The sequence below is a fragment of the Ruegeria arenilitoris genome (assembly GCF_013035315.1).
In the GTDB taxonomy this organism is placed as follows: Bacteria; Pseudomonadota; Alphaproteobacteria; order Rhodobacterales; family Rhodobacteraceae; genus Ruegeria; species Ruegeria arenilitoris_D.
In genome coordinates, this window is sequence record NZ_WQHP01000005.1 from 345,073 (window position 1) to 402,355 (window position 57,283).

Genomic DNA, 57,283 nt, shown 5'->3' on the forward strand with positions numbered 1-57,283 from the left:
ACGGGCTCGCGTGTCCGTTGACCCATCTGCCCCCAAGAGGTCGTCCGTCGCTCTAACGGCCATGTTTGCGGTTATTTTCTTGGGCCTCGGTTTCACCGTGGTTCGCGAATTGCTGCAAAAGCGCCTGAGAACCACGTTTGAATTGGAGAATACAACGGGTGTAAAGCTTTCGGCGATCATTCCGGAGGTCAAAAACGAACCGCCGTTCGAAACATTCTTTATGAACAACGGAAAGCTTGACCCGACGTTGATGCACTACGGCCGAAAACTTTTGGCCAGCAGCGCCATCGGCCTGCGAACAATGCGACGCGATGACGAAACTGCTACACCACAGTCGGCCGATTTGTTTGCCAAAAACTCGGACAACAAGCATAGAAAGCGGGTCGCCGAAGAAGGATGTACTATCTTCTCTGGTGCAGCGGCTTTGCCAGATGAGGGAAATACCTCAACTCTTCTTCTGATCGGATCGGTGTGTGCGCAAGCAGGATATCGAACGCTAATCATCGATTGTGATACATTAACGTCCACTTATCGCGACCTGTCTCAGATGACAGCAGAGTCTCTGAAACTTGCGACAACTCATCCTCTTTCACTGGAAAACTATATCGTTGGAACACCTCAGGATGGCCTTGACATCCTTCCCTTGATCGGCACCCAAGAGAACGAAGGTCAAATAAAGTCCATGGAGGACTTTCTGTGTTCTACCGCTTTTGTTAGCCTACTCCGTTCACTTTCCGGAACCTACAATACCATCCTTCTGGATACGCCGCCGCTGTTGAGCGCCGTGGAATCAGGCTACCTATCGCAACTCTCTGATCGGGTGATCCTGTTTGCTCGATGGAACTCCACGCGGCGAAAGTCCATCCTTCAAGCCATGCGTGAACTTGAGAACGCCGGTGTACGACCCTCTGCCTTAGTCGCTACACGCGTAGACATGAAACGCGTCAAGCTCTACGGGGATCCAATTCTTGGGTAATCGCATTTAATGGTATTGCTGGGCGAGCAATTCACTAAAGTTGTTTGATATGGTGAGCGCAAAATCTGGTGCTAACCAATCAGCACCCTAATTTGCGAATTGTTGCCTGATCTCAGAATGCCACCTTCGGCGCCAGTTCTCATTGATGCGCTCGAAGCCTTCCAGCCGTTGCAAAGCAGCATCCCGCAGCATTTCACGAGTTTCATCGGGCATAAACATCTTCTTACCCTTAAAAACCCTAGGCGGTGCGTCGACTGCCGCGATCCGCTTCACAGCACCCTTCGCCGGATCAATGAAGCTGACAATGCGGTTAAGTACTTCCGCCGGGTCCGCGCTCAGGCTTTCCAAGTAATCTATAATCACATTGTCGGGACCATAGGCGTTCTGCCACCTTTCAACCAGATCGACATAGCGCCGGCAAATATTCATCTGATACTCGACTTTTTCCCGGTAAAATGCGACCTCATCATCGATTCTGACAGCACGAGTTGACATTCGACAATGCGACCACAATTGCTCGAAGGGGTTTCGCAGGAGGATCACTATTTTCAAGTTCGGTAAATGGTTTTTGAGGTTCTGAACCTCGTCGTCGTCAAGCATATGGTAACAAGGCGAGATGTCACCGCTTATTCGGTTGTTGGGAAAAAGGTTAAGATACCAGTCCAGGTCCCGATGAGCTGTAGCAAAACTGACAGCCCAGTTTAAGCGCTTTAGATCCTCTCTCCCTGTCGCAACTTGTCTGGCTATCTGAGCGACTGCGCGGCGCTCTTGACGGGCCGCCCAGTGTTTCGAGAACAGAAAATTCCTGAGACCCCCATCGTAGCCAATTTTATTGTGCGCGAAAAATTTGATTTCTTTTACAGGTGACACGTAAAACTCGGTACGTTCCTTAAATAGAACCTGAAGGGTCGATGTGCCGCATTTTGGCATCCCGATGCACAGAAAATCGGGTCCGCGCCGAGACCTAATCGTCGCACTCATGTTTGTTTCATAACCCATTTCAGACGCCTACTGCCGTATGACGCCGCATACCCGTCAGGTTTATCCGAACGTCATTCCAACAATTCGGGGCACCGGGTTGCTGAACTCTCGGGCCATAATACGCAGGAGGAATTGTACACAATTGCATAAACTTAACTCATCAACTTTGAACTCATAAAATTTTGGATTTGATGATCTACTAACTCATGTTCTAAGGGGCATTACTTGACCAGTATCTCGCTGCGCTCACTCTGTAAGTGGTGCATTTTCGGTGATTTCCTGAACAGAAATCTCCAAACTGTCACCCGGTCGCAATTGCGTCAATTTATCCGCGACAAGTTGCTGAAGTTGGCTATTTTCGGTTCGAAAAATTGTGACCGTATAGTCGATATCGGTTATGAGACTTTCCGTTCCAATCTCATTGGACGCACCTGCCAAGTATTTCGAAATTGTGTCCAATTGATGCTTGGCGTCGCGTACAGATAGGCTTGCAACCCGGCGCTCTTGCAGCAATCTCAACGTTCGTTCCTGTTCGAACTGTTCCTCATCGCGGATTAGCCGGGTCAAAATGAGACTGGTTCCCGCCAGATCTTCTTCAACTTCCAGCAAGCGCGTCGCGGACAACACTGTTGTACGACGCGTATCCGCGAGCCGGGATCCGGGTGCTAATCCTTTGTCGACCAAACTGACCACTCGAGCCTCTTCTTCTTCGTCAGCGTCCAACGCCTTCGCCAGTTCAGTTATTTGCTCTTCCAGAATTCTGACTCTCTCGGCTGCCTGCTGTCTAGCGTCTTCAAAAAACTCGCGTTCACCGGCCTCGTTTTCCTGGTTAATACTGCGGATCCTGATTTGCTCAGCGATCAATTCGGCTAGAACACTAGGCGATACTGTGACAGACTCGGGTGCTGGCGGTTCAAGATCCATGTCCTGTGCGAGCTCGCTCGAGCTGCGCCAAGATTGGACAAGCGCTTGCGCATGTTGAAGGGCAGCCTGACCGTACGCAGTCTGCCAGCGTAGCAACTGGATGGGGTCGATTGTCACATCATCGGCGAGCAACATGCTGCGAACCCCACCGGCCAAGGCGACGGCCTCGCGCACGGTTATTGCTGGTCGGTAGTCTATTTCGCCGGTTCGCGCGACGTCACCACCGATTATGATGGGCCGGTATCCATTGCGAGCAATTTCAATCTCATCACCAGCGAGTTGGATTATGTAGATGTCGCCGTTAAGGTCGTACTGTTTGACGATTTTACCTGCGGCATCTTGCTGGACGAGCAGTTCCAGTCTCTCCAGAGAAAGCCCTTGGGCACGAAATTGCCCCAGCCATTTCAGGTTTACATCGCCATGAGCGTCTATTGTGGCATTAAAGGACAGGTCATCCAGCCCAGTTAGCGAAACACTGACTTGATCTCCTGGTTCAAGGTCAAAGTCCGCCGTCGCCGCTGTGGCTAGCATAAGGTAGGGCAAACCAAGTGCGCATACCGTGAATAGCTTCGACAAGTACCGGATCGGTTCAAGCATCCCAAACCACCTTTGCTACTTTATCTTCTCACCCATTAAACCAAACCAAGCTCAGTCTGGGGCTTCGAATTCACTGTCCTGTTCCGTTGCACACCACACCAATGGTCCGAAACAAAATCTTAAGGTCGAACCAGAAGCCGACTTTTCGCACATATTCACTGTCGAAGATTGCGCGATGAGCAAACTCGACATCGTTACGTGCGGACACCTGCCATGGGCCGGTAATTCCTGGCTTCATCAGAGTGTAATCCCCGCCTGGATACAACTTCTGCTGCTCCGGCATCATCGGCCGCGGGCCAACAAGGCTCATGTCGCCGATCAAGACATTCCAAAGTTGAGGTAGCTCATCCAAAGACGTCGCTCTAATAAAACGGCCAAAATTTGTAATACGGGGATCGTTGTCCAGCTTCTGTTTTGTTTCCCATTCAGCGACAGCAGATTTATTTTCAGCCAAATGTTGCCGCATAATTTCATCCGCGTCTACGACCATTGAGCGGAATTTCAGGAAATCAAATTCGTTTCCACCGATACCAATTCGTTTCTGGCGGTAGATTGCAGGACCGCCATCAAGCTTAACCAAAAATCCAATGGCAAGCATGAGCGGCAAAATAAAGGGAGCACCGACCAATACCAGCGCAAGATCAAGCAGGCGCTTGCCTTTCAACGCGTAGAAGCCCTTTAGCCTTTGGCTGACATCACTCTTTACGCTAGATGTCTGATTTTTATTGTAAATTCTAGGTTCTTCAAATCTAAACGAACCGGGAATATCACTCATATTAACCCCCTAACACGTAGGACAGCGACGTCCCCACACTAATAACTCGCGAACGGCCAAATAACGCTTTGACCTAAAATGAGGCCAGAACGCTGCTGCCTAACTATTTTCTACTCAATAGACTTGGAATCGGAACCGCCTTAGACAGCCACCCACCCATGGTTATTACTCCGATTCGCACAAAAAACCGTACCGGAATTGCCCTAGCGAAGAGCATCGCACTAAAGGCAACTTGAAACAACTTTTTTGTTGCTGAAGCTGAGCGCGCGAATACGCAATCGCACAAAAATTGTTCACGGGTCCAGCATGCCCTTCCCTGCGTTGCTATCTCTTAAAGCAGCAGGGAAGAGGCGACAATTAAATGTGAATTCACCACCAAGTCGGCAAGCTCCGGCAATTTTGACTAACTGCCGGATTTCAAAGGGAGCTTACCTGCAAGTTTCAAGCGCAGCTTGCTTTCCCACAAGATTTTGAGTCCCATTATCAGAAGAGGAGTGCACATCCCGATCAAAAAACCAAAAAGCAAGGCTGAACTGACCCCAATGCCGTTGAGGGTAAACGCCACAAAACACAATGTGGCGACCAAGGGTCCGGACAATAAGTAAACAATGACCATGTTCAGTGTTTGCTCTCAGTGTTTGTCATTTAGCCGGTACTTATCGATGCTCAGTTCAATTTGTGGTCTTTTTAAGGCAATCCCAGTGTTGTTGCTGTCGCGACGCCTCTTTGGTCGAACGCAGCAAGGCGACACGCACTAGCTTGCCATCGATCGATAACATAGTATTGACGCGCCCTGACTGCGACAGGTCTGACGAAGAAACCAAATCTGCTCGGCAAAAATATGCCAGAATTGCAACACCCAGTCTGCTTTAGGGTGTCCACCTGTCGCTGGGATTGAGCTACTCGGACGAAGGAAATCCACCGATCAGCAAGCGCCGCTTTAGCTTTCGCACGACAGCCAATGCGGCGGTCTGGCCGACACACAATAATGCAACGAACATTATCGTCAGGCCAAGGGCCAAGATCGCAAATTGCTGCATCAAGCCCGTCGATGCGTTCGCCCACAACCCTAAGGGCGCAAATGCAACTAAGCCCGCAAGAGCTTTGCCAAATTCTGCCAACGGGATGCTGATACGGTCAATCCGACGCCCGTATTGAAAATAGACCAGAAAGCTCAGTATTGCACTCACAAGGAATGCATATGCCGCTCCTTTCGCGCCCAGCCAATATATGAACAGATACGATATCGCCGCATGACCAAGCAGCGTTGTCACCGAGATAATCAGTTGCAGGACCGTCTTCTTTGATCGTGTAAACGCGAAACTAAGGTAGGCACCCTGTAATCCAAACACAAATGATGAGATCGTCAGGATACGAATGTATCCGGCGGTCTGGTCTGCAAAAGAGGGCTCGAACAGAAGATTGGCAAAAACGTCCGCCGAAAATATCAACACGGCCAGGATCGGCATTGATATCAGCATCAAAAACGAGAAATACCGGTAGAGAACCGCATCTGACGAGGCTTTCCCCTGAACTTCTTGGGCCTCGAAGACCGACGGGCCAACCACACGTGACAGCGTTCCCATTGGCAGGCGAAGTGTCCGTGCCGCAAGGGATTGTGCAGCGGCGAAGTATCCAACCGACTCCATCCCCGCCAAAATCGCCAAAATCGACTGAGAAAACATCGCAAAGAATGTCGCGCTGGAGGACACAATGGCCAAAGGGAAGCCGAATGAGAGGTATGTTTTCAATTCAGCCAATTTGGGAACAACGATGCCTGAACGCCGAAACGCGATGAGCAATGCGTAACCTCCGGTCACAGCAGCCCCAATCGACATTCCAATCACAGCGCTTTCGTAGCCCCCTCCGTTCAGGATAAAGCCAACCGCGAGCGCGACCCCTATTGCGTGTCGCAACAAAGTCACCGCAGCATATTTTGGACCTTCGTGATACTGGCGCAGGCAAGCTGCTCCAAGCTCGTGCATCCCGTGGCTGATACAAAAAATCGCTGCGAATTTAAGGTTTTCGACCCATTCTCCGGGCAAGACCAGCGTTAACAGGCTGGACAAAACCAAAAGAAAAAATGCCAGCGCAACCGATGCCCCCATAACGGTAGCAATTGTCCTACCCTCAAACTCCTTGGCGTGATGAAACCGGGCGATCGCAATAACCAGCCACAAAAACGAAAAGGAAAACAGGATCGTTCCGACCAAAAGTGTTAAGTTATATCGTCCAAACTCTGCCGGGCCCAGAACTTTCGTCATAACCATCAAAATGGCTATCGCAAAAACCGCAGACAGAACTCGAGGGACAAAAAACCACGTCATTTCAGAACGCCTTACAAGAAATAATCTTTAACCATAACCAGCTACAATCGCCCATTTCCGAGCAACTGTGAGAATTGAATCGGCACAAATCGTTGGACCGGTAATCTTGAACGACAAACGCCGACTGTTCGTCGCAAAGCCCTATGCGTGATCTGAGTATATAACATCTTAATTTTTAATCTTACATTTGGGATTAACTGGTCACTACCGTCTCGGAGAGCGATGTCTAAGCCTGCGGCCGTGCTGCGAAACGGTGCTTGTAGACAAGCGTCTGCCATCTTTGTACGCTTTTGTGGCTTCAGCAGCGCTCTTCTGCTGAGTGATCCTTTTTTGTGCACGCCCCTTTCGTCAACCAGTTTTTGCCATGACGCCTGTTACCCGCAGTTTCCCGTATCAATCTCACGCAGGATCATCGTTTAACCACCTTGTGCTCGCTTTCTGCCTGTGTCTTCTGGTGGTGATTGGCACGCACTTTCTGGCAATCGTGTTCTGGCAGAAAGGCATCGCGAACAAGATCGGAGTTCTACTGCTAGTTCCTGTTCTTACGATCACACTATTGTATTTTCGGCACCTGATCCGCGGTGCGGTTTCATCCCCCGAAATCACACTGCTAGTTATTTTTGCATTTTTTTCAGTGTTTTGGAGTGACTTCCCCAGACATTCTTTCGAGCGCGCGGTTCCATTGGTCGTAACAACCGCGCTTGGACTAATGCTGGCCAGCGTTATGTCCTTACGGGGCTTGCTTTTGTTTTTGGCGACGTTCTACGGCATCGTGATTTTGTTGGCTATGGCGGCCATCATAGCCTTGCCACAAGCACGAGGCATTCCACCGTGGGGGAATACATGGAACGGAATTTTCCTGCATAAGAACGGCCTGGGAACTGCGGGGATGTTCGCGTTGCTAAGTTGTTCCTATGCATCTGGACAATTCACTGGCAAACTAAAAACTGTCTTTGTTGCGGCGGCAATTTTGGGACTATTCCTATTGATTGCCTCAGAATCACGGTCATCTCAGATTATCGCCCTGTTCGCTGTGACCGCGCTGTATGTTAGCAAGATTATGCCTAGGATGGAGACAATTTGGGCAATAGGATACATACTGTTCTCAATGATCTTTGTAGGCATGGTCGCATTTGTACTAGCCTCGACACTCGCGGAGCCTCTGTTTTCACTGATCGGACGAAAGCCCACGTTGTCCGCCCGGATTCCAATTTGGGAATTGGTCTGGCCCAATATTATGGATCGGTTCTGGATCGGTTACGGATATGCCGCCCACTGGTATGAAAACGCTTCGCACCTGAGTGTGTATTCGAGCAAGGCCAATTTGGGCTTCCTACCCCACTATTCCCACAATGGGTTGCTTGAAACATTTCTTAATGTGGGTTTTGTGGGAGTTTCTCTTTTGCTTCTAGGGTTGTTTCGCTTTTTCTTCTCGATGTTTTATGCGTTACGCTTCGTCCCGCACCGTGAACCCATAGTCTTTGTTTTCATTTTGGGGATGGTGTTCATCTTCTCAAACATCACTGAGAGCATGGTGATGGAAAGGATGAGCGCCAGCTGGATATTCTTCGTTGCATACACCACAAAGATGAACCTTGTCGCGAAAGCGCTAAGGGCCACGGCGCGGGCGAACTATGTCGCCACGCATTAGTTTCGGTTTATGTGCGCGGACCAAAACCTGTGATTTCCTGCAACCGTTTCTTTAACGACAACCATTTCAGCAATATTTGGATCCAAGCAAGATTGACAGCTACGGCTGAGTGGTATGGAATTTAGGCGTTATCTATTCAAGCCTTAACGAGTTCTATTCCGTGGGAGACCCACATGAAAACAGCTATTTTTGCAGGCGGCAAGGGCTCGCGCTTAATCGAAGAAACCCGCGTTCGTCCCAAACCACTGGTTGAGATCGCGAACCGCCCGATTTTGTGGCACATCATGCAGCACTACTCGACCTATGGTCATCACGATTTCGTACTGGCCCTGGGGTACATGGGCGATCTGATCAAACAGTACATATCGGATCTTTGTCAGCATGACGGAAATCTGCGCGTCGATTTCGCCAAGCGCGAGCTGTTTGGCGAACCAGAGTATCGGAATTCGGCCATAGACACCCAGATGCCGCCCTGGACTGTCGATCTTATTGACACAGGCACCGAAACGATGACCGGGGGTCGGCTGGCACGTTTGCAACCGTATCTTGGCAATGACACGTTCATGTTGACATACGGCGATGGGGTTTCGAATGTTGATCTGGACGCGTTATTGGCTTTCCACAAATCTCATGGCAAACTGGCAACTATAACCATGGTCCGGCCGCTAACGACCTTCGGCCACCTTCAGGTGCGCGAAGATGGGCTTGTGGAAGGTTTCATGGAAAAACCAGAAGTAGCGACTGACTGGATCAATGGCGGCTTCTTCGTGCTCGAACCCGAAGTTTTCGACGCGGTAGCAAGCGTCAATGGCGACGAAATCATGTGGGAGGAGGGGCCTCTTCCTAAATTGATGGAGCTGGGCGAATTGATGGCCTATCGCCATTCCGGTTTTTGGTACTGCATGGACCATCTAGCAGACAAAAGACGGTTAGAAGAAATGTGGAAGAGCGGGAACCGTCCGTGGGCGACTTGGGAAGAAAAAAATGGCTCCCGGCACGATGTGTCGGGGCAGAATGGAGACAGACACCGGCTAGGTATTGGTCGTGGCGCGCATCCCGGTGATTGGGTGCGATATAAATCACTTTAGTGCCGCCTGCCCTAGGGCTGCACGATGCTTCAAGTGGGTTCACCTTTGCCAGACAACCATTGCTTCCTGCGGTACAGTCTGGACGTTCACACGTCATTGAGCGACTTTTCAGACAGGTGAGAGATTTGTTAATTTTGTGTTTAGTAGGAGTATTAGGTTGACGAGTTCTATGAATTTCAAACAAGCCCGACGAGATGTCTTGATTTTCTCTCAACGCAAGTTGAACACAGGAATTTCACGCTGCTCTGGGTACGAATTCGAAGATGTGGTCGCCCAGGTCGAGGGCGCGGATATCTTTATGCCAGCCCGCGCCCAACAAACGCGCGTTCAGGTTAATCCCAAAAGATGGCTGTCTAAACATACGGGTCTTTTCAAATATTGGACATCTGGCGTGCCGAAGAAACGGCTTGAAAAAGACTATGATGTCTTTGTTTGCAATGTTCAAAAACCAATTGAGCTGCTTGCCTTGGATGCCATCCCGAATTGGCGCGAAAGAACGGGTGTAGCAATCTGCGTTCTCGAAGAGGTCTGGGCTGCTGACGTCGCGCTTTATTCCCCTTTGATTAAATCCTTGTCCGAATTTGATCTGATAACCTGCGCGTTTGCCGAAACTTGCGAACTACTTCACCGCTTGACGGGTAAGCCCGTTATCCAAATGCCTGCAGCTGTAGACATGGTGCGATTTGCACCGGCTGCGTCACGTGTTGAAAGGCCTGTTGACGTCTATTCAATGGGTAGGCGGCGCCCAGAGCTGCATGAGAAGCTGGTAAAAGCAATGAAAGCCCGTGGCGGCTTCTACCTGTACGACACGGCGACTAAACCTCCGGTCACCGAGCGGCAATCTGCGCACCGCGAACTACTGGCCAGTATCATCCAACACAGTAAACTTTTCGTAGTGGACATCGCAAAATTTGGCCACAAGGACCAATGCTCAGGGCATCTCGCATGGGGCCCCCGACAAATCGAAGGAATGGCGGGCGGTGCAGTTCAGGTTGGATACGCCCCAGAAACACCTGACTACTATCAGTACTTTGATTGGCCCGAAGCAGTGTTCCGTTTGCCTGAAGACTCGGACGAGGCCTTGGAAAGCCTTCTGGCGTTGCTGGACAACCCAGCTGAACAACACCGTAGGCGGAAAATAAACTTCGCCAATTCGCTGCAAAGGCACGACTGGGTGCACCGCTGGGCTAGTGTATTGGAGTATTTGGATCTGCCGGAAACCGTGGCCATGATAGATCGCCACAGTCGCCTGAATGACATGTCCCGACAGCTAGGTATAAGCCAGTCAGAACAGCCCGACCTCGAAACGATTTCCTAAAACGACTTCAAGCCAAGCAGTTTCGGGCGTTTATTCACGATCCAAACTGTGGACTACTTTGCGTTCTAGGCAATAAGTACGGCCATATTCCCTTGGGAACCCTCTTGCGCTCTCGACTCTCTCTGGATCGGTTGTCCGGCCAAGTCGCCTTCAGCCGTTTGGGCGATCAGCGTACCAAACCCTGCAGCCCAATTCCTTCGTAATTCGCGACACTGTCTTTCGGGATCATCCGACGTCCGTCGATGACCAGCGGTTGTGGGACAAACGTTTTGACCAATTCGGGCAATTTTGAAAACTCGGGCCATCGGGTCACTATCATCACCGCGTCCGCACCTTCGATCGCCCGGCTCAGTTCGTCCTCATAAGCAATTGACTCGCTAAAATGAGCTTCAGCTTCGTGGCGCGCAACCGGATCATAGGCGACGACCTCAGCCTGTTCGGTCAGTAACTTGTGGACAATGGTCAAAGCTGGGCTTTCTCGGATATCATCAGTTCCCGGTTTAAAAGCCAGGCCCAAGACAGCAATCCGCTTGCCACGAAGGTCAGGGAAATGAGATTTCAATCGGTCCAGCATCTGGCCAGGTTGTTTATTATTGGTCTGTATTACTGCATTCAGCAAAGGCATCGGAGATCCGGCGTTTTCTCCATACGCAATCAGCGCCTTTACATCTTTGGGGAAACAGCTGCCACCAAAACCGCAACCGGCCGCCAGATAAGTAATGAAGCCGGGCCAGATGCGCTCCGCGTTCTCCGGGAGGATAGGAGTAAACCGTTTGTCCAGATGCATACCCTCCATCGCCTCGACTACATCAACTCCCACATTGGCGCAGAGATTTCCGATCTCGTTCGAGAATGAGATCAAAGTCGCCAACAAAGAGTTCGCGGTGTATTTTATCATTTCCGCGGTAGCAGGGTTTGTCCTTACGATATCAACATTAGGAAAAACGGAGTAAAGCTCGTCCATCACGGCGATCGCACGGTCATCACCTCCGCCGATAACGATGCGGTCAGGATGCATAAAGTCCGTGATGGCTTCGCCCTCTTTGAGAAACTCTGGGTTCATGCCAATACCGAAATCTTGGCCCGCTCTTTTGCCCGAAGCCTCCTCCAGAATTGGCGTGACAACCGTGTCAGTTGTTCCCGGAACTACTGTGCTTTTTACCACTACGACGTGATAGGCATCCTTGTCCTTGATTACCTCACCAATCTGTCGCGACACGTCGCGGATATACCTCAGGTCGATTTCGTTGCCATCGAACGGCGTGCCAACAGCAATCAGCGAAATGTCCGAATTCAAAACCGCATCGCGCAGATCTGTCGTTCCGTGCAGCGTTTGGCCTACAGTCTGGCACAAGAGATCTGCCAACCCGTCTTCGTGAATAGGTGGAGTGCAGGCGTTGATCTGATCTATTTTCTGCTGAACCGTATCGACACAGACCACGTCGTGACCCTTCATTGCCAGACAAGCGCCCGAGACCAACCCAACATATCCCGTTCCTATGACTGATACACGCATCACATATCCTCTGCGTCTCGGTTGCCGCTGTACCAAATCATTGCCCGACGCAGCCCCTCGTCCATTCCGATCTCTGGGTCGTAGCCAATATCGGACCGGGCTTTAGCGATGACCGGGCAGCGACGATTGGGATTGTCGACAAGGTAGTCTTTGTCTTCCGAGACTTGAAAAACCGCTTTGCCCTGATAGCCGAATTCATCGCGGGCAATTGCAATAACACGCTCGGCCAAATTAGCCATAGAGATTTCGGGGTCTTCAATACCAATGTTGTAGGCTTCGCCCGGCTTTCCGTTCAACAGAATCTTGTAATAACCGCAGACGGCATCCGCGACATAGCAAAATGTCCGAGTGGGCGCGCCATCGCTGAACATCACGATATCGCGTTCAGCAAAGATATCGCGGGCAAAATCCGGCAGCACTCGGCGGTCCGAAATTTTCAGGCCTGGGCCGTAGTTATTGAACGGGCGCGCTATCGTGATCGGCAGATCGTGTTGTTGGGCGAACACTACGCAAAGCGTTTCGCCGTATCGCTTGGACTCGTCATAGCAAGCCCTCGGGCCAGTGCACGACACATTTCCCCGGTAAGTTTCCGGAGTTGGAATGCTTTCGGGGGTTGGGTCACCGTAGATTTCGGATGTTGAAAAAAAAAGAAAACCTTTGATCGGTTTTTCTTTTGAATGCTGCGCTAAAGCGTAGTCCAACATATACCGCAATCCACCAACATTGGCGTCCATCGTCTTCAGCGCGTGTTGGCGGTAATAGATTGGCGAAGCGATCGAGGCCGCGTGGATGATGTAATCGAAATCGGCCATGTTGTCCGGCAACGGTTCCGTAATGTCATGGGTGACCAGCGTGAGGTTGTCATCATCCTGTATGGACTTCAGCCAATCCGGTACACCGCGCATGTAATTGTCAAACACAGTTATCTTGATCGGTGCTTGACCCGAAACGTTGTTCCAATGGACCACGGATTGCACCAAATAATACCCCAAAAAGCCAGCCCCTCCGATAATCAAAAGGCTTCGGCCTGACATGGTTTCAAATTCTGGTCCAAGCTTGGAAGCGATATATTCCAAATCGGTGGAGACAACTTCTTGAGCGGTTTTCACGAGGCTTCTCTCTACAAACTCAATGACTGGTAATACGGCACTTTGAAACTCGCGATGAACACAACGCTGCCTACTGAAGGCAAGCTCTTTCTGGTTCGAAGTCTTGAAACCAAACGGAGACCTGGGTTGGTGTCGACTGTATTCAAATTGATTCACCGAAGAAAAAGTTTCATTTTGATCTTAGCATGCACCGCTGTGGATGAGCCAAAGATCGTTTAGTGAATTTAACTTGCAAACCCGCCAAGCCAAACGGATTGTTTGCTGCAACTATCCAAATTCCATTGCTGCAACTTGGGTTTTTACCTGGAAGGCTAGAACTTTTTAGCCGGGCGCACATGAATGTCGGTCACTTCCGCTGTGTTTGCCGACGACAAAGATTGAAGCACAATCTGCGATATATCATCCGGTTGCAGCAGAAGGTCTGGATTATAAGCTCGGTTCTCTTCTGCGAAAATACCTTGCTGCATGGCACTTGCCGTTCGCCCAGGAAAGACGCTTAAGACACGGACGCCGACCGGGTTCAACTCATCACGCAAGGAGTCGGCAAAGGCTTTGAGCGCGTATTTGCTGGCTGAATAGGCGCCAGTGCCACCTCGGGCGTTGTTCCAAATCGATGAGTTCAAAAAAACTACCGATCCTTGTCGGGCTGATAGCGCGCGCGATAACGCCTTCGTTAGAACCCAAGGCGCGCGCATATTTATTCTCCACATTCGGTCAAAATCCGTGATCGGCGCGCGCGCAACGGTGCCCATGGCAAAGTCGCCAGCGGCGTGAACAAGTATATCAAGCTCATCGATAGAGGATGCAATTTGGTTGGCAGCAGCTTCCATCGCCCTGTCATCGGAGAGGTCAACTTTATGCCAGGTAAGTCGATCACTCTGTTTCGTTTTACGCGACAATGCATGAACTTCGGCACCTTCGGCCACCAAAGCCTCGGAAATTGCGCCGCCGATTCCACCGCTTGCCCCTGTAACCAAGGCAACTTGCGACTCAAATCGAGCCAACCTCATGACGCGACTACCAACAAACCATGTTGCCGTAAAATTTCAGCCGCATCCGCCACACGATCAAACCCAAGTTGAGATCGCTCCGCGATATCCAAAAGACTGTGATCTCCGTCCGAGTAGTTCAGTACCCAAAGCAACGCCATCTGCTGTTCCTTGGAATCCGATCTGCCGCCAATTGCGTCATACAACCCGCGTCGTCCCAGCATCGGTTCCCCTTTCGGGTTGAGGTTCATGAACTTTTTGTCACGCTCAAGGATATCGATTACCTTCTCCAACCGGGTCAACGAGTCTTCCAACGCCTCCGGTCTGACGAATTCGGGATTGTCCGCCGAGGTATGATACTCTTGGAAACTGGCATATGGCGTTCGGGAAAAACAGCCCATCGGCATGTCAAAGCCCGGCGAACAAAACTGCCTTTCGTCATAACCATAGGGCTCGAATTCCAGCATTTTGTGATCCGGTTGATCCTGAATCACCAATCTGACTGCCCGGTTGATTTCTGTGTCATCTCGGCGGCTTTTCTTGTAATGAATCGCCCCCGGATCGCCGAGGTTTGCCAGCACTAGGCCATGCTTGACCCGGTCAACGGTTGCAGTGTTGCGCGCGAGCCAAGTGATCGAGCCAATTGTGGCGGGGATAAACAGAACACGGATTGTGTGCTGCGGCTGCGGCCCTTCCAATAGTCGACGTGCAAGTTCAGTCGCAACCACAATCGAAGATAGGTTGTCATTAGCCAAAGAGGGATGGCAAATGTGGGCCGACAGCAGAATTTCATCCGTCGTTTGCCCTGGTATTATACACTCAGCGTAGGTGAGAGATCCGTCCTCAAGCGTCGCGTCCACGACGACCTCATATTCCCCTTCCTGCATGGCCTCAAGGTCACGGTGCGGCAGGCAAAAACCCCAGTTGTCCGCGTAGTACCCGGTTCTATACGGAATCCATTCGGGATTCGAAGGATCCGAATGCAGGTGTGGCTTAAGTTCCGACAGTGACATGCGGGTGTGCACAGGACGACTATAGCTTACGATATGCAGATTGTGCTTTTGGAAATCGATCACTCTGTTCCCGGAGGCATCAGCAACCCAAGCGTCGCGAATGGTCCATTCCTTTGGGACATGCCAATCCAGAACGGGCTCGCCTGAAGGGACCTCGGTGACGGAAAGTGGAATATGCTCGCCTATCAGCGAAATCGTTTCGCGTACACCTGGGCCCGTGATTGAACGGCATATTGGATATAGGCGAACGAGTTGAGAATGAAGCAACTCCCCGACTGGAGTATCCGTGCGCTCCGCCATCATCACTACTCTAAGACCCTTACTTCGGGCAATGGAACAACAAATCTTCCGCCCCATTCGACTATGCCCTTCATCGAGTCCATGATCTCTTCTTTGATGTTCCACGGAAGGATCAGCACATAATCGGGCCGAGTCTCGAAAATCTTATCAGGCGCGTGGATCGGAATACGTGTTCCTGGCAGCAACTTGCCCATTTTGGCAGTGCTCACATCTACGGTGTACTCAAGAAGATCCGTCTTGACGCCACAAAAGTTCAATAGGGTGTTTCCCTTGGCCGGGGCTCCGTACCCGACGACGGTTTTTCCAGCTTCCTGTGCGTCCATCAGGAACCTCAACAGATCCCGCTTTGATTTGTGAACGTGTTTCGCGTAGTCCCGGTATCGATTGAGCGACGTTAATCCCTCAGCCACTTCGCGAACTTCAAGTTCGGCCACGGATGGCAACACCGGATGATGGGTATCCACGTCCTCCGTACGGCAGGCGAACACTCTCAACGACCCACCTTGTGGCGCGATCTCTTGCACCTCGAAGACCTTGAGCTTGTGGCGTTCAAAAATCTCCCGAACTGCAATCAATGAGAGGTAGGAATAATGCTCGTGATAGATCGTGTCGTAATAGTTCTTTTCGATCAGATTCAGCAGATGCGGGAACTCCATCGTAAGCACCCCGCCCTCTGCCAGGGCGGGATGGAAGCCGCTCACAAAATCGTCAATGTCCGGGACATGGGCCAGTACATTTGCACCGTGAAGAAGTTTAGCCTGCAGGCCTTCGCTTTGCAGCCACTTACCAGTTTCACGGCCGAAAAAGCGAATTTCCGTTGGCAAACCGTTTTCGCGCGCGACCTTTGCGACTCCTGCTGATGGCTCGATCCCCAGCGTAGGTACGCCATTTGCGTGAAAATACTGAAGCAGATAGCCGTCGTTGCTTGCGATCTCGACAACCCGGTGTTCCGGGCCGATCCCAAATCGTTCGGTCATCTCGGCGACATAGCCCTTTGCGTGACTCAGAATCGTCGACGAGAAGGACGAGAAATAAGCATAATCCTCATTGAATATGGTTTCGCGCTGTTCGACAGCTGGCAACTGGACCAGCCAACAGTGTGGGCAAACATATGCATGAAGCGAATAAAATGGCTCTGGCTCGAGAATTCTGGACGGATCTACGTACGAATTCGCTAGGGGCGTAGCGCCCAGATCGACAAATGTTTCGGCTAAACCTTTGCCGCAACCTCGGCACGAAAGCTTGCCGTTCTTTGGAAAAACCTGATCAGGCATAACAACATTCAAAACAATGAACAAACACGAAATTGGTAGCATGGATGGAACGTCACCCAAAGCCATTTTTCCTGACCAGTTAGACTCTCAGGTAGTCAATCAAACCTAAGTATCGGTTTCATTGATCTGAAAAAAATGAGGCATAGGAAACAGCTGGTCACCGCTTGTTTCTGGCTTTTCAAGATTAGTCAGGAATCATCGGCGCTTAGCGTTCTGGCCCTTAGACCGGTTTTAGTACCTGCGCTATGGTTGAAAATCACAACGTCAGAGCGCAAAGAATTGCGCATCGGGTTTCGGCCAAACCCACCAAGTATGCACGCTCCCGGTTCAAAAAACGCAATTGTATCGGGCATGCCTTATTGTTTGCAAAAGTTTGACAATAAGGACATCAGAAGTGTCGGAACGGCCGAGTAGCTTGACGCGCTCAATTCAAGCATTGCGTCGCCCGCCAATGTATTTGTCAACCAACGCCTTTGTCCCACGAATATTTCCCGCGCTTGAAGCCCCAAACACAATCGATTCAACGCCCGGGAGCTCTGATATCCAGTGGATTGCTTCATCTGCTGGGATCGCCCCAGAGGCATAAACAGACATAGCGACAGCCCGCACACGTCCGGATTTCAATGCTTCAAGATAGGCATCATATCCGCCAGACATACGGAAGCCGATCTTGTTGATATTCGAACAGATTATTGGGCGTTCAATGCCCTGCTTTTCTAGTATATCAAGAAGCAGGGGCATGTTCATTGTGATATAAGCAGGCTCAGCGCCGTATTTCTCTTGGATGTGATCGTGGAAAATTCGGAAAGCCCGATGGAACCCCACGCCAATCAACAAATCAGCAAAGACGTTCTGTATGAAAACAACAGGAGTTTTTGCTCCAGTGAACATCTTCATCTCCATATCAATCATTGCCCTGGCGATGCCATCCATTTCTTTTGAAGCTAGGGCTTTTGTCCCCGCAAGCGCGGTTGCAAACAGACCATCATTAGGCATGAGGTATCTTATGGCCCCCAACATACCGTGGTCAGTTACGGCGTTGGCGTATTTATGCGCGTAGGGCATACAGGGGTAGAACTGGAAATCGCTGTAACGAACGGGATCGGCTCGAACACGATCAGCTACTTCTGAAATCTGATCGTGGGTCGTACACATGAAAGTGCGAATACCCGCATCATAGGCGACATCCAGAACATCCATAATCGCGTCAGTTCTCTGAAAACGCATTGCTTGCGATCGCGCTTTTTCTTCGGACATGTGGTTGACGCCAAAAAACTGATTATCGCCGAAAAGCAACTTATCCACGTCATGCACTCCTTAAAGACGAAACCATCCACGCCTTTTCGCGGGTGCGGGCTGCGTGACAATCGGGGCTTCCCCAACAGGCATACCGGTGTCGGCATTGGCCAATATCATCGACATGGTTTTGTCGGTTTCGGTGGCAGAAGCAAAATCGTTTAAAATGAGGTCTGGTTTTCCTTGGGCCACAGCGGTGATAAATCCGTCAAGCTGGGCTGAGTATTCTTCCCCTCGCAGATAGAACCACACGTCGTCCGTAAGCTCTGTCGTATATCTGACATTCCAGCCTTTGGTATAAGTCGGCAATTCAGGATCAGCATTTCGCAGATAAAGCTGACACTCCTGACGGTCAGCGAAAAGGCGTCCATTGGTTCCAATCATTGTGATCTTCGTCGACATTTTTCGATGGCTCTCGTCGGACCAGTTGACTGAAAGCTGTGCCGTGGCTCCATTGTCCCATCGTAAGGTCGACATCACTTGATCATCTGCATCCTCTGAGAAAACGCGCGTGAGAAATGAGCCGGAAACCTGCGTCGGAGTACCAAAGTACCAGTTCAAAAGGTTCAAAGGGTGAGCCGCATAATCATAAAGGCAGCCGCCGCCTTCGGAATTGTCAGTGCGCCATGTGCTACGCCGATGGCGCAGTACTACGGGTCCATAAGCTTCGGCCTGCACATGTGTGATATTACCCAGTGCTCCGGAATTCAGGATTCTCCTGACTTCCTGGAACGCGCCGACATATCTGTAGTGATAGCCAACCTGCGTGACGACGCCCTTGTCTTTCGCCAACTCCGCCAAACGGAGGCTATCCTGCCAGTTAAGGCAAAACGGTTTTTCGCAAAAGACGTGCAAACCTTTTTCTAAGGCAGCCGAGGCCATGGACGCATGCAGACGTGACGGGGTCGCGATGACGACCGCATCCAAATCCTGAGTGGCAAGCATCTTTGCGTAGTCACTGTGAATTGTAACTTGCGCGTTCTTTTTCAGCACATCGCTGATGAATCTGGAATCATCACAGGCTACCGCATTGGCCATCGGATGCACATTGGCTATGGCATAGTGTGACAAGCCCATTTTACCCAGGCCAACAACGGCAATGTTGATTTTGTCCGTCATTCTCCAGTGCACCTCAAACTCATTAAAAAAATTGACGCATGTCGCCACGAAGGTTGCACAAACGTAGACAATTCCAGTGTCGTACACCACTGGGCGAAATTCAAATTGCAATGCCAGTACTTTTTGACGCAGTGGATCTTCAAATGGGTATGGGTGCCTCGACAATTATTCAGAATGAACCGGAACAACTTGAAGTTCTTTGTTACCAACGCTGTTACATGCTCAATTTGTTGGTGCGACAGTAAATTGAAGTCTGCAATTGCAGCGTCAGAATAGGCTCAGACGTCGCGTTGACAGCGCTAACTTCAATAAACGCAACTCGATTAGACGAAACACACAAAATCGGCAACAGTTTGAAACCACCCCAGCGTTATGTTTCTGAATTCGAAACACTCTTAGGCAGAATCACTCACATGAAGCCACATCCAATGGCGACGCCAAAGGCTCATCGACATGAAGCTTGGGCAATACCTTCGATCACCCTTGATCGAAAAGACAAATAGCAAACGCATATCGGTTGGGGTTGACGCGCGCATCAAACGGCCGCTGGACCAGACCATTGAGTTTGTGCACATCACCCAGCATCTGCTGCTTAATAAAGGCCGCTAACGTTTGGCAAAGGCCCTTTCGTATCGGGCGTCAGGCCAGACGCACAGCAGACCGTTACTGACCCGTGCCAACAGTTCGGCGTCATCTTCGTGGTCCGTCACCACCGTGGCATCATCCAATTGTCCAGCATCAAAATACGCTTCGGCATTCGCAAGCTTGCCTGCGCGGCGCCACTTCCAGCCGGAACTTAGGGATGCTGCTGCAAGCTCAGGTCGGGTTCCGGGGTAGCATTGCAGTAAGGGCGCGATAATAGCTTCGTAACCATTTGAGAAAACGACAATTCGCGCTGGTCGAGCCTTATCTATTAGGTCCTCAAGTGCTGTGTTGGCGAAAGTGCGACCAAGCTTTGGAGCGATGCGTGCCCAACTACGAAGGGTCCATGGCATCAACGTCGCGATGGCCATCACACGAAGCCAATCACGATAGTCTCGCGCCCGTCGCCGCCCGCCAATGATCCTCCACGGGCGTGTCAAATCTAGACCGCGCAAGATTGCCGCTGCCAAAGGAGCAGGACGCGCATGGGCCAGAAAGCACTCGGTGGAATTGCGCAGCCAAAGTGTTTCATCGAAATCGACGATAAGCAGCTTGCCCGCAGCTTTTTCCATGGCATATGTGAGCTTTTGAGGAGAAGCAGTTTCGTAGAGGGGACGCTGCATCACCATTAACTGTCCATACGACCTGAAGACGACCATTTGTCGTGTTGCACATGCTGCATCTCACGTACCACTTTTCTTGTTTGCGAGAACCCTCGCAGGCAGAGCCACCCCAGAATAGTGCCCCCTTGAATAAGGTAGCTTTCGCTCAGATTGGATGGCAACAACAATAGCCAGATCGACAAGAATGAGAGTATTCGCAACACTTTAGATGGAAGTCCTACAAGGCCACTGCGTCCGTATCGGTACACGATGTATGGCACCCAACGGCGCAGGCATTGCGCAAATATGAGGGCTGCTCCCGCAGCGGGCAGGTAAAAGAACACCAACGGAAACCCGTACTTCAGGATCTGTAACGGTAAATAGACCAATACGCGGCTCAACTTATCGATACGGTTGTACGCATAATACACCGCCCGAAGACAACCCAGTAAAGCGATCCAAGTAAGCAGGTAAAAGAGTACAAATAGCCCGGCTGCTTTGGGTTCTGTAACCCACGCAACCAGCAATGCCCCAGGAGCCGCAAACACCACCGCCCACAACCAAGCCTGGCGTTCGGAGAAGTACGTTGCGGCCCTGTCAAAGCCAGGCGTTACCTTGGCTTCATGTTCAAAGCTTGCCGACACGGCGTCGTTTTCGAAGTAGCCGATCTCGTAGACGGTCCAGAAAGAAATGTGGAAGAAAAAAATGGCTAGGGCGACGCTGATTGGATCCGATGAAAATGGCACGAATGCCAACAGAACCAACAGCAAATCATCGCCAAGATTGTCGAGAAAAAACGGTAGGCCGGTGGACTTGTTACGTTTGAAACGAAACGAGTAGTCTAGCGGAACATACCTGCGCGGACTTATTGCATTTTTATCCATAAAGAACCTTTTACCGAGACATTAGACGCACACGCATATCAATCACTATTCATTTGTATTTTGACGACTCTACGATTTTTTGACGTGCTCGCAAAACAGATCAAGTTTCGACATAAGACTGCTGCCGCTTTTGCGAGTAGATGCTGGTTCCCTAAATCGTTGGAAGCAGCACATTGCTTTCAGAATTGAAAAAGGACAGTTTTGAAGTCTCGATACCGTTTTGGATGTCGACTGCATTTCAGTTCAGGCCGCAGGAAGGTGCTTTGCGCATCAACTTTGGCCCCATTCAACCTAGATACCTACTTTCACAATCTCGCAAGCCAATGCCTGAGGCGCATGAAATTATCCTTTGGAAAAATCGCGCGCGACCATTCTTACCAATGCGAGTGGATATCGCTCTCCAATCCCGACCCGGCAACTGCGCCGCAAAATATCCAGTGTTCGCGGGCACATGTCCGGAGCATATTCGATCGGTCGCTGCGCCCATGCCCAAGGATCGACCTTTGGATGGAAGGTCCTTTTTTCCAGGATCGGATCCCAGTTTGAATAAACGTGCTTAGTGCTGTCAAAAACACGGCTAACCCCGCGGCGTTCAGCAAAAGCCTCGGCTTCCTTTTCCGTATCAAATGTAACGACGACACCAAGTGCATTGTCGGGGTCATTTTGTGGAGCGAGGGGGAAGCGACCTTTTTCTAGCGCTTCTGTCACTACCTCGTATCGCCGCTTCATACGTGAGATAACGCGGTGCAGTGTAGACAGTTGTGTATTCATCATGGCACCAGAAATCTCGTTTGCCCGCAGGTTCAGCCCAATGAACAAAGGAGAGGGTTCGGCAAACGCATCATTCCGATAGGAAATCCCGATGTCGTGGTAGTTAAACGCACGAAAGTAGTCGTGATCGCTGCTTAACAAAACTGCGCCGCTTTCGCCGATGGTTATGTTTTTGTGCTGATTGAAACTGAAGGCGCCAGCGTCGCCAATTGCTCCGCAGTGCTGACCCCTGTACTTTATCCCGACGGCCTGGCACGCATCCTCTACAACCAATAGACCGTGCTTCTTCGCGGTTTTAAGTATTGAGTCCATGTTGCACGGGCGGTTGCTCATGTGCACTGGCAAAATCGCCCGTGTGTAGTGTGAAATTTTGTTTTCTATGTCCTTTGGATCAATCGCCAGAGTCTCATCAATTTCGACCAGAATTGGCACCGCCCCAACGTGGACGACTGCCGCCGCGCTTGCCATCCATGTATATGCGGGAACCAGCACCTCATCACCGGGCCCGACACCTAAAGATGCAAGGGCCACGGTAAGGGCCGAGGTTCCGCTGTTAACCATCAGCGTTTGTTTAGCACCGGTCAGTTCGGACAATCGTCGCTCAAAACGACGACAATATTGGCCAGACCCAGAGTTTCGAAGCAGATCACCCCGAGCGATTGCTGTTCCCGCTGCCAACCACTCTCTAAATCCCAAACGCTGCACGCGACCGTCCCCCTATCCCTGGTTTCGTATTGCCGTGCGAAGGTTTACGGATCGCTAAAAACATGTTCTCAATATTCATCTCTAATTTACTCGCAAAATTCACCAAGTAACTTTTTCCAACCGCGCCAGAAAAAAAGCGCTCCTACACAACATTATGGAAATTATTCAACTTCAAGAAGTACCGCATGATCAGGTGATTCGAACAGACGTACTGATCGTCGGCGGCGGAGCCTGCGGTTTGACCATTGCCCGAGAGTTGATCGGGTCAGGTCTGAATGTGGTCGTGGCTGAAAGCGGTCTGCAACAAGAAACACCTGAACATTCAGCGCTCAACACCGTGGACATGCCCGATGCAGTTCGATCCCAAGCTCGGGCCAATTTCAATTCAGGTCTCGCGACACATTGGGATCAAGACAGCCAGCCATTCGGCGTCCGGTGTCGCGGCCTCGGTGGGTCCACATTGGCGTGGGCTGGGAAGTCTGCAGCTTTCAGCGAAATCGACTATCAGCAGCGGGAATGGGTTACCGGCTCGGGCTGGCCGATTTCACAGCGCGAGCTTGCACCATTTATCGAGCGAGCCGGACAAATACTAAACCTTGGTCCACAGGTATACGACTCTGCTTTGTGGGAGCTTTTAGGGACGACTCCGGCGCAACCTTCAATCGACCCAACGATATTCGAGGATTGTTTCTGGCAGTTTTCGCGTAGCCGAGAAAACCCTCTCGACCTTTTGCGAATGGGGAGCGAATTCGCCAATTTGACCGCCAAAAACGTGCGTGTTCTGCTCAACGCTACTGCAACGAAAATAAACGTCGATACTACCGGAACCCGTTTCGAAAGCGTGAGTTTTGCAACGCTGTCGCCAGAAATCCGTAATGTTACAATCCATGCGGAAAGATGCGTCCTGTCAGCAGGAGCAATCGAAAATGCAAGGTTGCTACTGGTATCCAACGATGTTCACCCAAATGGCTTGGGCAACCGTTTCGACTTGGTCGGACGCTATCTTTGTGACCATCTACAGGCGGAACTCGGTTATTTTGACACCTCTGATGCACAGAGAATGACGCAGCGATTTGGCTTTTTTGGCCTCCCCGCGGGTGGGCGCACGCATATGTACTCTAGTGGGCTTGCAACCTCCCCGGCAATTCAGCGAACCGAAAGGCTGTTAAACGGCGCCATCTTTTTTCTGGAGGAACGCTCTCAGGAAGATCCGGTCAGTGCGTTAGGTCGGTTATTGGGCGGCAAGAGCCAATCCAGATTGCAGGACGTGATGTTTGTGGCGCGAAGCCCGGTTTTTGCTCTTAAGGCCGCTGGAATGAAAGCACTGAGTAGCGGAAAGCTCCCCAAATCCGTTCGCAATCAGATCACCGAAGCTGCTGCTGCACTCTTTCCAAATTCCTCTGTCCGCGAATTTCGTTATCGAGGGCTCCCACACAAGCTGGATGGCATCGTGGCTCATGCGATAATCGAACAAGCGCCCAATCCTGAAAACAGAGTCGTGCTTTCAGATCGTCAAGATCAACTGGGACAACACCTACCCAAGGTAAACTGGTCGACCGGTTTTGAAGAGCGCCACACACTGCTTCAAATGGGGAAGAACTTTGTATCCGAGTTTAAGAAATGCGGCTTACCGCCCCCTCAGACTTCCGACTGGCTGCGCAATGGAAAGCCGGATCAGGCGGATATGTTTGATGTCGGGCACACCATGGGGACCACGCGAATGTCACTGTCACCAAAGGAAGGGGTCGTTACACCTGATTTGAGAATTCGAGATATTGACGGACTTTATGCTGCCGGCGGTTCCGTTATGCCAACGACGGGACACGCAAATCCAACGCTTATGATGATGTCCCTATCGATTCGCCTTGCAGATCACTTAAAGCAAAAGGGCGCTTCTTAGGCTGGTTACTCGTTTCGCAGTTGTTCAGGATGGGTCCATTCCCAAGCGGTGAACGGACGAACGATCCAACATTTTCTCTCGGCTGAGTTCAGATCCCTACATACAACGAATGCGAGGGCGCTTCTTTGATCACTTTGTAGCAAGGATGGATAATTACAAAAAGTGGTGAGCCGTGCAGGATTCGAACCTGCGACCCACTGATTAAAAGTCAGTTGCTCTACCAACTGAGCTAACGGCCCACTCTTTTGTTGGATCTTTTCGATCCGTGGCGCTCTTTAAGGCATTTTCCCGACTGGGTTCAAGACCTTATTTTGCACCTCGTTTCGCCAGAGTAATCAGTGTTTCCGGCGACCCGATAGGCGGCCTAATTAGGCAGGTGGCGCGGGGGGGTCAACCCCTTTTTTAAGGAATCTTCGCCGCAGGGTGGATTCCTTTCCTGACCATCGTTATATGCCCGCCATGCAACAGACACACGACACCGGTTTGCCCTTCATGAAGATGCACGGGCTGGGCAATGACTTTGTCATTGTAGATGCGCGTGCACAGCCAATCGAGATCACTCCGGGCCTGGCGCGGGGAATCGGTCATCGGCAATTTGGGGTCGGCTTCGACCAATTGGCCGTAATCGAAAACGGCGAAGCGGACGCTCATCTGGTGTTCTACAATTCGGATGGCTCCACCTCTGCGGCCTGCGGGAATGCCACGCGATGTATTGCGCGGTTCCTGATGCAGGAAACGGGGAAATCCGAACTTACACTGACGACCGAGCGCGGCACATTATACGCATCGGACGCCGGAGACGGCCTGACCTCGGTCAACATGGGGCAGCCGCAGCTGACCTGGAACGAAGTTCCGCTGGCTGAAGAGGTCGACACGCTGGAGTTGCCGATCGAAGGCGCACCGACGGCGACCGGGATGGGCAATCCGCACTGCACATTCTTTGTCGAAGATGCCGAAACGATCCCGCTGACGGAATTCGGCTCACGTTACGAGCATCACCCGCTATATCCCGAACGCACCAATGTGCAGGTCGCGCAGATCATCGGCCCGGATCATATCCGCATGCGCGTGTGGGAACGGGGTGTAGGGATCACTCTGGCATCGGGTTCTTCTTCCTGCGCCACAGCCGTTGCGGCCGCGCGCCGTGGACTAACCGGGCGCAAAGTGCAGATTGAGTTGGACGGCGGAACGATCTGGATTGACTGGCGTGACGACGGTGTCTGGATGACTGGCCCGACCTGCCACGTCTTCAACGGCACACTGACGCCAGAGTTCCTGGAGAGCCTGGGATGAGTGCCCCCAAGTTCACCACTTTGGGCTGCCGCCTGAACGCCTATGAGACCGAGGCGATGAAAGAGCTGTCGCAACAGGCAGGCCTCAGCAACGCGGTTGTGGTCAACACCTGCGCGGTAACGGCCGAGGCCGTGCGCAAGGCCCGGCAAGAGATACGCAAGCTACGCCGCGAAAACCCCGATGCACGGCTGATCGTGACGGGCTGCGCCGCCCAGACCGAGCCTGAGACCTTTAGCCAAATGGCAGAAGTCGACGCAGTCATCGGCAACACCGAGAAGATGCAGCCCGACACCTGGAAAGGAATGGCCGCGGATTTCATCGGACAGACCGAGGCGGTTCAGGTCGATGACATCATGTCCGTCACGGAAACCGCCGGACACCTGATCGACGGCTTTGGGACCCGTTCGCGGGCCTATGTGCAGGTCCAGAACGGCTGTGATCACCGCTGCACCTTCTGCATCATTCCCTATGGCCGCGGTAACTCACGCAGCGTGCCTGCCGGCGTCGTGGTGGATCAGATCAAACGCCTGGTGGGCCGCGGTTACAACGAAGTCGTTCTGACCGGTGTTGACCTGACCTCATGGGGGGCCGACCTGCCCGCTCAGCCCAAGCTGGGTGATCTGGTCATGCGGATTCTCAAACTGGTGCCCGATCTGCCACGCCTGCGGATCAGCTCAATCGACTCGATAGAAGTGGATGAGAACCTGATGCAGGCGATCGCGACCGAGCCGCGCCTGATGCCTCATCTGCATCTGTCACTGCAACATGGTGACGACCTGATCTTGAAACGGATGAAACGCCGCCACCTGCGCGACGACGCCATCCGCTTTACCGAAGAGGCCCGCAAGCTGCGCCCCGAGATGACCTTTGGCGCCGACATCATCGCGGGCTTCCCAACCGAAACGGACGCGCATTTCGAAAACTCGCTAAAGCTTGTGAGTGATTGCGACCTGACCTGGCTGCACGTCTTCCCCTATTCCAAGCGCGAAGGCACCCCTGCAGCCCGGATACCGCAGCAGATCGACGGCACCATCATCAAAGACCGCGCTGCCCGCCTGCGTGCAGCGGGTGAAGCACAGGTTGCAAAGCACCTGCAGGCTCAGAACGGCAAAACTCATCACATCCTGATGGAGAACCCACATATGGGCCGAACCGAGCAATTCACCGAGGTCGCGTTCAACACCCCCCAGCCCGAGGGTCAGATCGTGACAGCAACGATCACCGGACACTCCGCGACCCAACTGAAAGCCTGATCCGCTCTTCATCTGGCCAAAAATACCTCGGGGTTGAATTGGCCGCAGGCCAAGAACGGGCTGGCCCCTTCACCCCGCTAACAAGAAAAAACCCCCGCAGCCGGATGGCGCGGGGGTTTTCAATTCAGTCTGCACGCGGACTTAGTGCTGGCGCTTACCTTTCACACCGGCCCACAGGCGCTTGTTGACCAAGTACAGCAGCACCGACAGGACCGACAGGAAGATCACACCGACGAAGCCCGAGTATTTGCGCTCCATCATCTTCGGTTCAGCGGTCCACATCAGGAAGGCCGCGATGTCCTCGGACATGGCTTCAACGGTGGCCGGATGACCATCGGTGAATTCAACCTGATCCTCGGCCAGAGGTGGCGCCATCGAAATCCAGCCTCCGGGGAAGGCCTTGTTTTCGTACAGGATGGTGCCTGCCTCTTCTTTCTCTTCACCGGTGTAGCCGTCCAGCAGCGAGGCGATGTACTCCGCACCACCCATACCTTTGAACAGCTGGTTGATCCCCAGGCCATAGGGCCCGTGGAAGCCAGCGCGGGCCTTGGCCATCAGGCTCAGGTCCGGTGCGCCAACACCGGTGTTTGCCGGGAAGTGGTCGGTCGGGATCGCCGGGCGGAAATCGTCCAACTCGGGATCAAACACCTCGAAGTTGCCCGCCGCGTAGGCGATAACTTCTTCTTCGGAATAGCCCAGCGCTTCGAGATCACGCAGAGGGACATATTGCAGGCCGTGGCAGGCTGCGCAGACCTCTGTATAGACCTGAAGACCGCGCTGCAGCTGGTTTTGATCCCAGGTGCCAAACGGACCTTCAAACGAAAAGTCGAAGTCTTCGATGTGCTGTTCGCCGCCACCTGCTGCGAAGGACGCAGCAGGGGTAAGGGCCAAAGCAAACGCGGCACCGATTGCAAGTTTCTTGAACATGGTTTCCGGTCCCTCTTCTTACTCGGCCGGCGTGGCTTCGGCGTCAGCCTTGCCATAATGCGCGTTGAAGTCTTCTTCGATGGTCTCGGGCTGCGGCAGCGGCTTCTCGATGACGCCGAGGATCGGCAGGATCACAAAGAAGTAAGCGAACCAGTAAGCCGACGCGATCAGCGAGAAGGTCGCATAGGGCTCTTCCGCGGGCATCGCACCCAGCCACATCAGGGCAAAGAAGTCGATGATCAGCAGGTAGAACCACCATTTGAACATCGGACGATACTTACCCGAACGCACGGTCGAGGTGTCCAGCCAGGGCGCCAGCGCCATCGCCAGGATCGCACCGAACATCGCAATCACACCAAAGAACTTGGCGTCGATAATGCCGCCAGTGATGAAGCTGGCAAACTGAACAACCCAGACCTCACCGGTGAAGGCGCGCAGGATCGCGTAGAACGGCAAGAAGTACCATTCGGGCACGATGTGTGCAGGCGTGACCAGCGGGTTCGCTTCGATGTAGTTGTCCGGGTGGCCCAGGTAGTTCGGCATAAAGCCGACAACGGCCCAGAACACGACCAGGATCACGGCCAGCGCGAACAGGTCCTTGATCACGAAGTACGGCCAGAACGGCAGGGTGTCTTTCTCGGCATCGGCTTTCGAGGTGCGGCGCACTTCAACACCTGTGGGGTTGTTGTTGCCGGTGGTGTGGAAAGCCCAGATATGCACGATGACCAGCGCCGCGATAACAAACGGCAGCAGATAGTGCAGCGAGAAGAAGCGGTTCAGCGTGGCGTTATCCACCGCGGGTCCGCCCAGCAGCCAGGTCTGGATTGCATCACCCACGAACGGGATTGCACCAAACAGGCCGGTGATAACGGTCGCACCCCAGAAGGACATCTGACCCCAAGGCAGAACGTAGCCCATGAAAGCAGTGCCCATCATCATCAGATAGATCAGCATACCGATGATCCACGTGATCTCACGCGGGGCTTTGTACGAACCGTAGTACAGGCCGCGGAACATGTGAATGTAGACCGCAACAAAGAACAGCGACGCGCCGTTCATGTGCAGATAGCGGATAAAGTAGCCGCCATTCACGTTACGCATGATGTGTTCGACGCTGGCAAAGGCCAGGTCAACATGCGGGGTGTAGTGCATTACCAGAACGATACCGGTGATGATTTGCAGCGCCAGGCAGAACGCCAGGACGATGCCCCAGATCCACCACCAGTTCAGGTTCTTGGGGGTGGGGATCATGATGGTGTCGTAAATCAGGCCGACGATGGGCAGGCGGCTGTTCAGCCACTTCTCGCCGTTTGTCTTCGGCTCGTAATGATCGTGGGGAATTCCGGACATAAGTTAGGTCTCCCTTAGCCGAGCTTGATGGTGCTGTTATCCACCCATTCCGCAGGCGGAACAGGCAGGTTTTCAGGTGCGGGGCCTTTGCGGATACGTCCGGCCAAATCATAGTGCGATCCGTGGCAGGGGCAAAACCAGCCGCCAAAGTCTCCGGCATCGCCCAAAGGCACGCAGCCCAAGTGCGTACAGACGCCCATCTGGACCAGCCATGCGCCGGGTGCTTCGCCTTCGGGCGAGGGCATCACGCGGTTGGCGTCGGTCGCAGGTGCATCTGCTGCCAGATTCAGGTTACGCGCCAGCGGATCCGGCAGAGCAGCAACGCCCTCGGCGTCCTGTTCCTGTGCTTCGGTAATCTCGGCACCGGTGCGGTGACGGATAAACACAGGTTTACCCAACCATTTCACGGTCAGCTGTGTACCGGGTTCAACGCCGCTCACATCCACGCGGATCGAGGACAGCGCCTGAACGTCTGCCGATGGGTTCATTTGGTTGATCAGGGGCCATACGGCTGCACCCGTCGCAACGACACCTGCGCCGCCTGCGACGTAGTAGAGGAAATCTCTGCGGGTGCCTTCGTGGTCTTCTGCGTGGGACACGAGGTTTTCTCCGATTCCGGCGCCCGGAGGATACCGGGCAAACATGCATCAGCACCGCATCAAAGCGGCGTCTCATCGCGGCTATCTAGCCGGGAGAAATCGGTTCGTCCAGCGGTCATAGGCGCGCAGTGCGCCACATCCGGGCATTCATGTCACAACGAGGGGCTAATTTTTCAAGGTACCGGCCTGATTTTCGAAAAAAACACGCCTTCTATCATGCTCGTCAGCGATGTGATTCGATTCGCTTGGACAGGAAGGCGGACGCTAAGCGGATCGAGCATACCGAGGATTTTTCATTATCGGGTTCTGTGACATTTGGGAAGACAGAGAGCACGCGACAGTTCGTTTCGACTTAACCTCTTGACCAAAGCATCATATTTGGGAAAATTCCCACATATGAACACATCGATACATCCCTCTTCGGACAAACTGGCCGCGCATCTGCGAGTGTTGCGAGAGCAACACGGCATGACGCTCGACGGACTAGCTGCCAAAACCGGATTAAGCCGCGCCACCCTGTCTCGTATTGAGAAAAACGAAGTAAGCCCAACCGCCGAGACCCTTGGACGCCTAGCTACGGTCTATGCGCTGCCGATCTCTCAGCTTCTTGCGCCATTGGAGCAGAGCTTCCAACCGATCGTCCGCCGCCAAGACCAGCCGGTTTGGTCAGATCCGACACAGGCGTTTGAACGTCGAAACGTTTCCCCCCCGAGCGGGCAGCTTTCGGTTGAGTTGATCGAAGGCACCCTGGGCGCGCAGCAACGCATCGCCTACGACGCGCCTGCGGTTCCGGGGCAAGAACATCACTTGTATGTCCTGTCCGGGCAGATCGAAATCACCGTCGACGGGAAAGCTCATGACCTGCGCCAAGGGGATTGCCTTCGATACATCCTGTTCGGTGAGACAGAATTTAAAACGGCCCAAACGCCCTGCTCTTACCTGATCGCATTGTCATGACACATCAGCCACCTTTCGTTTCACGCCTTACTCCGACGGACATCGACGACAATCTGACCGATCTTTGCCGCGTGCTTATCGACAGTGTCGCCGACGGGGCCGCGATCAGCTTCATGATGCCCCTGGACCAAGACACCGCCGCACGATTCTGGGTGGACGACGTCAAATCTGCAGTGGAGAACGGAGAGCGGCACCTGTTCGGTGCGTTTGCCGAGGGCCGCCTGATCGGCACAGTCCAGCTTTTGCTCAGCATGCCCCCCAATCAACCCCACCGGGCAGAAATCTCGAAGATGATCGTTCATCCCATGGCCAGACGCCAAGGGTTGGGTAAGGCCCTGATGGGCGAAGCCCTGTCTTCCGCGCGGGAAGAGGGCAAAACGCTCGTAACCCTAGACACGCGCACGGGCGACGTCTCAGAAGCTCTTTATAAGTCGGTCGGATTCGAACCGGCAGGCGTCATCCCAGATTTCGCATTCGACCCGGACGGCCAATCCCGTCACGCGACGACGTATATGTACCGATATCTTTGATTTGAAACCTAAATTTACACCGCGCTCGACGGGTTACTATTGGCAGTTCGCCAAAGTCGCGAGCACGTGGAAAATCTGAGTTAAAAATAGATATTTTACAAAGGCTTAGACAAGACTGATTTCGATTGCACTTCGCTCTGGAATGGTTGAAAGGCCGGGACAATACAACCTTAGCAGGATGTCCCCCATGTCTAAATTCACTGCACCCATTCTGACCATCGCCCTTGTCGTCTCGTCTCAGGCCCTGGCGGCCGGCGATCCCGCGAAAGGCGAAAAGCTCTACAATCGTTGTTCTTCCTGCCACGCGATCATCAAAGACGGCGAGGTATTGGTCAAAGGCGGTATCACCGGTCCTAATCTCTATGGTGTCGTGGGTCGCCTGGCCGGGACCGAGAACGATTATCTGAACGGCAGCGAACGCCTGCCCGTAGGCATGTTTACCGACGACATGATCCGCGCAGGTCAGGAAGGGCTGGTCTGGACCGAGGAAAACATCGCCGCATACTCGAAAAATCCGATCGTTTTTATTCAGGAGTATCTGGACGACAAAACCGCGCGCCCGAACATGAGCGTGAAGCTGAAAAAGGGTGCCGACGACATCGCGGCGTATCTTGCAACGTTCAGCGAGTGACGGTTGTCGCTGGTCGATCTGATTTCAGTTCGACCAGCGCGCGTAATCCCAATTAAGCCGGTGGCTGCGTCGCAACCATACTGGGACGCGCAGCGAATGTCTCATACCAGGCGGCCAATGCGTCATTTCCTTTGCGCCACCCGCGTGCGTCATGGCGGAAATCAAGGTAGCCAAGCGCACAGGCCACCGCGATCTGCCCCATGTCGAGCTGCCCGGACAGATGCGCCATCCAGCGTTGGTTCAATGCAGCGCAGGCGCGTGCGATCTTGGTCCATTGTGCATCGGACCAATCGTCCCATTGCTTGTCTTCGGGCCGCATCCGGCCCTCATACGTAATCAGCAAAGCAGCATCCAGAATCCCATCGGCCAGCGACTCAAGCGTCAGCACATCCCAATGCCTCGCCCCGTCCTGATACAGCCCGGCCTGCGCGCGATCGTTCAGAAACGCGCAGATAACACGGCTGTCGAACAGCGTCGGTCCATCCGGGCGTTCTAGCGCAGGTACTTTGGTCAAAGGTGCTTTGGCCAGCAGCGGCTCGGCCGGAGACATCGGCGTCGTCGCGGTTTCAAGCAGCTCGACATCCTGCAGCTTATCGGTTTCGTGCAGCAAAACCATGACTTTACGCACATAGGGCGAGGTTGGGCTGAAAAATAGTTTCATGAGCAATCTCCCTGACTCGGCGGAACCTTACAGGACAGGTTGCAAAACTAAACCCGTCAGTTGCCGCCCCGATCGACTTGCGCCATCAACTTTTGCAGAGCCTCCAGTTCGGACCCTATGCCGTTATGCGCAATTTGCTCGGCTGCGCTTTCGCGGGCAGCGTCGGGTTTGTTCTGATTCAGCTTCCAGGTGCCCTGAATATCATCGACGCGCAGACGGAACGGCACGATCATACGCATCATGCGCTCCAAAGCGTCAGCGGACATCTTCGCGGTCGTCCAAGGGGGCTTGGGCAGTAGACGCGCCTCGTAAAATGCGGATTGGCGATCCAGAAGGTCCAGCAATTCCTCCTGGGGACGTTGCTCTAGCTGGCCGGTCAGGTGGACGGCAACGTAGTTCCAGGTCGGAACCTGATCCTCGGCCCCATACCAGTCTGGTGAGACATATCCATCCGGCCCGCTCACCGCGATCCGTGCGGGTCCGGGCAAGTGCAGCGCACGCACGATCGGGTTCGACCGAACCAGATGCAGCTCGGCGTGGGTGCCATCGTCGGACAGCAGAAAAGGGACGTGACTGATCAACGGCGCGCTGTCGGTCGACAGCGCCAAAACACCAAACGCCCGCTCGCGCGCAAAGGCAATGTGGCGTGCTGTATCTTCGGCGCGGAAAGCTGGGTTGGGGTGCATTGGTGTTCTCCTGCAAAATCTCTTGCAGAACCCTGCGCACATTGGCAAGGTCCGCCTGTTCTCAGGGCGGGGCGAAATTCCCCACCGGCGGTATGCGGGCTTTGACCCGTAAGCCCGCGAGCGGCCCCGGTCTACGGGGTGTCAGCAGATCTGGTGAGACGCCAGAGCCGACGGTTACAGTCCGGATGAAAGAGAACGTGCAGCGTGCCGGTGATACGGCATGCTTGCCCGTGATCGCCTTGGGTGACGTGTCATGCCGGGCTGGCAGCGAAAAGTGGGAACCGGTTTTTCGCGATCGCCAGCAGGCCACCAAACTGAAAGGAGATCACGATGACACACACCCGCTATGCCTTTATCAAAGCCAATTGGCACTCCGATATCGTTGACCGTGCGCTTGAGGGGTTTCTTGAGCTGATCCCAGCTGATCAGGTCGATGTATTCGACGTGCCCGGCGCGTTCGAAATGCCTCTGCTGGCCCGCGACCTTGCAAAAACCGGCCAATACGCCGCCGTTGCCTGCGCTGCATTTGTTGTGGATGGCGGCATCTATCGGCATGACTTTGTCGCGCAAGCGGTGGTCGATGGTCTGATGCGCGCTGGATTGGATACTGGCGTGCCTGTGCTGTCCGTTTCCCTGACGCCGCATCAATACCAAGAGACCGATCACCACAACGCCATTTACCGCGCGCATTTCGTCGAGAAAGGGCGCGAAGCCGCGCAGGCCGCGCTTAAGATCACGGAAACCCGCGCCTCAGTGACCCGTGCCGCATAAGCACAACTGGTTGGGGCGCTCCTGCCCCAACCGCAAATCCGCTTGAGGCCAAGCCCCGCGCCCGCTAATCACGACGCGCAAAGGAGCATGCCCCATGTCGATGAACAGTTTTGGTCACCTCTTCCGCGTCACCACCTGGGGTGAAAGCCACGGACCCGCCTTAGGCGCAACCGTCGACGGCTGCCCTCCGGGCGTTGCGATTGACGAGGCCATGATTCAACATTGGCTGGACAAACGGAAACCGGGGCAGAACAAGTTCACCACCCAACGGCGCGAACCCGATCAGGTGAAAATACTGTCCGGTGTATTTGAAGGGCAGACAACGGGTACGCCTGTGCAACTGATGATCGAGAACACCGATCAGCGCTCAAAAGACTACGGCGATATCATGGACAAGTTTCGCCCAGGTCACGCCGACATCACCTACTGGCAGAAATACGGCATTCGCGACTATCGCGGCGGCGGGCGTAGCTCGGCCCGTGAAACCGCATCGCGTGTTGCGGCTGGCGGGCTGGCGCGCGAAGCGATCAAGCAGATCGCGTCGAATGTGCAGATCACCGGCTATATGACCCAGATCGGGCCGCATAAGATCAACCGTGACAACTTCGACTGGTCCCAGATCGAACAGAACCCGTTCTGGACCCCGGACGCACAAGCGGCCGAGGATTGGGCTGCGTATCTGGACGACCTGCGCAAGTCCGGCAACTCGGTTGGAGCGATTGTTGAGGTTGTGGCACGCGGCGTCCCTGCCGGGATCGGCGCGCCGGTTTATGCCAAGTTAGACACAGATCTGGCCTCTGCGATGATGTCGATCAACGCGGTCAAAGGCGTTGAGATAGGTGAAGGTATGGCAGCGGCCGAACTGACAGGTGAAGCCAATGCGGACGAGATTTTCATGGGCCAGAACGGCCCACAGTACAGTTCGAACCATGCGGGCGGTATTCTGGGCGGCATCTCCACCGGTCAGGACATTGTTGTGCGCTTTGCAGTCAAGCCGACTTCGTCGATCCTGACGACACGCAAGACCATCACCAAATCCGGCGAAGAGACCGAGATCATCACCAAAGGCCGCCACGACCCTTGTGTCGGCATCCGCGCCGTACCGGTGGGTGAGGCGATGATGGCCTGTGTGATCCTTGACCACCTGCTGCTGCATCGCGGCCAGATCGGAGAGAACCGTGGACGGATCGGCTGATCTGCGCACGCGCCTGCGTGCGGTCGTTGCGCAGCGTATGGAAACCGACCCGGCCCATGATTTGGCGCATTTGGATCGGGTTTGGGTCAACGCTCAGGCGGTTGCAGACGACCAGACCGACATGCCTGTTTTGTTGGCCGCTGCCTATCTGCATGATCTGGTGAACCTGTCCAAAGATGACCCCGAAAGGCACCTCGCCTCGCGCAGATCGGCGGAAGAATCAGAGCCTATTTTGGCCAAACTGGGCTATTCTTCGGGACAGATTTCCGCGATCAAACACGCGATTGAGGCCCACAGCTTTTCCGCCAATATCACGCCAGAGACACCCGAAGCCTGCATCCTGCGCGATGCTGACAGGCTGGATGCACTGGGGGCAATTGGGATAGCGCGGAATTTCTCAGTCTCTGGAGCTCTGGGCAGGTCGCTTTATGACCCAGCGGACCCGTTCGCCGCAGCGCGCCCGTTGGATGATCTGCATTTCTCGATTGACCATTGGAAGGTCAAGCTGCTGCGTCTGCCCAGCGACATGCTGACGGAAGCCGGTAAAGAGATCGCACAGCGCAGAATCACCCGTATGATCCGCTTTCTGGAAGAGTTCGCGCGCGAGATCGGCACCCCGCTGCCGTCTGACTGGACAAATCTCTAAACGACACGTTGATCTTTCCCGGCCAAAAGCGCAGGTTCGCGCCGATGGCAAAGCCCTTAACATCGCATCGACCCGTATTGGCCGTCGCTCTGAAAACGAGCGCGGTGTTTCTGTTCACCGTCATGGCGTCGATCATCAAAGCGCAGTCTGACCACTTCCCTCCGGGCGAAATGGTGTTCTTCCGCTCACTTTTTGCCATTCCGGTCATCATGATCTGGTTGATCGCACGCGGAGAATTGGCGCAGGGATTCACAGTGCGCAAACCCATGGGCCATTTCTGGCGCGGCGTGCTGGGTACCACCGCGATGGGGCTGACTTTCACTGGCCTCGGCTTGATTCCCCTGCCCGAAGCCACCGCGATCGGGTACGCCACGCCGATTTTCACCCTGATTCTGGCCGCCATCATGCTGGGTGAACGTATCCGAGCCATTCGGATCGCCGCCGTGGCCATCGGCCTTCTGGGCGTTCTTATCATGATCTGGCCACGACTGGGCGGCAACAACATGGAGGCAGCCGCCACCATCGGCGCGCTGTGTATTCTGGGCGCGACCCTCGCCCGCGCCTTTGTGCAGATTCACATTCGGCAACTTGTCCAAGTCGATCACCCTGCCGCCATCGTGTTCTATTTCTCGATGACCGCGACCATCCTGTCCGGGCTGACCATCTTTTGGGGTTGGGTGGTGCCTACTTGGGAACAAGCAGCCTATCTGATCCTCGCAGGCCTGATCGGAGGCGTGGCCCAAATTCTGGTAACCTCGTCCTATCGGTTTGGTCAGGCTTCGATGCTGGCACCCTATGACTACACTTCGATGCTGTTCGCCATTGTGATTGGCTACATCTGGTTCAGCGAGCTGCCGACGCTGGTGATGCTGGCAGGCGCGGCTTTGGTGATTGCGGGCAACATCGTCGTGATCTGGCGCGAACACCAATTGGGGCTAGAGCGCGGCAAGGCGCGCTCGGTCACGGACCCCAAAGGGTGACTTTACCTTTCGCGAACTTCGCTTAGGTTGGCCGCAACATCAGGAAAGGTTCTGCAGATGAGCGACGCACAAGATCACAAGGAAAAGATGCAGAAGGTGCAGGCCAAGCACCGCAAGAAAGTGTCCGAGGCGATCGACCCGGATCGCGGCCTGGTTCTGATCAATACCGGCAAGGGCAAGGGTAAATCTTCGGCCGCGTTTGGGGTTGTGATCCGAGCACTGGGCTGGGGCCAGAAGGTCGCCGTTGTGCAATTCATCAAGGGCAAGTGGAAAACCGGTGAGCGGCGGTTCTTCGAAGAGCGCGATCTGGTCACCTGGCATACGATGGGTGAAGGGTTTACCTGGGACACCCAGGACCGTGAGCGGGACATTGCCGCAGCGAATGCCGCCTTCGACAAAGCCCGCGCCCTGATGTCCAGCGGCGAATACGATCTGGTCGTGCTGGACGAGATCAACATCGCCCTGCGCTATGAATACCTTTCGGTCGATCAGGTGATTGACGGGCTGAACGAACGGTCCAAAAAGACCGGCGTGTTTCTGACCGGGCGCGACGCTCCGCAGGCTCTGCGCGATTACGCCGATCTGGTTACCGAAATGACCGAAGAGAAGCACCCGTTTCAGGCTGGAATCAAAGCCCAACGTGGTGTGGATTTCTGAATATCAGAGCCTAACCAGCCCCATTCGAGGCTGCTAGACCTGCGGGTGTTCGTTCAGAAACCTGACAGACCCGCGTCGGCTTGCGGCGCTGTCTGGCAGTTTTGGCACGTCTTTGGCGACGCTTTTGGCTTTGGGCGTGTCGACATAGGCGCAATAGTCGCCATTGCAGTTACAGCCGCAGGCCGTTGCCGCCTCGTGTCGCGCCATGATTTCGTCAAGCGGATCGCCCATCATCAAACCCTGCTCATGCGTCGTTTCCGAGGCGGCGGCGTGCCCTCACTATGCGCTGTGCTATGCACGCAGACCGCCTCGAAATCCTGTGCTGGATGTTAGCACATCTGGCCTTGGGCTTTATCTGATTATTTTTGTCGGAAATTTCAAGGGGAAATGAGCGCGCCCCGATCTGATAATCAGGGCGCGAGGGTATCTGCCTAAGCGATCAGATTGCTTTGGTTTGTGGGTCAAGCGTGATCGACCAAAGCTCGGTATCGGCGCGGTCCATCAGGCGCACGGTCATCTGCTGAGTGTTTCCGTCAATGTCGACCAGTCCAAAGAACTGCAAGCCAGCGCTGGGCGGCAGGTTTGCGCCTTGTTCTTCGGTCGGTGCTTTGACGAATTTCACCTCAGGGCCGAATGTTCCGTCCAGCCCGTTCGGACCGAAAGTTCCGGCGTGCAGTGGGCCAGATACAAACTCCCAAAACGGCTCAAAATCCTGGAATTGAGCTTTGTTAGGGTCATAGTAGTGCGCTGCAGTATAGTGCACATCCGCCGTGAACCAGACCGTATTGGTGATGCCCGCGGTTTTGATGAACCGAAGCAGATCAGCGATCTCAAGCTCGCGCCCCTTGGCAGGACCGCTGTCACCGTTCGAGATCGCCTCGGCCCCAGCTTGTTCCTTCCAGTTGTCCCAGACGATCAGCCCGATGGGCATGTCCGACGCGATCACTTTCCATGTGGCCTGCGACGAGGCCAGTTCGCGCTTGAGCCAAGCCAGCTGTTCAGCCCCCAGGATGCGCGACTGATCGGTGATCTCATCCTCCATCGACGGACCGTTGGGTCCGCGATAGCTGCGCAGGTCCAGGAAGAGCACGTCCAGCATCGGACCGTAAGAAATCTTACGATAGACCCGCCCCGGCTCGGCCGGAGTGAACCGCAACGGCGTCATTTCGTGAAAAGCGCGACCGGCCCGGGATTGCAGTACATGCACGGATTTCTCGGTATAGCGATCGTCCGAGATCAGGTCCTTGGCATCCGACCAGTTGTTTACGACCTCGTGGTCGTCCCATTGGAAGAACGTCGGGCAGACGGCGTTCATTGCGCGCACATGATCGTCCATCAGATTGTATTTCCACTGCGCACGGAATTCGTCCAGCGTTTCAGCCACTTTGCGTTTTTCATCAATCAGTGTGGTGTTCTTCCAGATCACCTGCCCGTCTTTTTCAACCTCGTCCTTCATCGGACCATCGGCATAAACCGTGTCACCCGAATGAATGAAAAAGTCCGGCCGATGCTGCGCCATGGTGGCGTAGGTGCGCATACCGTCGTCGTCGATGCCCCAACCCTGACCGGCCGTATCACCCGACCAGGCAAACCGTATATCGCGGCGAGAGGTAGGCGCAGTGCGGAATTGGCCAATAATGGGCTCTGATGTGATGTTGATATCGTTCAGATCGGCAGCGACGAACCGGTAGAAGATATCCTGATCCGAAGGCAGCCCATCGACCAGGCGCTTGACCGCAAAGTCGCTGTTCGGAATGGCGTCCATAGGCGCCAACTGTCGGGCGTCAGTAAAGCTCTCGGTCGTCGAAACTTCCATCATCACGCGGGCCGGTCGGTCGGTGCGCGTCCAAATCATACCCGAGGCGGTGTCGACGTCGCCAGATTGCACGCCGTGGGTGAAGACCGGGCGCGACGACGCGCGGCTGATGGAAGGCATGGACAATGATGCGGCAAAGGCAGTGCTGCCGGCCAGAAAGGCGCGGCGGTTGGGGCGAAGGATTCGTGTCATGGGGGCTCTCCTGTCTGGTGGCGCAGTGGTTGGCCACGCGATTGGTGAGCGGCAGTGAGCCGTCTGTTTGTAAAACAAACGGCTCAGTTTCTTGAAACTATCACGATGATATCGTGATACCTGTGGTTAAAACGCTCAGGCTGTAACACCTTGTTCAGGTGCGCTGAGCGAGATGACGGCGACCACCGCCGCGCCGTTCAGCCAATAGTATATCGCATCCAGCCCTGAGAACCCAAACACACTGGGCGCGGCCAGGAACACAACGCCGACCAGCAGATCAACGGCAAGATGCACCTTATAGGGCAACACCCGCCAGATACCCAGATGATGGTCGGTCAGCACAGTCAGCACAAAAGCAGCCAAGCCCGTCACAACCGACAGCCACAGGGCCATCGGGTTGGACTGGCCCAAGCCCAGCGCAAAGGGCAACCCCATCAGGGCCAAAGCAACGGGGTAGTCCAGATAGGCATGAACAGAGCGGGTCACAAAACGAAGAGACATGGGATTTCCTTTCCTTACTTGGCGTGGCTTCAAGTTAGGTCAGGTGTTTCGAACGATTAATTCTTGATCGTCCGCGATATTATGCAGATCGTTCAGACTTCGCTCGCATTAGTGCAGGGACCGATAGGCCGCCGGGGACAGGCCGATCTGCTTTTTGAATGCCCGAGAGAACGCAGCCTCGGAGACATAGCCGACCTCTGCCGCCGCATCAGCCACATTCCAGCGGCTTTCCGTCAGACCGTGACAGGCGATCTGCATTCTCCAGTCGGTCAGATAGTGCATGGGCGTGGTGCCCATCTTCTCGGCAAAAAGCTGGGCGAACGCGGTGCGCGACATCCCAGCCTCACGCGCCAGCGTTTCAACGCTCCAGTCTTGCGCCGGAGATTTGTGAAAGGCGGTCAGCGCACGCGAGATCCGGGGGTCGGCAAAGCCTGCGAGGGCAGTGTCGCTTGGGCTTTGATGTTCAAGATGAGCGCGTATAGCCTGAGCAAACAGCACCTCGGACAGTTTCAACGCGATCAGGTCACAACCGATCCGAGCGCTGCTGATCTCGGACCCGATCATGCGCAAGGTGGCTTCGATCCAGGCGCCGGCGTCCTCACCATAGTTCTCGATCAGGATGTAGGGCGGCAATCGGTCAATCAGCATATGTCCGGTTCCTTGCCGTCCTGGCGGGCCCGTGAATGAGAAATGGCCACAAATCAATTGCGTATCGCGGCTTTTGTCCTCTCCGCCATAGACCAGAACTCCGTCACCTTGGTATCCGGAGTCCTTCAGAACCTGTTCAAGCGGTAGTGCATCCAACGGTTTGACCTCGTTGCACAGCAGCGCGTGGGCCGATCCGTGCGGAATCAGGATCAGATCACCCTGCTTCAGACGCAGTGTTTCACCAGTATTAGAGACAAAAACGTTCAGCTCTCCACGTTGCACAAAGTGAAACCGCGCGACGTTCTGAAAGGCCGGAACCTGTACACCGAAGGGTGGTGAAAATGAGGTTCGGAAATAGAACGTCCCACGCAGGGACAGACGGGTGAGAATATCGCTTAGCAGGTCCAACATGGGTTTAACGTACACTCAGCCGCGTAATCGTCCAGCCAGGTGAACGATCTGCAAAATGTCCTGAACGAATGGCAAAGAAAAACCCCCGCGAATACGCGAGGGTTTGCAACATCTTGGATACGTGGGTTCAGGCGCGGACCAACGCCTCGTAATCCGCGGCGATCTCACGGGTCATATCTCCGACCTCAAAGGTGTAGTCGCCGATCTGCCCAACCGGAGTAACCTCGGCTGCCGTACCGGTCAGCCAGCATTGTTCGAAATCGGCCATCTCTTCCGGTTTGATGCGGCGTTCGTGGACGGTGATGCCCTTGTCTTTCAGCATCTGAATCACGGTCTGGCGGGTGATACCGTTCAGGAAGCAATCGGCCAGCGGGGTGTGCACCTCGCCATCCTTCACAAAGAACACGTTGGCCCCGGTTGCCTCGGCCACGTAGCCGCGCCAATCCATGAACAGCGCGTCCGAGCAGCCTTTGGCCTCGGCCTTGTGCTTGGAAATGGTGCAGATCATGTACAGACCGGCGGCTTTGGCGTGCACCGGAATGGTCTCCGGGCTGGGACGTTTCCATTCTGCGATGTCCAGCTTGGCGCCCTGCATTTTGGCATCGCCGTAATAGGCACCCCAAGGCCAGACCGCGACAGCCATCCGAACCGGGTTTTTGGCCGAAGCCACGCCCATATCCTCACCCGAACCACGCCAGACCAGCGCACGGACATAGGCGTCCTGAAGACCGCTGGCCTTCAACGCTTCTTCCTTGGCCGCCTCGATCTCGTCCACTGAATAGGGCATCGGCATGTCCAGCGCCTCGGCCGAGGCGATCAGACGCTCGGAATGTTCCCGGCTTTTAAAGATCTTGCCGTTATAGGCGCGCTCGCCCTCGAACACCGAAGACGCATAGTGCATCGCGTGGGTCAGAATGTGCACATTGGCTTCGCGCCAGGGCACAAGTTTGCCATCCAACCAGATGACGCCATCACGATCATCATACCCAGCCATACGAAACCTCCTGATCCGGGATCAATTTTCGATTGTTGCGCAATATAAGTCCGCTTCGGACATAAAGTTGCGCAAAAACTGCGATTCGATACCTGTCCGCTCTTGGAATGTCAATAAGGCTGACATAAACTCGACCCGAGTAGCGAATGAGGCATACGATGTCGGATACCCGCCCCGCCCCGTCCTTTGGTGGCGAGAGCCTTTTGTTCTTGACCGACGAACAGTTGCGGCAGGGGATCGAGGCCATGTTCTTTGCCTATCGCGGCTTTACTGCCGACCCCGATCGCATCCTGACCGAAATGGCCTATGGACGGGCACATCACCGTGCAATTCACTTTATTAACCGCGCACCTGGGACCACGGTCAACAACCTTTTGGCCATTCTTGGCGTAACAAAACAGTCTCTGAACCGGGTTTTGCGCACGCTGATCGAGGATGGTCTTGTCGAAAGCCGGGTCGGGTCCGTGGACAAACGCGAAAGAAACCTATTTCTGACAGAACAGGGCAAGGCGTTAGAGGCCAAACTGTCCGAGGCCCAGCGCGTTCGAATGCGAGCCGCCTACAAAGAAGCCGGCCCCGAGGCCGTGTCAGGGTTTCGTAAAGTGCTTGAAGCAATGATGGATGCTGATATGCGTCATGCCTACACGAAACTGCGGGATACCACCTCATGAGCGATATGGACGCCCATCTGCTGATCGTCGACGATGACGAGCGTATTCGTGATCTGTTGAAGAAGTTCCTGATGCGGAATGGATTCCTGGTGACGGCCGCGCGGGATGCGGCCCATGCGCGACGGGTTTTGTCCGGGTTGGATTTCGACATGATCGTTCTGGACGTGATGATGCCGGGTGAAGACGGTGTCAGCCTGACCAAGGCGCTACGCGAGACCCATGCGACTCCGATCCTGTTGTTGACCGCACGCGGCGAGACCGAGCATCGCATTGCGGGGCTTGAGGCAGGCGCGGATGACTATCTTGCCAAGCCTTTCGAGCCGAAAGAGTTGTTGCTACGGATCAACGCGATCTTGCGACGGATGCCGGAAACGCCAGCGCAGGAAGCTGCAGCCAAAATTCTGCACCTTGGTCCGATCCGCTATGACATAGAGCGGGGCGAGATGTGGCAGGGTGAAGACCCTGTGCGATTGACCGCTACGGAAAGCCAGTTGATGAAGATCTTCTCAGCCCAGCCCGGAGAGCCGATAAGCCGTGCCAAATTGGTCGAAGATTTGGGGCGCGACAAAGGTCAGGCGCAGGAACGCGCCGTGGATGTTCAGATCACGCGCCTGCGCCGCAAGATCGAACAGGACCCGAAGCAGCCGCGTTACCTGCAGACCGTTCGCGGCGCTGGATACATGTTGGCACCGGATTGATTTAGCCGCTGCGCGGCATTTTATTGCCTTCGGCGAGGATATTTTTGGCCAGATGAAGATGGGATCCCGATGACAACCGCCCTTTTGACCCACGCCGATTGCCTTGATCACGTGACACCCCAAGGCCACCCCGAACAGGTGGCGCGGTTGGAGCATATTCTACACGCGCTGGAAGGATTGGACCTGAAACGCGTGACAGCCCCAATGGCGGCCGATGACGACCTTTTGCGCGTGCACCCGGAAAGCCATATTCGTGACATCCGAAATAACAGGCCAGACGACGGCTTTGCCCAGATCGATGGCGATACGTTTATGTCTCCGGGGTCTGTGGACGCAGCCTACAGGGCAGCAGGCGCTGCCGTGCGCGCGGTGGACATGGTTTTGGGCGGCGAAGCGCCGAACGCGTTTTGCGCCATTCGCCCGCCCGGCCACCATGCCGAGACTGAAACGGCTATGGGATTCTGCCTGTTTGGAAACGCCGCGTTGGCCGCCAAACATGCATTGGATCATCATGGATTGAAGCGCGTGGCCGTTGTGGATTTCGACGTGCATCACGGAAACGGCACGCAGGACCTGCTTTGGGATGAGCGACGCGCGCTGGTGATCACCAGCCAGCAGATGCCATTGTGGCCCGGGTCAGGCCGCCCCGATGAAACGGGCGCATATGAAACGGTCCTGAATATACCTCTGGCCCCGGGTTCGGGCGGCGCGGAAATGCGCGCAGCTTACGAGACACAGGCCTTCCCGCGTCTGCGCGCGTTCAAACCCGAGTTGATCATTATTTCGGCGGGATTTGACGCTCATCAGGACGATCCGCTGGCCAATCTGAACTGGTCCACGGGCGATTTTGCCTGGGTGACGGCTGAGCTTTGTAGGATTGCCGATGAGCTGTGTCAGGGTCGTATCGTCTCGACTCTGGAAGGCGGGTATGATCTGAACGCACTTGCCGAGGCCACTCGTGCCCATGTGGAAGAACTGATGAAGGCAGCCCGATGACCGATACTCCTGTTGATCAGATGACATTCGAACAAGCGATGAAAGAGCTTGAGGCCGTTGTTGGCCAGTTGGAGCGTGGGGACGTGGCGCTGGATCAGTCCATCGCGTTATACGAGCGTGGTGCCGCGCTGAAAAAGCGCTGCGAAGATGAACTGAAGCGGGCCGAGGAAAAAGTGGCGGCAATCACGTTGGACGCCAACGGGCAGCCAACCGGGACGACCCCTGTCGAAGGTCAGTAAATGTTCAAGGAAATTCTGGCGCAGGACGCCGCGCGGATTCAGGCTCAGTTCGATCTGGTTCTGAGCGCGCTGGACGATCTGGATGTGACCCGTGCAATGGCCTACGCCACGCAGGGTGGCAAACGGCTGCGCGGCTTTCTGGTGCTGGAAAGCGCCAGGTTGCATGGCATCGATCCTGCGCAGGCGATCTGGCCCGCGACGGGGATCGAGGCGCTGCATGCTTATTCACTGGTGCATGACGATTTGCCCTGCATGGATGACGACGAACTGCGGCGCGGACGTCCGACCGTTCACGTAAAATGGGATGAAGGGACTGCCGTTCTGGCCGGCGATGCCTTGCAGACTTTGGCTTTTGAGCTGTGCACCCGTGCCGAGGTTGGAAGTGCCGAGGTGCGCGCCAATTTGGCTCTGACACTTGCCAAAGCGAGCGGTGCGCAGGGAATGGTATTGGGCCAGGCGCTGGACATTGCGGCCGAGACAACACCTGACCCACTGACACTTGAACAGATCACCCAACTGCAAGCCGGAAAAACTGGGGCACTGATCGAATGGTCCGCCTGCGCGGGAGCGCGGCTGGCACAGGTCGATCCTGCCCCCTTGCGCCGATATGCCCAAGCACTTGGGCTTGCTTTTCAAATCGCCGATGACATCTTGGATGTTGAGGGCGATGCCGAAAAGGCCGGGAAGCGCCTGCAAAAGGATGCCGATGCAGGAAAGGCCACGTTTGTATCCCTGCTGGGCCTGGACGCGGCGAAGGCGCGCGCCGCCCAACTGGTTGAACAGGCCTGTTCGGCACTGGACGGGTACGGTTTGCAGGCAGAAACCTTGAAGGACGCGGCCCGCTTCGTTATTGCCCGGGACAGTTAAGCCAGGAACGCCAAATGTCTGACCGCCCGAACACGCCCTTGCTGGATCTCGTGAACCGCCCTGCGGATCTCAAGCAGTTTTCGGATGCGCAGCTGCACCAAGTGGCGCAGGAATTGCGGTCCGAGACGATCTCGGCCGTTTCTGTCACTGGAGGACATCTGGGCGCAGGTCTTGGGGTCGTCGAGCTGACGACCGCGCTGCATGCCGTGTTCGACACGCCACGCGACAAAATCATCTGGGACGTCGGGCACCAGTGCTACCCGCACAAAATCCTGACCGAACGGCGGGATCGCATCCGCACCTTGCGCATGAAAGACGGGCTCAGCGGCTTCACCAAGCGCAGCGAGAGTCCGTATGACCCGTTTGGAGCGGCTCATAGTTCCACGTCGATCAGCGCCGCGCTGGGGTTTGCCGTGGCCCGCGATCTGGGCGGTGTCACGCCCGAAGGTCTGGGTGACGCGATTGCCGTAATCGGCGACGGTTCGATGTCTGCGGGTATGGCGTTTGAGGCGATGAACAACGCGGGCCATCTGGGAAAACGGCTGATCGTCATCCTGAACGACAATGACATGAGTATCGCCCCGCCCGTGGGCGCACTGTCCAGCTATCTGTCGCGGCTCTATACCGAGGCCCCCTTCCACGATCTGAAAGCCGCTGCCAAAGGCGCAGTGTCGTTGCTGCCGGAACCGTTCCGGGAAGGAGCCAAGCGCGCCAAGGAAATGCTCAAGGGCATGGCCATGGGCGGGACGTTTTTTGAAGAGCTGGGCTTTAGCTATATCGGCCCAATCGACGGCCACGATATGGATCAGCTGTTGCCAGTCCTGCGCACGGTCAAGGCGCGCGCAACCGGCCCGATCCTGATCCATGTGTTGACGAAAAAGGGCAAGGGCTATGCCCCGGCCGAGCAGGCCCGCGACAAGGGCCATGCCACGGCGAAATTCGACGTGGTCACGGGTGAGCAGAAGAAAGCGCCGTCCAACGCGCCCTCATATACGTCTGTCTTTGGCAAAACGCTGGTTGAAGCGGCAGGTCGGGATGACAAGATTGTCGCCGTTACGGCTGCGATGCCTGATGGCACAGGCCTGAACCTGTTTGCCGAACGCTATCCCTCTCGCTGTTTCGACGTTGCAATTGCCGAACAACATGGTGTGACTTTTGCCGCGGCCTTGGCGGCAGGCGGGATGAAGCCCTTCTGCGCAATGTATTCGACCTTTCTGCAACGTGGATACGATCAGGTCGTGCATGACGTGGCTATTCAGCGCCTGCCGGTGCGCTTTGCAATCGACCGCGCGGGTTTGGTCGGCGCAGACGGCGCAACGCACGCGGGCTCGTTCGACATCGCCTATCTTGCCAACCTGCCCGGCATGGTCGTGATGGCCGCGGCGGACGAGGCCGAACTGGTGCATATGGTGGCCACCGCAGCCGCGCATGACGAAGGCCCGATTGCCTTCCGCTATCCGCGCGGCGAAGGGGTTGGCGTTGACCTGCCGGAACAAGGTGCAGTTCTTGAGATCGGCAAGGGGCGTATCATTCAAAAAGGGGCACGCGTGGCGCTGCTTTCCTTTGGGACACGTTTGGCCGAGGTGCAGAAAGCTGCCGAAGCCTTGGCCGCACGCGGGATCACACCAACCATCGCAGACGCCCGTTTCGCGAAACCGCTGGATCGCGACCTGATCCTTGATCTGGCCGCCAACCACGAGGCTTTGATCACCATCGAAGAAGGTGCCATCGGCGGCTTTGGCAGCCATGTTGCACAGTTGTTGGCGGATGAAGGCGTGTTCGATCAGGGTCTCAAATACCGCTCGATGGTCCTGCCTGACATCTTTATCGACCAGGCCAGCCCTGCGGATATGTATGCCGTTGCTGGGCTAAATGCCGAGCAAATCGAAGCCAAGGTGCTGTCGGTTCTCGGCGTGGCTACCATCGGCGAGAAACGCGCTTAAAACGCAGAGTTTAGCGCCCAGCGCAAGCCGCAACCTCAGCGTGGCTGCGACTGCGTGACCAGCGCGCCAGCACGCAGTATCCAAGTCGTTGCGATTGAATGTTTTCTTTGGAAAACCTCAGAATCCTTGGATTGGAAGTGAGTCCGCAGGAACACAGGACACATTCGCGTCCCGGCGCGCCATTCCTGCTGGCCTGCTTTTTTGGTAGAGATCTAGAAAAGCAAAACTCCACCCTTTGAGCAGGCGGGCGGATGAGAAAGATGATGGCAGCGTTGGCGGCTCTCATACTGATGAGCGTTCCGGCAGCGTCAAAAGAGATACAGGTCGGCAATGATCGGGGCGGACGGATCGTGGATCGCATGGTCCAGATTGAAATCGCCAACCGTACCAGGACACAGTTTCGGATTACCGGAGATTACTGCCATTCCAGCTGCACCATGCTGTTGGGGGCGGATGATGTTTGCGTGTCCCGCAAAACAGTGTTCGGTTTCCATGGTCCCCACCGCGCAAACCGCACGAAAATGACGGCAGATGAGTTCGACAGGAAAAGCGTTTCGCTGTCCAGTTACTATCCCAGTCCGGTCAAAAACTGGTTCATGACCAAAGCCAGATTCGCGGGCCCGAATGAGCTTATGTATGTATCAGGCGAATACCTGATCGGGCTTGGCGTAAAGGAATGTGCCTGAGCGTTGAAGGCGCAGGGATCAGACGGGCAACCCGGCTCGCCATCAGTGGTATCTGGAAAAATGGTGCCTCAAGAGGGCACATGACAAAAGTATCAGGTCACATCATGTAGCGTCATAGATACACCCATGCTTCTGTAACCATATAGCTTTTTGACGTTTCTACCTTGCAGGCAGTCTCAACTCGTGTCACCGTACCGCAATATATATTGGGGGACGAGATGGGGGACGGGTTGTGCCAAGTAGCCTACACAAGCTTTCAGCAGTCGGGTTGAAATCGCTACCGTCAGGTAAGCACGAGGATGGCGGTGGATTGCGGTTCGTTCGGCGTAAGGATGGGACAACTGCATGGGTGTTTCGCTTCACGATACACGGAAGACGGCGCGAAATGGGTCTTGGTCCCTATCCCGATGTTTCCCTCAAGGCTGCGCGAGAAATAGCGACCGAGTTCAGGCAGCAGGCCAGGCGCGGTATCGATCCGATAGCCAAGCGCGAAGCAGAGAAGCGGGAAGCCATCCGCAATCTGCATATGCTTCAGGACATTGCACAAGACTGCTTTGAGGCGCGCAAGGCGGAACTGAAAGGCGATGGAACCGCGGGGCGCTGGTTCTCGCCGTTGGAAATCCACATCTTACCCAAGCTTGGAAGGATGCCCATCGCTGAGGTGGATCAGATCTCTGTGCGAGACACGCTGGCGCCGATCTGGCATGAAAAGGCGGAGACGGCTCGCAAAGCCGCGAACCGCCTGAACCTCGTCCTCAAACATGCCGCAGCCTTGGGCCTGAACGTAGATTTACAGGCGGTGGACAAGGCCCGCGCCCTTCTCGGCAAACAGCGGCATGAAGCGAAGAACATTCCGGCCCTACCGTGGCAAGATGTGCCGACTTTCTATGCATCACTAGGTCAGGGTGTCACTGAACTCGCGTTACGGCTATTGATCCTCACCGGGGTGCGCTCTGCCCCGGTCCGCTACGCAACACCGGATCAAATCGATCTGGACGCACGCATCTGGACGATCCCCGCAGAGCTTGTAAAGAGTCGCAAGGGTGCAACTGGAGACTTTCGGGTACCACTGACCGACAAGGCTGTGAAGGTCGTAGAAGAGGCCCTGCGTCACGGGGGTGGGGTGTTGTTTCCGGGGCAACGAGGAAAACCGATCAGTGACATGACGATGAGTAAACTCATGCGCGACCGGGGAATGGCGGCCCGTCCGCATGGTTTCCGATCGAGCTTGCGGACTTGGGCTGAGGAAACCGGCCAGCCGTACGAAGTCGCTGAAACAGCACTTGGTCATGTTGTCGGCAATTCGGTGGAGCGGGCATATCAACGATCCGACCTGATTGAGAAGCGTCGCGTTTTAATGGCCGCGTGGGCTGATCATGTAACAGGAAATGGCGAGGCTGAGGTTGTGTCGATCATTGGGGTGCGGGGATGAGCGAAGTTAAGGTGCCTGAAGGTTTGGGAAACGTGACCGTGTTTAAACCAAGGCTGCGGTCCAAGTCTGATGCCAAACGAGTGCTTCGGCTTTGTGCTGAAGGCACCGAGGGTTGGAAAGGGTGCAATACGGCGGAAGGCTTTATTCTCGAAGCAGACTGTAGGCGGGCCGATGCGATTTGGAATGGTGTGCTTGATCCCGACCCTGGTCGACCAGTTCGGCACGACTGGACGTTGATTGAGAAGACAGCGCGCGAACTTGCTCACGATAAGAGCAACCGAACGGCGCTGCGCTGCAAAGTCGCGGAACGATACCAAGAACAAACCGGGCGATACCTTGCCTCTGACAGCGGCACATACAAGGCAAAGATGCGAGAATGGCTGGGCCCTAAATCATAGCCCTCCGGCCCCGGTTCCCAAAGCAAGCCTTTGAGGGCAGACTCACTCCATGACTTCAGAATTCATGGAGTAAAAAATGATCGACCGACTTTTAACTGACCGCGAAGTTGCCGAGCGCCTTGGCTTGTCCAAGGCTACAATCTGGCGACATGCCAAGTCCGGATTGCTGCCAAAACCCGTGAAGCTTGGATATGCAGCCCGTTGGCCGGAAAGTGATATCCAGACGGCAGTAGAAAGCTTGAAAGCCGAGCGAACCTAAAAAAATCCGAAACTCGAAAACCTAAAACGCGAGCCCACCAGCCCGCGAACGGAGAAGACATGCCGCATCTGACCTTTCGAATACTCGATCACGATTGGCGTCAAAAACATACGCCGAAACCTGAAACTCAAACGCATCAAGCCGAAAAGGAGAAACACAATGCAATTTCCTAACAGCGGCACAGGCCGCCCATACATTCGCCTCGACGCAAGAACGGCAACATTCAAGGCCTCCTGCGTGGATTGTGATCCGGTTGAAGTCGATTTGATCGGCAAGATCGTGGATCTGGATCTTGCCAACGCGGAACAGGGTTGGATCAAGGTAGGTCAACAAGGCGCGGATTGCCGAAACGTGGAATCGCGACGCTCTACGGACCGCCCGGGTCAGGAAAAACATGGATGGCGTTGGACATGGCAGCACATATTGCAGCGAACCAAACTTGGTATTTCCACCGCACGCAAGGCGGGCCAGTCATCTACGTCGCATTTGAAGGCGTTGGAGGTGTTCGTAACCGTCTTGTGCCACTTTTGAGAAAGTTAGGGCCCGTTCCAATGTACGTTATGAATGGTGGCCTTGATCTTTGCGATGAGGATGCCGTCTCGTTCTTGTTAAAGCAAATCCACGCGCTCAGTCAGGAAGCTGGCGAGGCCGTTCAAACCGTTTTCATCGATACACTGGCACGCGCAATCGGCGGACGCGACGAGAACTCACCAGAGGGCATGGGAGCCGCTCTGAGAGGTGCTAGCGCGATCGAGAAAGCAATCGATGGCCTTGTCCTGCTTGTTCATCATACTGGAAAAGACACGTCACGCGGGGCACGCGGTCATTCCTCTCTCAAAGGTGCCGTCGATGCCGAAATCTCAATCACACGTGATGGCGACATAATCACGGCAGTCGCCGAGAAAGTGCGGGATGGAGAAGACGGAGCTATTTTCTCTTACCAACTCAAGCAAGTGGCGCTGGGTCTCGACCGCGATGGTGAGCATGTCACGTCGTGCTTTATCGAGCCGATGTCCAACTCACTTCATGAAATTGCTGATGCAACGGATCAGCTGCCCGAAAAGCAGCAAAAGCTCTTGGAGGCTATTTCGTTCTACATCGAAGAGCACGGCGCCTGGAACCCCGGAGGCGAAGAGTGGCCCGAGCCGGAAATACACCGGATTGTTAACCTGGAGGAACTCATAGCTTACGCTTCAAATCTGGACATCTCCAAAGCATCGCGCGATCGCGATAGAAGACGGGAAATTACCCGGATGATAGACGCACTTCAGGCTGCAGGTCGCGTAGGAACAAACCGAGATTGGATTTGGCTTGTTTCAGCGTGAGCGAGATGCGCGAGAAACGCGCGAGATCGAGGTAACTCGCGGGCGCGAGATTGGGCGCGAGATCCCTATAGATAAACTCGCATCTCGCGCGTTGCTTGAACCATTGCAACAGGGGCGAGAGCGCGAGCCCGGGCAAAGCCCTCGGGCTCGCGCTCTCGCTTTTAGAAGTTGTGCGAAATGGCGGGCGAACGGCGGGTTTGAGCAGAGAAACCGACATTCGCAAAAATATGATTAATGACCGCTTTGAGCCCAAAGCAGACACCAGTATAGATTTCTTTGTCAGTTGCCCCGCACTTTTGCCAGTAAACGGCGCTATGTATCAAGCAGGATTGCGGTAGTCGGGCATTAATTCACCACTGAACATCCTGGGCGCTATCTTCTCATAGGCATGGGCAATGCGGAACACAGCCATGTCATCGTAGGATTGACCAATGATTTGCATGCCTATCGGCATCCCTTCGCTGCTCAAAGACACGGGGACATTCACCACCGGACACCAGTTCAGCATGTTCCACGGAATCGTAAACGCAAGAAGGGCGAACGGATGGATTTTCTGTCCTTCGATTTCCAGCCCGCCGACGCTGAGATCGTAGTCAGCGGGAACGTGTGGCGTGGCAAGAGTCGGGGATATCAATGCGTCAAAGCCGTTGTTGAAAACACCTTCATAAACCCGGCGATAAAACTCCTTGATGATGCCTTCATACGCTGCCATTTTTTCAGGTCCGTATTTCCCGCTACCAGCAGCTTTCACTACCGACGCGGCATAGGGCGTCATGATATCAACTTGATCGGCCATGCCGCCAAGTTCTGGTCCCAAGGGGCCGGACAGACCGAAATTCTTGAAAATGTCCGCAATCTCATCGGCTACAAAGCCGGGGTCGATCTCAACCTCCTCGACCGTTGCGCCAAGGCTCTCAAACCGCTCAATCCCAATCTGCATGGCCGTACGCGTATCGGCGTGCAAGGGAAGCAGACCTAAACCCGGTGTATAAGCGATCCGCATGCCCCTGATATCGGGGTATTCAAGCGGCATCTCCAATGGTGGCAGAGTAGCCGGTTCGTAGGCTTGACCAGCCATATTGTTTTGCAACATCGCCATGTCCTTGAACGACCGCGCAAGAGGACCTGTACCCGCGATGTAAAGGAGGGGCGAATTGCTCGCCACGCGCCCGGCTGGCGGTTTGAAACCGTAAACCCCGTTAAAGGCAGCAGGGATACGAACCGAGCCGCCCATGTCCGAGCCGGTCGCAATAGTGCAGAGACCTGCAGCCAATGCGCCGCCCGAGCCACCAGAAGAGCCGCCAACTGCGTATTTCAGGTTCCAAGGGCAACGGGACACGCCCCACAAACGAGACCAAGTCACACCATTAAGATAAAACTCCGGAACCGTTGTCTGGATAGACAACACCGCGCCTGCTTCCTTTAGGTGTCGAACAATGGTGTCGGCATGATCCATCTTGTTGTCTTTGAGTACGGCTGACCCCTGAGTGACAATCCATCCTTCGTCGTGATGCTCATCCTTAACCCCGACTGTAATCCCTTCAAGGCTTCTAGCAGTGCCATTCATCCAACGGTTTTCGGATTCCTTCGCTGCGGTCAACGCAGCGTCAAAATGGGTATAGGTGACGCAATTAACTTTATCGTTAACTGCTTCATACTGGGCAATCTGCGCCTCCAGAACTTCAACCGGCGACAGTTTTCTGCTCTTGTAGAGAGGTAATAATTCCGACGCTGTCATATAAGCGAGTTCATTTTGCGAAAAACTGGCTGCAAAACTCGGACTTACACCCAGTCCAGCAATCGCTGATGTGGCCATCAGCCCACCGACAAATTGGCGACGGTTAACTATATTTCCGCTATTGATCAGATCGTCTCCGGGCACTTGAACGCACTCCCAATTTTTCGTCCCTTTTCACCAACACTGTACCGCCAAAGCCTTTGGGCAGGTCAATTGAAATATTCATATCTTTGCGTGTATAAGATGATCACAAAATTTTTGACGTTAGCATTCCTTGGGCACTCTGGGTGGCGCATTGTCGAAGGCACTTTTGATGCCTACTCAAAAAGGTCGCACAACCTAAATCTGACAGCCAACTCAACGGTAGTGTAGACCGAGAAGGACAATTTCCTTTAGGGAACGACCTGTTTTTCAATTTGTGCATGGTCCTGCAATGTCTCGCCGCCATGCCAGGTACATCCATTGGCATCGGGCGTTTTCCTTTGAACCGGACCAGAGTTTCGAATGACGCGTCGAAAGACTTAGAACTTTGCTGCGACCCCAACGGAAAAGCCCTCAATGTTGTCTCCTTTTGCCACCCGCGCGAGCACGCGGAACTCTTTCAGCCAAGACGAGTTGTTTCTAGAGAAATCCAATTCCAATCCTGCTCCCAACTGCGCGAGCCATTCAGTGTCCAAGACAATCCCCTGGTCACCGGGAAGGTGGGACACCGATAACTCACTGACCCAACGCGTTGACTGATCGAACAGGCGAAATCCAGTCGGCACCCTTACACGAGACCATGCAACACTCGAAATGGCCTCTGCTGTACCGACAAGATCACTGTCCAGGGTTTCAAGCCGTATGTGAGTATGGCGAAACCGCAGATCTAGTTCGTAGTCATTCGGCCACCGTTTGTTGAATTCTGCAACAAAAGATCCCCCATATCCGAAGGCAGTAATGCCGCCATCGCTGAGAAAATCCAGTTCCAGCTCCAAAGCTTCACTGACGACCTGATCAGCTATAGAACTATCGCTTTGAACCCGGCCTATAGAAAAGTTCACAATTGGCCTAATTTTCCAATTCTTGTTGAGTTTGAACTCCCAGCCTAAGCCGCCGGTTGCGGACACGCTTGTCCAGTTTGACAACAAACTTGTGTCTCCGGGCGCTCCCTTCAGCAAAAACACCGGGTCATAGTTCGTAAAACCAATGTAACCTTCTAAGAAAATGGGAACATTTTCGGACAGTCTGAAGCCACCTCCAATTTGCCCGCCACGGAGGCCGTAGTCGTCACCGTTCGCCAAATTCTTATCCAAGTACAAAACGCTAGCAGATTTATTCGGTGCGACCGAGATGCCCAGAATAGACAAGGCACCTTTCACGTTGTCGCGCACAGTTAAACCACCTCCGTCCTCAAGGATTTGCGACCATGAGGGGCTTGCGCATAGTGAAATAACAACTCCAAGAGTGAGTTGTAAAAAGCGATGACTTAGGGTGATCTCCTTCACAACAGCGCCGATGCAAGAAACCGTTTTACTCTTTGAAACAGCACCTTCTGGTGATTTTTTTTTAATTTCAAGGCAGTTTCGCTTCATTGATCTGTCCAAAGTGTTGGTTCGACACGGTCACTAGCCGTCAAACGGATTAGTTTCCACTGGCTGACCAATTTTTCTATCGGCCTGTGACACGGGTGCCAGACACCGGTCCAGCGGAGGGATGCACCCCTGTAGCGCTCATAAAGCCGTTGACTGCTTTGTCCTTAGAATCGTCGTTCGTTCAAACGAAACGTGCCGCGCAGCAGCGAACGACGGCTTAGACGGCTGCTGGACGAACATCGGTGAGGCCAGAACCTATGCTGAGGACAAGCTTTCCGAGCTGGGATACGAAGTTCGGGATGACGATGAGAAAGTGAACGTCCGGATGAAGCTGTCTATCAATAGTCAGCGCAACGGGGACAAGTGCCTCGGGTCGATCTCTGTATAGCTGACGGCTCCCGCGTTTCTGTTAGCGGGAAACCAAAAAGCTGTTGCTGTAATCGGAGATACCGGCGGCATTTTCTGGAACCACGACAATGCCAATCTCCTGATGCTTGAGTACATCAGGGAAATGACCGAAGAGATGGAGAGTTCCGCAGGCGACGGTATCTGATCTTGCTGCTACCCAGCGCCGTCTGACTGTTCTCCAACGCCTGTTCTGACGATTTCCATGTCACCCTCATAGGGCTTCAGGAGCGCGAAGGCGTCTTCAGCGTCGCCATCCAGCCATTGTTCGTAATCTTTTGGGTGTAAGATCACAGGCATTCTCTGTGGGTGTATGGGGCGCACGACATCGTTCGCAGATGTCGTGATCATCGTATATGCAGCGACCTCCTCGGGCCCGTCCTTCCCTTTGTACCGCGAGACCTGCCACATCCCCGCCAGGGCGAAGGGAGGACGCGCCTCAGCGCCTTTGAGGGCGAACCAGTGATACGTCGCCGGATTGCGTCCCTGGGCCTCACAGAACGAGCTTGCCGGGACGAGGCAGCGCCGCTCTTCGAAGCTGTATTTCCAGAGCCCGCTCTTCAGCACCTTGTCATCGCGGGCGTTGTTCCAGGCGCTGGGTTGCAGGATCGCGCCTGTTTTCTTCGACTTCTTCGTCGTGCGAAAACCCCATGACAGCGACACAAGCTCACGCGCCCCGTCTTCGTCTTTGCGGACGATAGGCGCCATGTGCTTCGGGTAGATCGCGGGAAGCGGCTCTGCGTTGCCGAGCCTGTCTCGTTCTGCGGCGACGTCGAACAGCTGGCGCATCGCATCTGCAGGGATTGTGTTCGAATAAAGATTACACATCAGGCCACCTCGCTGACTCGTGAGCCTACACGACTGGGCCGGAAAAAATCACCACCCGCGAGAGGTGGCGATCTTGGTCACACGATCCAGACGAAGAGTAATCCTGGTCTCTAGCGGTATGTTAATAACGCGTGGCGGAAGAACGAATTGCCAGGTTTCTGGTTCGACGCAATTGTAGAGTAGATTGCGTCGGATGGCCGTTTCCGCCCTCTCGGCGACAGCTTATGCGCTCAGGGCATGAACCTGGCGACTGAGGCGGTCGGCAGTTCTGAACTCAAAGCGGCCATTCGCTGCGCTCTGTGTGAATGACTGTTGAGCGGACACTGCTGCCGTTCCCACCTCTGAACTCAATGGCTGGACTCAGCTTGAAAGGGAGCCTTTAAAATGCCGTTTAGAGTTTCCTAAACAGGTTGCAATCCACAGAGGCAAAGCACTTGAAAAGCGGTTTAACCTCTTGGTTTTTCGGCGAATGTGCTACTCCGAAATCAATAAGTGAATGCTTCAACTATATGCGCGTTGAGTTGATAAACGGATTCCACGTTTGTAGCGCCATCGTAGAATGTAACATCGCTGATTTTGCGTTCATCTGACAGTTCACCTTCGATCCAAAATGCATCGAAAATCGATTTGAATTCGACGCCTTTTGGGTAATCAACATGAATGATCTGGTTGGGTGGCGGCGAAGGTGTATGAACGCAAGAACCTGCGACTGGCACAAACAGGAATTCGGTTACAACTCCTCCATCGATTGTCAGTGGTACTATGTACC

53 protein-coding genes, 1 tRNA gene and 1 riboswitch (1 of these 55 cut by a window edge) are annotated in these 57,283 nt (G+C 54.4%); of the genes, 25 read left to right on the top strand and 29 right to left on the bottom strand.

The features are described 5' to 3' along the window. On the top strand, window positions 1–976 hold the end of the coding sequence (locus GOV53_RS13540; RefSeq protein ID WP_170467439.1) for an exopolysaccharide transport family protein. Its footprint begins 1,253 nt before the window's first position; only the last 976 of its 2,229 coding nucleotides appear in the window; the start codon falls outside the window, past its left edge; its stop codon occupies window positions 974–976. Between the two features lie 87 nt (window positions 977–1,063). Here GOV53_RS13540 and GOV53_RS13545 read toward each other — a convergent pair whose 3' ends face one another. The 4 genes from GOV53_RS13545 to GOV53_RS13560 all read right to left on the bottom strand — a co-directional run bounded on the left by GOV53_RS13545 (window position 1,064) and on the right by GOV53_RS13560 (window position 6,580). Continuing rightward, on the bottom strand, window positions 1,064–1,975 hold the full coding sequence (locus GOV53_RS13545; RefSeq protein ID WP_170467440.1) for a sulfotransferase domain-containing protein: 912 nt from the start codon (window positions 1,973–1,975) through the stop codon (window positions 1,064–1,066). A 228-nt stretch (window positions 1,976–2,203) separates the two neighbouring features. Next, on the bottom strand, window positions 2,204–3,478 hold the full coding sequence (locus GOV53_RS13550; protein WP_170467442.1) for a polysaccharide biosynthesis/export family protein: 1,275 nt from the start codon (window positions 3,476–3,478) through the stop codon (window positions 2,204–2,206). Window positions 3,479–3,548: 70 nt separating this feature from the next. Beyond that, window positions 3,549–4,253 (bottom strand): sugar transferase, encoded by a 705-nt coding sequence (locus GOV53_RS13555; RefSeq protein WP_170467444.1) that lies wholly within the window; start codon window positions 4,251–4,253, stop codon window positions 3,549–3,551. A gap of 899 nt (window positions 4,254–5,152) precedes the next feature. Beyond that, a complete protein-coding gene (locus GOV53_RS13560) occupies window positions 5,153–6,580 on the bottom strand; it encodes an oligosaccharide flippase family protein (RefSeq protein WP_170467446.1) in 1,428 nt (475 codons plus the stop codon). A gap of 364 nt (window positions 6,581–6,944) precedes the next feature. On the opposite strand from GOV53_RS13560, the gene GOV53_RS13565 reads away from it, so the two are divergent. From GOV53_RS13565 to GOV53_RS13575, 3 genes are all read left to right on the top strand, one after another. Then, entirely contained in the window at window positions 6,945–8,231 is a 1,287-nt protein-coding gene (locus GOV53_RS13565) for an O-antigen ligase family protein (protein WP_170467448.1), read from the top strand. A 173-nt stretch (window positions 8,232–8,404) separates the two neighbouring features. After that, complete coding sequence (locus GOV53_RS13570; RefSeq protein WP_170467450.1) at window positions 8,405–9,319, top strand: sugar phosphate nucleotidyltransferase; 915 nt, start codon at window positions 8,405–8,407, stop codon at window positions 9,317–9,319. Window positions 9,320–9,488: 169 nt separating this feature from the next. After that, a complete protein-coding gene (locus GOV53_RS13575; RefSeq protein ID WP_170467452.1) occupies window positions 9,489–10,637 on the top strand; it encodes a glycosyltransferase family protein in 1,149 nt (382 codons plus the stop codon). A 166-nt stretch (window positions 10,638–10,803) separates the two neighbouring features. On the opposite strand, the gene GOV53_RS13580 is transcribed toward GOV53_RS13575, so the two are convergent. From GOV53_RS13580 to GOV53_RS13625, 10 genes are all read right to left on the bottom strand, one after another. Beyond that, on the bottom strand, window positions 10,804–12,153 hold the full coding sequence (locus GOV53_RS13580) for a UDP-glucose dehydrogenase family protein (protein WP_170467454.1): 1,350 nt from the start codon (window positions 12,151–12,153) through the stop codon (window positions 10,804–10,806). Continuing rightward, a complete protein-coding gene (locus tag GOV53_RS13585) occupies window positions 12,153–13,418 on the bottom strand; it encodes an NAD-dependent epimerase/dehydratase family protein (RefSeq protein WP_217361249.1) in 1,266 nt (421 codons plus the stop codon). The genes GOV53_RS13580 and GOV53_RS13585 overlap by 1 nt, the downstream gene beginning before the upstream one ends. A 155-nt stretch (window positions 13,419–13,573) precedes the next feature. Next, the gene (locus tag GOV53_RS13590) at window positions 13,574–14,272 is read right to left on the bottom strand and encodes an SDR family NAD(P)-dependent oxidoreductase (protein WP_170467456.1); all 699 of its coding nucleotides are present in this window, start codon (window positions 14,270–14,272) and stop codon (window positions 13,574–13,576) included. Further along, entirely contained in the window at window positions 14,269–15,621 is a 1,353-nt protein-coding gene (locus tag GOV53_RS13595) for a DUF4910 domain-containing protein (protein WP_367648779.1), read from the bottom strand. Before GOV53_RS13595 ends, GOV53_RS13590 begins: the two co-directional genes overlap by 4 nt. Continuing rightward, window positions 15,570–16,898 carry a class I SAM-dependent methyltransferase gene (locus GOV53_RS13600; RefSeq protein WP_217361250.1) on the bottom strand — a complete coding sequence of 443 codons (1,329 nt, stop codon included), beginning with the start codon at window positions 16,896–16,898 and terminating at the stop codon, window positions 15,570–15,572. Before GOV53_RS13600 ends, GOV53_RS13595 begins: the two co-directional genes overlap by 52 nt. A gap of 369 nt (window positions 16,899–17,267) precedes the next feature. Beyond that, entirely contained in the window at window positions 17,268–18,143 is an 876-nt protein-coding gene (locus tag GOV53_RS13605; protein WP_217361251.1) for a hypothetical protein, read from the bottom strand. A 12-nt stretch (window positions 18,144–18,155) separates the two neighbouring features. Further along, window positions 18,156–19,253, bottom strand: coding sequence for a Gfo/Idh/MocA family protein (locus tag GOV53_RS13610; RefSeq protein WP_170467460.1), 1,098 nt, complete (start codon window positions 19,251–19,253; stop codon window positions 18,156–18,158). Window positions 19,254–19,858: 605 nt separating this feature from the next. Then, on the bottom strand, window positions 19,859–20,518 hold the full coding sequence (locus tag GOV53_RS13615; RefSeq protein WP_170467461.1) for a haloacid dehalogenase-like hydrolase: 660 nt from the start codon (window positions 20,516–20,518) through the stop codon (window positions 19,859–19,861). Window positions 20,519–20,523: 5 nt separating this feature from the next. Next, window positions 20,524–21,381 (bottom strand): hypothetical protein, encoded by an 858-nt coding sequence (locus tag GOV53_RS13620; protein WP_170467463.1) that lies wholly within the window; start codon window positions 21,379–21,381, stop codon window positions 20,524–20,526. A gap of 342 nt (window positions 21,382–21,723) precedes the next feature. Further along, window positions 21,724–22,857 (bottom strand): aminotransferase class I/II-fold pyridoxal phosphate-dependent enzyme, encoded by a 1,134-nt coding sequence (locus GOV53_RS13625; RefSeq protein ID WP_170467466.1) that lies wholly within the window; start codon window positions 22,855–22,857, stop codon window positions 21,724–21,726. A gap of 154 nt (window positions 22,858–23,011) precedes the next feature. On the opposite strand from GOV53_RS13625, the gene GOV53_RS13630 reads away from it, so the two are divergent. Beyond that, complete coding sequence (locus tag GOV53_RS13630; RefSeq protein WP_170467468.1) at window positions 23,012–24,757, top strand: GMC oxidoreductase; 1,746 nt, start codon at window positions 23,012–23,014, stop codon at window positions 24,755–24,757. Window positions 24,758–24,920: 163 nt separating this feature from the next. Here the strand turns inward: GOV53_RS13630 and GOV53_RS13635 are convergent. Continuing rightward, window positions 24,921–24,996: transfer RNA gene (locus GOV53_RS13635), tRNA-Lys, on the bottom strand. A gap of 211 nt (window positions 24,997–25,207) precedes the next feature. On the opposite strand from GOV53_RS13635, the gene dapF reads away from it, so the two are divergent. Beyond that, complete coding sequence (gene dapF / locus GOV53_RS13640; RefSeq protein WP_170467471.1) at window positions 25,208–26,050, top strand: diaminopimelate epimerase; 843 nt, start codon at window positions 25,208–25,210, stop codon at window positions 26,048–26,050. After that, window positions 26,047–27,303, top strand: coding sequence for a tRNA (N(6)-L-threonylcarbamoyladenosine(37)-C(2))-methylthiotransferase MtaB (gene mtaB, locus GOV53_RS13645; RefSeq protein ID WP_170467473.1), 1,257 nt, complete (start codon window positions 26,047–26,049; stop codon window positions 27,301–27,303). Before dapF ends, mtaB begins: the two co-directional genes overlap by 4 nt. Window positions 27,304–27,444: 141 nt before the next feature. Here the strand turns inward: mtaB and GOV53_RS13650 are convergent, their stop codons facing one another. From GOV53_RS13650 to petA, 3 genes are read right to left on the bottom strand one after another with little or no spacing between them, the layout of a single operon-like run. Continuing rightward, complete coding sequence (locus GOV53_RS13650; RefSeq protein WP_170426044.1) at window positions 27,445–28,230, bottom strand: cytochrome c1; 786 nt, start codon at window positions 28,228–28,230, stop codon at window positions 27,445–27,447. Window positions 28,231–28,248: 18 nt separating this feature from the next. Next, window positions 28,249–29,580, bottom strand: a complete 1,332-nt coding sequence (gene petB, locus GOV53_RS13655; RefSeq protein ID WP_170426046.1) for a cytochrome b — start codon at window positions 29,578–29,580, stop codon at window positions 28,249–28,251. A gap of 14 nt (window positions 29,581–29,594) precedes the next feature. Beyond that, window positions 29,595–30,179: a ubiquinol-cytochrome c reductase iron-sulfur subunit gene (petA, locus tag GOV53_RS13660; RefSeq protein WP_170467475.1), complete on the bottom strand. Its 585-nt coding sequence runs from the start codon at window positions 30,177–30,179 to the stop codon at window positions 29,595–29,597. Between the two features lie 396 nt (window positions 30,180–30,575). On the opposite strand from petA, the gene GOV53_RS13665 reads away from it, so the two are divergent. The 3 genes from GOV53_RS13665 to GOV53_RS13675 all read left to right on the top strand — a co-directional run bounded on the left by GOV53_RS13665 (window position 30,576) and on the right by GOV53_RS13675 (window position 32,297). After that, the gene (locus tag GOV53_RS13665) at window positions 30,576–31,136 is read left to right on the top strand and encodes a helix-turn-helix domain-containing protein (protein ID WP_170467477.1); all 561 of its coding nucleotides are present in this window, start codon (window positions 30,576–30,578) and stop codon (window positions 31,134–31,136) included. Next, window positions 31,133–31,666 carry a GNAT family N-acetyltransferase gene (locus GOV53_RS13670; RefSeq protein ID WP_170467479.1) on the top strand — a complete coding sequence of 178 codons (534 nt, stop codon included), beginning with the start codon at window positions 31,133–31,135 and terminating at the stop codon, window positions 31,664–31,666. The genes GOV53_RS13665 and GOV53_RS13670 overlap by 4 nt, the downstream gene beginning before the upstream one ends. Window positions 31,667–31,853: 187 nt before the next feature. Further along, complete coding sequence (locus GOV53_RS13675) at window positions 31,854–32,297, top strand: c-type cytochrome (RefSeq protein ID WP_170467482.1); 444 nt, start codon at window positions 31,854–31,856, stop codon at window positions 32,295–32,297. Window positions 32,298–32,349: 52 nt separating this feature from the next. On the opposite strand, the gene GOV53_RS13680 is transcribed toward GOV53_RS13675, so the two are convergent. Next, window positions 32,350–32,958, bottom strand: coding sequence for a glutathione S-transferase (locus GOV53_RS13680; RefSeq protein WP_170467484.1), 609 nt, complete (start codon window positions 32,956–32,958; stop codon window positions 32,350–32,352). 56 nt (window positions 32,959–33,014) lie between these two features. Then, window positions 33,015–33,644, bottom strand: a complete 630-nt coding sequence (locus GOV53_RS13685; RefSeq protein ID WP_170467486.1) for an FMN-binding negative transcriptional regulator — start codon at window positions 33,642–33,644, stop codon at window positions 33,015–33,017. A 53-nt stretch (window positions 33,645–33,697) separates the two neighbouring features. Further along, a riboswitch (FMN riboswitch) is annotated at window positions 33,698–33,845 on the top strand. 129 nt (window positions 33,846–33,974) lie between these two features. Between GOV53_RS13685 and GOV53_RS13690 the strand changes: the two genes are divergently transcribed. The 5 genes from GOV53_RS13690 to cobO all read left to right on the top strand — a co-directional run bounded on the left by GOV53_RS13690 (window position 33,975) and on the right by cobO (window position 37,893). Next, window positions 33,975–34,415, top strand: coding sequence for a 6,7-dimethyl-8-ribityllumazine synthase (locus GOV53_RS13690; RefSeq protein WP_170467488.1), 441 nt, complete (start codon window positions 33,975–33,977; stop codon window positions 34,413–34,415). A 94-nt stretch (window positions 34,416–34,509) separates the two neighbouring features. Beyond that, window positions 34,510–35,610, top strand: coding sequence for a chorismate synthase (aroC, locus tag GOV53_RS13695; RefSeq protein ID WP_170467490.1), 1,101 nt, complete (start codon window positions 34,510–34,512; stop codon window positions 35,608–35,610). Then, window positions 35,594–36,256 carry an HD domain-containing protein gene (locus GOV53_RS13700; protein WP_170467492.1) on the top strand — a complete coding sequence of 221 codons (663 nt, stop codon included), beginning with the start codon at window positions 35,594–35,596 and terminating at the stop codon, window positions 36,254–36,256. Before aroC ends, GOV53_RS13700 begins: the two co-directional genes overlap by 17 nt. 44 nt (window positions 36,257–36,300) lie before the next feature. After that, a complete protein-coding gene (locus GOV53_RS13705) occupies window positions 36,301–37,236 on the top strand; it encodes a DMT family transporter (RefSeq protein ID WP_170467494.1) in 936 nt (311 codons plus the stop codon). A 57-nt stretch (window positions 37,237–37,293) separates the two neighbouring features. Beyond that, complete coding sequence (gene cobO / locus GOV53_RS13710; RefSeq protein ID WP_170467496.1) at window positions 37,294–37,893, top strand: cob(I)yrinic acid a,c-diamide adenosyltransferase; 600 nt, start codon at window positions 37,294–37,296, stop codon at window positions 37,891–37,893. Between the two features lie 33 nt (window positions 37,894–37,926). Here cobO and GOV53_RS13715 read toward each other — a convergent pair whose 3' ends face one another. The 5 genes from GOV53_RS13715 to GOV53_RS13735 all read right to left on the bottom strand — a co-directional run bounded on the left by GOV53_RS13715 (window position 37,927) and on the right by GOV53_RS13735 (window position 42,455). After that, window positions 37,927–38,124, bottom strand: a complete 198-nt coding sequence (locus tag GOV53_RS13715; protein WP_170467498.1) for a hypothetical protein — start codon at window positions 38,122–38,124, stop codon at window positions 37,927–37,929. Window positions 38,125–38,332: 208 nt separating this feature from the next. Beyond that, window positions 38,333–39,901: an alkaline phosphatase D family protein gene (locus tag GOV53_RS13720; protein ID WP_170467500.1), complete on the bottom strand. Its 1,569-nt coding sequence runs from the start codon at window positions 39,899–39,901 to the stop codon at window positions 38,333–38,335. Between the two features lie 135 nt (window positions 39,902–40,036). Continuing rightward, complete coding sequence (locus tag GOV53_RS13725) at window positions 40,037–40,402, bottom strand: SPW repeat domain-containing protein (protein ID WP_170467502.1); 366 nt, start codon at window positions 40,400–40,402, stop codon at window positions 40,037–40,039. A gap of 108 nt (window positions 40,403–40,510) precedes the next feature. Next, window positions 40,511–41,461 carry an AraC family transcriptional regulator gene (locus tag GOV53_RS13730; protein WP_170467504.1) on the bottom strand — a complete coding sequence of 317 codons (951 nt, stop codon included), beginning with the start codon at window positions 41,459–41,461 and terminating at the stop codon, window positions 40,511–40,513. A gap of 127 nt (window positions 41,462–41,588) precedes the next feature. Then, on the bottom strand, window positions 41,589–42,455 hold the full coding sequence (locus GOV53_RS13735) for a branched-chain amino acid aminotransferase (RefSeq protein WP_170467506.1): 867 nt from the start codon (window positions 42,453–42,455) through the stop codon (window positions 41,589–41,591). Window positions 42,456–42,613: 158 nt separating this feature from the next. Between GOV53_RS13735 and GOV53_RS13740 the strand changes: the two genes are divergently transcribed. The 10 genes from GOV53_RS13740 (at window position 42,614) to GOV53_RS13785 (ending at window position 51,969) form a co-directional block, all read left to right on the top strand. Continuing rightward, window positions 42,614–43,126, top strand: a complete 513-nt coding sequence (locus GOV53_RS13740; RefSeq protein ID WP_170467508.1) for a MarR family winged helix-turn-helix transcriptional regulator — start codon at window positions 42,614–42,616, stop codon at window positions 43,124–43,126. Beyond that, a complete protein-coding gene (locus GOV53_RS13745; RefSeq protein WP_170467510.1) occupies window positions 43,123–43,824 on the top strand; it encodes a response regulator in 702 nt (233 codons plus the stop codon). The genes GOV53_RS13740 and GOV53_RS13745 overlap by 4 nt, the downstream gene beginning before the upstream one ends. A 69-nt stretch (window positions 43,825–43,893) precedes the next feature. Then, a complete protein-coding gene (locus tag GOV53_RS13750; RefSeq protein ID WP_170467512.1) occupies window positions 43,894–44,820 on the top strand; it encodes a histone deacetylase family protein in 927 nt (308 codons plus the stop codon). Next, window positions 44,817–45,059: an exodeoxyribonuclease VII small subunit gene (locus GOV53_RS13755; RefSeq protein WP_058272726.1), complete on the top strand. Its 243-nt coding sequence runs from the start codon at window positions 44,817–44,819 to the stop codon at window positions 45,057–45,059. The genes GOV53_RS13750 and GOV53_RS13755 overlap by 4 nt, the downstream gene beginning before the upstream one ends. Further along, on the top strand, window positions 45,060–45,926 hold the full coding sequence (locus GOV53_RS13760) for a polyprenyl synthetase family protein (RefSeq protein WP_170467514.1): 867 nt from the start codon (window positions 45,060–45,062) through the stop codon (window positions 45,924–45,926). It begins immediately after the preceding gene. A gap of 14 nt (window positions 45,927–45,940) precedes the next feature. After that, the gene (gene dxs, locus GOV53_RS13765) at window positions 45,941–47,869 is read left to right on the top strand and encodes a 1-deoxy-D-xylulose-5-phosphate synthase (protein ID WP_170467516.1); all 1,929 of its coding nucleotides are present in this window, start codon (window positions 45,941–45,943) and stop codon (window positions 47,867–47,869) included. A gap of 251 nt (window positions 47,870–48,120) precedes the next feature. Next, the gene (locus GOV53_RS13770) at window positions 48,121–48,555 is read left to right on the top strand and encodes a hypothetical protein (protein WP_170467517.1); all 435 of its coding nucleotides are present in this window, start codon (window positions 48,121–48,123) and stop codon (window positions 48,553–48,555) included. 232 nt (window positions 48,556–48,787) lie between these two features. Continuing rightward, window positions 48,788–49,987, top strand: a complete 1,200-nt coding sequence (locus GOV53_RS13775; protein ID WP_170467519.1) for a tyrosine-type recombinase/integrase — start codon at window positions 48,788–48,790, stop codon at window positions 49,985–49,987. 474 nt (window positions 49,988–50,461) lie between these two features. Next, window positions 50,462–50,644: a helix-turn-helix transcriptional regulator gene (locus GOV53_RS13780; RefSeq protein WP_170467521.1), complete on the top strand. Its 183-nt coding sequence runs from the start codon at window positions 50,462–50,464 to the stop codon at window positions 50,642–50,644. A gap of 341 nt (window positions 50,645–50,985) precedes the next feature. Next, entirely contained in the window at window positions 50,986–51,969 is a 984-nt protein-coding gene (locus GOV53_RS13785; RefSeq protein ID WP_170467523.1) for an AAA family ATPase, read from the top strand. A 319-nt stretch (window positions 51,970–52,288) separates the two neighbouring features. Here the strand turns inward: GOV53_RS13785 and GOV53_RS13790 are convergent, their stop codons facing one another. From GOV53_RS13790 to GOV53_RS13805, 4 genes are all read right to left on the bottom strand, one after another. After that, window positions 52,289–53,851 carry an amidase gene (locus tag GOV53_RS13790; RefSeq protein ID WP_170467525.1) on the bottom strand — a complete coding sequence of 521 codons (1,563 nt, stop codon included), beginning with the start codon at window positions 53,849–53,851 and terminating at the stop codon, window positions 52,289–52,291. A gap of 377 nt (window positions 53,852–54,228) precedes the next feature. Further along, window positions 54,229–55,281, bottom strand: a complete 1,053-nt coding sequence (locus GOV53_RS13795; protein ID WP_170467527.1) for an autotransporter outer membrane beta-barrel domain-containing protein — start codon at window positions 55,279–55,281, stop codon at window positions 54,229–54,231. 561 nt (window positions 55,282–55,842) lie between these two features. Continuing rightward, window positions 55,843–56,514: an SOS response-associated peptidase gene (locus GOV53_RS13800; protein ID WP_170467529.1), complete on the bottom strand. Its 672-nt coding sequence runs from the start codon at window positions 56,512–56,514 to the stop codon at window positions 55,843–55,845. 485 nt (window positions 56,515–56,999) lie between these two features. Continuing rightward, window positions 57,000–57,283 (bottom strand): DUF3299 domain-containing protein (locus GOV53_RS13805; protein ID WP_170467532.1); only part of this gene is annotated, 284 nt, incomplete at its 5' end.

Excerpts from the sequence above, each read along its gene's own strand:
- GOV53_RS13545 (WP_170467440.1), bottom strand. The coding sequence starts at position 1,975 with ATGGGTTATGAAACAAACATGAGTGCGACGATTAGGTCTCGGCGCGGA.
- GOV53_RS13550 (WP_170467442.1), bottom strand. The coding sequence starts at position 3,478 with ATGCTTGAACCGATCCGGTACTTGTCGAAGCTATTCACGGTATGCGCA.
- GOV53_RS13555 (WP_170467444.1), bottom strand. The coding sequence starts at position 4,253 with ATGAGTGATATTCCCGGTTCGTTTAGATTTGAAGAACCTAGAATTTAC.
- GOV53_RS13560 (WP_170467446.1), bottom strand. The coding sequence starts at position 6,580 with ATGACGTGGTTTTTTGTCCCTCGAGTTCTGTCTGCGGTTTTTGCGATA.
- GOV53_RS13565 (WP_170467448.1), top strand. The coding sequence starts at position 6,945 with ATGACGCCTGTTACCCGCAGTTTCCCGTATCAATCTCACGCAGGATCA.
- GOV53_RS13570 (WP_170467450.1), top strand. The coding sequence starts at position 8,405 with ATGAAAACAGCTATTTTTGCAGGCGGCAAGGGCTCGCGCTTAATCGAA.
- GOV53_RS13575 (WP_170467452.1), top strand. The coding sequence starts at position 9,489 with ATGAATTTCAAACAAGCCCGACGAGATGTCTTGATTTTCTCTCAACGC.
- GOV53_RS13580 (WP_170467454.1), bottom strand. The coding sequence starts at position 12,153 with ATGCGTGTATCAGTCATAGGAACGGGATATGTTGGGTTGGTCTCGGGC.
- GOV53_RS13590 (WP_170467456.1), bottom strand. The coding sequence starts at position 14,272 with ATGAGGTTGGCTCGATTTGAGTCGCAAGTTGCCTTGGTTACAGGGGCA.
- GOV53_RS13595 (WP_367648779.1), bottom strand. The coding sequence starts at position 15,621 with ATGGGGCGGAAGATTTGTTGTTCCATTGCCCGAAGTAAGGGTCTTAGA.
- GOV53_RS13610 (WP_170467460.1), bottom strand. The coding sequence starts at position 19,253 with ATGACGGACAAAATCAACATTGCCGTTGTTGGCCTGGGTAAAATGGGC.
- GOV53_RS13615 (WP_170467461.1), bottom strand. The coding sequence starts at position 20,518 with ATGCAGCGTCCCCTCTACGAAACTGCTTCTCCTCAAAAGCTCACATAT.
- GOV53_RS13620 (WP_170467463.1), bottom strand. The coding sequence starts at position 21,381 with ATGGATAAAAATGCAATAAGTCCGCGCAGGTATGTTCCGCTAGACTAC.
- GOV53_RS13630 (WP_170467468.1), top strand. The coding sequence starts at position 23,012 with ATGGAAATTATTCAACTTCAAGAAGTACCGCATGATCAGGTGATTCGA.
- dapF (WP_170467471.1), top strand. The coding sequence starts at position 25,208 with ATGCCCGCCATGCAACAGACACACGACACCGGTTTGCCCTTCATGAAG.
- mtaB (WP_170467473.1), top strand. The coding sequence starts at position 26,047 with ATGAGTGCCCCCAAGTTCACCACTTTGGGCTGCCGCCTGAACGCCTAT.
- GOV53_RS13650 (WP_170426044.1), bottom strand. The coding sequence starts at position 28,230 with ATGTTCAAGAAACTTGCAATCGGTGCCGCGTTTGCTTTGGCCCTTACC.
- petB (WP_170426046.1), bottom strand. The coding sequence starts at position 29,580 with ATGTCCGGAATTCCCCACGATCATTACGAGCCGAAGACAAACGGCGAG.
- GOV53_RS13665 (WP_170467477.1), top strand. The coding sequence starts at position 30,576 with ATGAACACATCGATACATCCCTCTTCGGACAAACTGGCCGCGCATCTG.
- GOV53_RS13670 (WP_170467479.1), top strand. The coding sequence starts at position 31,133 with ATGACACATCAGCCACCTTTCGTTTCACGCCTTACTCCGACGGACATC.
- GOV53_RS13675 (WP_170467482.1), top strand. The coding sequence starts at position 31,854 with ATGTCTAAATTCACTGCACCCATTCTGACCATCGCCCTTGTCGTCTCG.
- GOV53_RS13680 (WP_170467484.1), bottom strand. The coding sequence starts at position 32,958 with ATGAAACTATTTTTCAGCCCAACCTCGCCCTATGTGCGTAAAGTCATG.
- GOV53_RS13685 (WP_170467486.1), bottom strand. The coding sequence starts at position 33,644 with ATGCACCCCAACCCAGCTTTCCGCGCCGAAGATACAGCACGCCACATT.
- GOV53_RS13690 (WP_170467488.1), top strand. The coding sequence starts at position 33,975 with ATGACACACACCCGCTATGCCTTTATCAAAGCCAATTGGCACTCCGAT.
- aroC (WP_170467490.1), top strand. The coding sequence starts at position 34,510 with ATGTCGATGAACAGTTTTGGTCACCTCTTCCGCGTCACCACCTGGGGT.
- GOV53_RS13705 (WP_170467494.1), top strand. The coding sequence starts at position 36,301 with ATGGCAAAGCCCTTAACATCGCATCGACCCGTATTGGCCGTCGCTCTG.
- cobO (WP_170467496.1), top strand. The coding sequence starts at position 37,294 with ATGAGCGACGCACAAGATCACAAGGAAAAGATGCAGAAGGTGCAGGCC.
- GOV53_RS13715 (WP_170467498.1), bottom strand. The coding sequence starts at position 38,124 with ATGGGCGATCCGCTTGACGAAATCATGGCGCGACACGAGGCGGCAACG.
- GOV53_RS13720 (WP_170467500.1), bottom strand. The coding sequence starts at position 39,901 with ATGACACGAATCCTTCGCCCCAACCGCCGCGCCTTTCTGGCCGGCAGC.
- GOV53_RS13725 (WP_170467502.1), bottom strand. The coding sequence starts at position 40,402 with ATGTCTCTTCGTTTTGTGACCCGCTCTGTTCATGCCTATCTGGACTAC.
- GOV53_RS13730 (WP_170467504.1), bottom strand. The coding sequence starts at position 41,461 with ATGTTGGACCTGCTAAGCGATATTCTCACCCGTCTGTCCCTGCGTGGG.
- GOV53_RS13735 (WP_170467506.1), bottom strand. The coding sequence starts at position 42,455 with ATGGCTGGGTATGATGATCGTGATGGCGTCATCTGGTTGGATGGCAAA.
- GOV53_RS13740 (WP_170467508.1), top strand. The coding sequence starts at position 42,614 with ATGTCGGATACCCGCCCCGCCCCGTCCTTTGGTGGCGAGAGCCTTTTG.
- GOV53_RS13745 (WP_170467510.1), top strand. The coding sequence starts at position 43,123 with ATGAGCGATATGGACGCCCATCTGCTGATCGTCGACGATGACGAGCGT.
- GOV53_RS13750 (WP_170467512.1), top strand. The coding sequence starts at position 43,894 with ATGACAACCGCCCTTTTGACCCACGCCGATTGCCTTGATCACGTGACA.
- GOV53_RS13755 (WP_058272726.1), top strand. The coding sequence starts at position 44,817 with ATGACCGATACTCCTGTTGATCAGATGACATTCGAACAAGCGATGAAA.
- GOV53_RS13760 (WP_170467514.1), top strand. The coding sequence starts at position 45,060 with ATGTTCAAGGAAATTCTGGCGCAGGACGCCGCGCGGATTCAGGCTCAG.
- dxs (WP_170467516.1), top strand. The coding sequence starts at position 45,941 with ATGTCTGACCGCCCGAACACGCCCTTGCTGGATCTCGTGAACCGCCCT.
- GOV53_RS13770 (WP_170467517.1), top strand. The coding sequence starts at position 48,121 with ATGAGAAAGATGATGGCAGCGTTGGCGGCTCTCATACTGATGAGCGTT.
- GOV53_RS13780 (WP_170467521.1), top strand. The coding sequence starts at position 50,462 with ATGATCGACCGACTTTTAACTGACCGCGAAGTTGCCGAGCGCCTTGGC.
- GOV53_RS13795 (WP_170467527.1), bottom strand. The coding sequence starts at position 55,281 with ATGAAGCGAAACTGCCTTGAAATTAAAAAAAAATCACCAGAAGGTGCT.
- GOV53_RS13800 (WP_170467529.1), bottom strand. The coding sequence starts at position 56,514 with ATGTGTAATCTTTATTCGAACACAATCCCTGCAGATGCGATGCGCCAG.